Below are 57,671 nucleotides of genomic sequence, written 5' to 3'. Positions count from 1 at the left end.
ATCCGCTTTGGGCCCGTCAGCCGTTTATTAAAAAAACATATCGTCGCGGGATACGCCCCCAAGGATCTTTGCAGTGTCGGTTGGCTTTCAGGCGCCAGCCTGATGATGCGCCGGGATATGCTGGATCAGATCGGTCTTTTTGACGAGACCTTCTTTCTCTATTTTGAGGAAACTGACCTGTGTTTTCGGGGGCAGCGCGCCGGATACAAGGCGCAATATTTGCCGCAAAGCAGTGTGATGCATATCGGCTCGGTTTCAACCGGCATGCAGACATGGAACCGGGTGCCAACTTATTGGTTTGACTCGCGCCTTTATTACTTCACCAAAAACCACGGTGCCTTTTATGCGGCCGGAGCGACCCTTGCACATCTGAGCGGCGGTTTCCTGCATTGGGTACGTTGTTTGATCACCCGTAAAAAGCGCGATGTGCCGCCTTTCTTTTTAACGACCTTAGCCTGGCATGATCTGAAAGCGGGCCTGCGGGCTTGCCTACCTAATGGCAGGCGACCCCGCCACCCTAAATCTGTCGCCGGAGAATAATATATGCCCTTTTCAGCCCTGTTGATCGGTCATGAATCGCTGCTTGTGCAATGCGGCGCAATGCTGCTTGAGGCGGGTCACAACATCCGAGGTGTTGTGACCCGCAATCCGGATGTGCGGGATTGGGCTGAAGGGCAATCACTGGTGGTTCACACGCCGGGCCCAGATTTCACTGACCGACTTGCCAATACAGAGTTTGACTGGCTGCTCAGTATCGCTAACCTTGATCTTCTGCCACAAGGACTTCTGGATCAGGCCCGGAAAGGCGCAGTCAATTTCCATGATGGGCCCCTGCCCCGCTATGCCGGGCTGAACGCGCCGGTCTGGGCGCTTTTGAATGGAGAAACCCAACACGGCATCAGCTGGCACTTGATCACAGGCGGGGTGGATGAAGGCGACATTATCACTCAGCGCCATGTAGATATCAGCGCAAACGATACAGCATTGACGCTCAACACCAAATGCTATGGCGCTGCGATGGACAGCTTTCCCGATGTCATTGCAGCGCTGGAAGCGGACATTCCCAACCCACATTCTCAGGACCTGAGCCAGCGCAGCTATTATTACCGCGATGCGCGCCCTGAGGCCGGAGCGCAGATTGATTTCACTGCACCAGCCACACTGATAAACACCCTGGTTCGCGCCCTTGATCACGGGGATTATTGGAACCCGCTGGCCTGCCCCAAGCTGGATACGGGCGATCAGGTCTACCTGGTTGGCCACGCCGAGGTTCAATCATCGGAACAGGCCGCACCGGGTACAATTTTGGCCCGCGATGTGGAAAGCCTGACCATCGCCACCGGGCAGGACGCCATCAGATTAAGCCAGTTCAGAGACTGTTTTGGCGAGGAGATCACGGCAGCCGACATCGCCCCGGATTGCAATGTGCTCCCCTTGTTCGGTGCCGCAGACCGGGCCGAGCTTACCGTCACGCTCACCCCCGTAGCCAAAGCGGATATTTACTGGCGGGAAGTCCTGGAAACGCTGCAGCATTCCGATCTGCCGTTGATTGAACGAAATGCACCCGCATCCGATGTGATTTCACACGCCGTGAATGGGAGCGCCACCTTTGAGAAAGCAGCCACTGCGCTGGCCGCGCTTTTCCTGCGCCAAGGGGGAGGTGATACTCTGAATCTGGCTCTATCTCTGCCCGAAACGGCCTCAGGCTATATCAGCGACTGGGTGCCAGTCACCGTGTCATCGGGTAATATCATGGTAGAGCTACAAGCCGGGCTTACACAGGACATCACTGCGGCCCGAGCACGTGGCGGGTTTTCCATTGACCTGCCCGCGCGTCTGTCCCGGTCCAGAGATGATCATTTTGCTATGCCGCAGCTTGGCTTGACGGATACAAACGCAGAGCTGATCCCCGGCACCAGCCTGACCCTGTCGCTTTTAGAGGGTCAGTTTCAGCTCTGTGCCGACAGTGGCCATATCAGCGCCGAGGCGCTGGCCCTGATCGCCGCCCGGCTTGAGGCCATCATGGCACAGTTGGATACCCCAGAGACGGCTGGAAAACCCATCCGCGATCTATCCCTGATGTCTGAAGCCGAGCGGGTGAAAATCCTGACGGAATGGAATGCGACCGACACGGACTATGATCACACGACCTGCATTCACCAGCACTTTGAAACCCAAGTCGCCCGGACGCCCGACGCCACTGCGCTGGCTTTCGAAGATCAAAGCTTTAGCTACGATGCCTTGAACCGTGCGGCCAACCGGGTTGCGCATGTTCTGCAGGATATGGGGGTTGGTCCCGGCACTTTGGTCGGGTTGCATGTCAAACGCTCGCCGCAGCTTGTGATCGCAGCTCTGGGTATTCTCAAAGCTGGCGGTGCCTATGTGCCGATGGATCCCTCTTACCCGGCGGATCGCACTGCGCTGTATCTTCAGGATAGCGCCGCACCCGTTGTCATCACCGAGACCGATCTCGCCCGGAACTTGCCGGAATCCGGGGCGCAGCTACTGTCAATCGATGCGGATCCGCGCCTGTCTGCTGCGGCTGACAGCAACCCCGACAGCACCGTGAGGGCAGATGATCTGGCCTATGTGATCTATACGTCAGGTTCGACCGGACGACCCAAGGGCGTGATAATCGAACACCGCAATGTGTCGAACTTCTTCACCGGCATGGATGGGCGTATTTCACATGACCCGGCAGGTGTCTGGATGGCAGTCACCAGCTTGTCCTTCGATATTTCCGTGCTGGAGTTGTTCTGGACACTGGCCCGCGGCTTCAAGGTTATTCTCAGCGATGATGACAACCGCGCCCTTGTTGCTGGCGACAGCACCCCAGCGCGCGGAAGCACTGGGCGTGGTATGGATTTCAGCCTCTATTACTGGGGCAATGATGACGGTGTCGGGCGTGATAAATACAAATCCCTGCTAGAGGGGGCAAAATTCGCCGACAAGCACGGGTTTTGTGCTGTCTGGACACCCGAGCGTCACTTCCACGCATTTGGCGGTCCCTATCCGAACCCATCAGTCACTGGCGCAGCCGTCGCAGCCGTCACCGAGAACCTATCGGTCCGCGCGGGTTCCTGTGTCGCCCCCCTGCACCATCCGGCCCGGATCGCCGAGGAATGGGCCATCATCGACAATCTGACCAACGGACGCGCGGCGCTGGCGATCGCTTCTGGCTGGCAGCCTGATGATTTCGTTCTGCGCCCGGAAAACACCCCGCCGGACAACAAGCCGGCCATGCTGCAATCCATCGATATCCTGCGCAAACTCTGGAAGGGAGAGCCCGTCGAGTTTCCAAAGAAGTCCGGAGAAATGCACGCTGTTGTCACTCAGCCCCGGCCCGTCTCAAAGACGCTTCCGGTGTGGGTCACTACAGCAGGCAACCCGGCAACCTGGAAAGAGGCTGGTGCGATCGGCGCGAATGTCCTGACCCACCTTCTGGGGCAGAGCGTCGATGAAGTGGCAGAAAAAATCGGACTCTATCACAGCGCATTACGCGAAGCAGGCCATGACCCGAAGGACCACACAGTCACCCTGATGTTGCATACATTCGTCGGAGCGGATCGTGAAGAGGTACGCGAAGTGGCGCGCGAACCGATGAAGGATTACCTGCGCTCCGCTGCCGGATTGATCAAACAATATGCCTGGGCCTTCCCCGCCTTCAAGAAACCCGAGGGCGTCAGCAATGCGTTCGAACTGGACCTGGGCTCGCTTGAAGAAGAAGAACTTGAGGGCATTCTTGATTTCGCCTTCCTGCGGTATTTCGAAGACTCCGGTCTTTTTGGCACGGTCGAAGACTGCTTGGCGCGCGTCGAAGAGCTCAAGCGCATTGGCGTGGATGAGATTGCCTGTCTGATCGACTATGGCGTCCCGGTGGATCAGGTGCTTGAGGGGCTTAAACCTCTGGCCGAGGTTCTGCGCCTGTCCAATCAGGATACCGAACCAGCCGAAGATGATTTTTCGATCGCGGCACAAATCCATCGCCACAAGGTCACGCATATGCAGTGCACTCCCAGCATGGCACAGATGCTGGTGATGAATGACGAGGCCCGTCAGGCGATGGCGCGCCTCAAGCACATGATGATCGGGGGCGAGGCGCTACCCGGCTCACTGGTTTCGGAATTGGCCGGGATCACCTCGGCACATGTTGAGAACATGTATGGGCCGACCGAAACCACCATCTGGTCGACGACTGAAACTGCAACTCCGGTGTTGGGTACGGTCAATATCGGTCGACCGATTGCCAATACTCAGGTTTATGTTCTGGACGAAGATCAAAACCCACTACCCACTGGTGTCGCGGGTGAGCTTTACATTGGCGGTGCTGGCGTTGCCCGTGGGTACTGGCAGCGTGAAGACTTAACGGCCGAGCGTTTTGTGCCTGACCCATTCTACAACCAACCCGGTGCTCGGATGTACCGGACCGGTGATCTGGCGCGCTGGCGTCCCGACGGGCGGCTCGATTTCCTTGGCCGGGCAGATCATCAGGTCAAGCTGCGCGGATACAGGATTGAACTGGGAGAGATCGAAAGTGTTCTGGATGTCCAATCAGGCATTCGCCAGTCCGTCGTTATGGCCCGCGAAGACACTCCGGGCCTGACCCAGTTGGTAGGCTATCTGATCGCGGATGGCGACCTGAATGAACGGGCGCTGCGGGATACGCTGACCGGACAACTGCCCGAATTCATGATCCCCGCACATTTCGTTACGCTGGACAGCTTTCCACTGACGCCCAACAAGAAAATTGATCGTAAGGCGTTGCCAGCCCCTCGACCCCGCAAGGCCGCTCCAACCACGCAGACCCAGGTGGTGCAAACCGCCGACCTCGCACCCGCAGCAGCATCGGGTGGAACGGCTGTTCGACAGGTTGCCGCGATATGGTCCCGGATTCTGGGCATTCAGGATATCGGCCCGCGCGACAATTTCTTTGACCTTGGCGGGCATTCACTACTGGCCGTACAGGCGCATCGGGAAATCAAGAAAGAGCTAAATGTTCCGGGTCTCAGCATCACGGATATTTTCCGGTTCCCAATGTTGGGTGTACTAGCTGCCAAGATCGAAGAAAAAACAGGTGGTGTAACTGGAGCAGATGCTACTTCAGAGGCCAGCCAGACAAAGGAAGCATCTGTCCAATCCGACAAGGCGACAAAACGTAGTGATGCCATGTCGCGTCGACGTGAAATGCGCGCCCGCAGACGGTCGCTATGAATCGGTTTGCAACGATAAAGGCTGAGCTTCAGCAAATACTCGGCCCTGATATTGGTATCGGTGTGACCGACCCCAAGGCGCCAGGCGATACCCTGTTACCCGAGGAAGAATCTGTAATGGCGTACGCTTTGGAAAAGCGTAAGTTAGAATTCACTTCGGGGCGCGTCGCCGCGCGTCAGGCGATGCGGGATCTCAATCACGCTCCGAAAGCCGTACCACTAGCCTCGGACCGCAGTCCGATTTGGCCAGATGGTTTGATGGGGTCTATTACACATAGCAATGACGTCTGCATCGTGGCTGTAACGGAACGCGGCTCCAAATACGGAATCGGCATAGACATCGAGCCAGACACTCCTTTGGAATCCAATCTCGAAAATTTCATCTGCACCCCATTTGAGCGGGCCTGGCTGGATATGCAATGTACGGATCGGCGCGGCCATTTGGCCAAGCAGGTATTCTGCATGAAAGAAAGTATCTACAAAGCACTCTATCCGCTGACTCAGCAGGTGATCGGATTTGACAAGGTGGAAATAGAACCACCGCTTGAGAACATCACCCATTTTGTTCTGAAATCTGGGGATAGAGCGAAAAAGATCTCGATCGAAACCAAATTGGCCACCATTGGGGATAGTATCTTCACCTACACCAATCTCATGGAAACCCCATTCCTGTCAGAACATGGTAACAAGTCTCAATGACGAGAATTGGGCGCTATATTCCTGCTTTCGCTTTGCTTGCAGTAGCCGCCATAGCCGGGGTGGTGCGATTTGGGACAGTAAAACCAATGGATACTGAGGCTTTTAATGCGCTCTATAACCTACCCGCCCCTGCCCCAATCGAACCACAGAACGTATTTCATCTGGGCCATAGTCTTGTCGGCCCTGATATACCGATGATGCTGATGCAACTCGCTGGGGCTGAGCACAACTACAGCAGCCAACAGGGTTGGGGCACACCATTGATGGCACATTGGGAACCTGAAGAAACCATCAACGGGTTCGAGCTTATAAATACGCCCTCAGAATACACGAATGCCAAAGAAGCAATCGAAAGCGGTAACTACAATACGCTGGTCCTAACTGAGATGGTCGAAATACGTGACGCCATCAAATATTTTGACAGTGCAAAATACCTACATAAATGGGCACAACTCGGCAGGCAGTCCAATCCGGATATGCGTATCTACCTGTACGAAACATGGCACGCTCTGGACGGAGAAGAAGACTGGCTGGAACGCCTCGACAAAGATCTGGAGCGTTATTGGGAAACAGAAATTCTGCGGCGCGCAGTGACTTACGAGGAGCAATCGCAACCCGTCTATATCATTCCAGCCGGGCAGGTCATGGCACAGTTTGTGCGAGAGGTTGAAAGTCGTGGTGGTGTTGGACCCATCAGAGATCGCGAAGATCTGTTCTCCGACAACATTCACCTAAGCGACTATGGTGTCTATCTCATCGCCCTGACCCATTATGCTACATTGTATCAGACATCTCCGGTCGGCTTACCTTATCAAGTGACAAAGGCTGATGGGTCTCCCGCAGACAATCCGGGCCTCGAGGCTGCACGGCTGATGCAGAAAACCGTTTGGGATATCGTGTCACAAAATAAGCGCACTGGGGTTCCTCAGAACGGCAGCTAAGCGGGCGCGGCAGGAGGATGGGATCGGTCACCTGATGATTGCACCGTTCGTATGAGCCATAGAGCTCAATTCAACAAGTTTTTCAGATACGTGCCATATGTAGATTTGGCGAATAACCGAGCCCGTTCCTCTAACGCTGCATCACCGATCCAGCCGTTGGCCCAGGCGATCTCATCAAGGCTTCCGGTTTGCATCCCTTGTCGGTCCGTAAGTGTGCGCACGAAATTCCCCGCATCCAGCAGGGACCCGTGCGTACCGGTATCCAGCCAGGCAAAGCCGCGACCCATGGTCTGAACATTCAGCTGACCCTCGTTCAGATACATCTCGAGCAGCGATGTGATCTCAAGCTCGCCACGTTCGGACGGCTGGACTTGACGGGCGTGGGTTGGCGCATCTCCGTCGAGGAAATAGAGCCCGGTCACTGCATAACTCGAAGGCGGCACTTTCGGCTTCTCAATGATGCCCCGTACTTTCTGATCCTCGAAATCAACTACACCATAGCGTTCGGGATCGGCGACGCGATAGGCGAACACTGTCCCGCCGCTCTCCTGTGCATCGGCAGCATGCAGCAGATCCGGAAGGCCGTGGCCGAAGAAGATATTATCGCCCAAAATCATCGCTGACGGAGCACCGGCCAGAAAATCCTCGGCCAAAGTATAGGCCTGTGCCAGACCGTCAGGCGATGGCTGGGTAATCCAGGTCAGCGACAGACCATATTGGCTGCCATCGCCCAACAGACGTTGGAATTGTTCCTGATCCTGTGGAGTCGTGATGATCGCGATCTCGCGGATCTGCGACAGCATGAGCACGCTCAGAGGATAGAAGATCATCGGCTTGTCATAGATCGGCAGCAACTGTTTCGAGACCGCCATGGTGATTGGGTATAACCGGGTGCCAGAACCGCCGGCCAGAATGATACCTTTGCGCTGCATGATCTATCCTTCCAAAGCAGGGCTACCTGTGACCTTCAGCTCGGTCAGCACCTGGGCTAGGCCTGCTTTCCAGTCAGGCCGTCCGAGCCTGTAAATGTCATTGAGCCGCGAACACTCCAGCCGCGAATTCAGCGGTCTGGGGGCCGGGGTCGGGTAATCTGTTGTCGGAATATCGGTGATCTGAGTGGCCAGCCCCGCCTGCGAGACAATTTCGCGCGCGAAACCTGCCCAGCTGACATCGGGTGCGCCGGAATAGTGAAACAGCCCGCCTTCGGCCTGCCCTCCGGTTTTGGCCATGGTCAGCAACGTCTCGGCAATATCAGCTGCTGGGGTCGGCCCGCCGATCTGATCCGCCACGATGGTCAGCCTATCACGACTCTCGGCCAGCCTCAGGATGGTTTTGACAAAATTGTGCCCGTGGGCCGAAAACACCCAACTTGTCCGCAGGATCGCATGCCATCCCCCTGCTTGGGCGATTTGGTGCTCTCCCTCCAGTTTGGTTTGGCCATACACACCCAGCGGACCGGTCGGGTCTTGGGCAGTCCGAGGCGAGGCCCCTGCCCCGTCAAAAACATAGTCGGTCGAGATATGCAGGAAAGGCAAATCACGCTCTGCCGCGGCACGTGCCATGGCACCCGGCGCATCCCCATTGATCCGCTGGGCCAGCCCGGATTCATCCTCGGCCTTATCGACCGCCGTGTAAGCGGCAGCGTTGATGATTACATCGGCATCCGTGTTTTGAATCGCATCCGTACAGCTCTGTGGGTCCGACAGGTTGGCTTGAGACCGATCCAGCGCTGCGACCGTGACGCCATGCGCCGATGCACGCCGGCGCAGTTCCGTGGCGACTTGCCCGCTATGTCCGAAGACCAGTGCCTTCATCCGGCCACCCCAAGCCGCTCTCCTACACCGCTGCGGTCCTGCAGAGCAGCCAGCCATGCGCCATTGTCCAGATACCACTGAACCGTCTGCTCTAGCCCGGTTTCAGGCGTGTAAGAAGGGCGCCAATTCAACTCGTTCCGAATACGGGCTGGGTCGATGGCATAGCGACGATCATGACCGGGGCGGTCAGTGACAAAGGTGATCAGATCGGCGTAGGGCGTTTTGCCCGGCTTCAACCGATCAAGTATCGCGCAGAGCATTTTGACCAAATCGAGATTGGTCATCTCGTTCTCGCCGCCGATATTGTAGCTGCGGCCCAGCTCACCCTTTTCCAGCACCAGCAGCAGCGCCTTGGCATGGTCTTCGACATGCAGCCAGTCGCGGATGTTGTCGCCAGCCCCGTAGATCGGGATGGGTTTGCCGGACAGCGCGTTCAGGATCACCACCGGGATCAGCTTTTCCGGAAACTGGTAGGGGCCGTAATTGTTCGAACAATTGGTCATCACCACCGGCAGGCCGAAGGTTTCATGCCAGGCCCGGACAAGGTGATCTGATCCCGCCTTTGAAGCCGAATAGGGTGAATTGGGCTGATAGGGGCTGTCTTCAGTGAAGAACCCGGTTTCACCCAAGGAGCCAAAAACCTCATCGGTCGAGATGTGATGAAAGCGGAACCTCTCGGGTCGACCCGCGTCGATCCAGTAGGCGCGAACGGCGTCCAGCAGAATGTAGGTGCCGGTCACATTGGTGTCGATAAAGGCTGCGGGGCCATCAATCGAACGATCGACATGGCTTTCGGCGGCCAGATGCATGATCGCATCGGGCTGATGCCTGCGCAGAATGGCAGTCATCGCAGCTGCGTCCCGAATGTCTGCATGTTCGAAAGCATAATCCGGCGCATTTGCAACCGAGGCGACATTATCCAGACAAGCGGCGTAGGTAAGAGCGTCGACGTTGACGGCCGAGTGCCCTTCGGCAATCGCGCGACGAATAACAGCCGAGCCAATAAAGCCCGCACCGCCCGTGACCATAATTTTCATCAACCATCCTCAATCGTAAACGGAGTATCTATGTCTCGCAAAAATGGGGCTGCTTTATCTTTATCCGACAATTGCGGTTCTGCCATATCTAGCGGCCAATCAATTCCAATATCGGGATCATCCCACCGAATGGCGCCTTCTGTTTCCGGCGCATAGGTGTCAGAGCATTTGTAGATGATCTCGGTTTCCGGCTCCAATGTCATGAAGCCATGGGCGAATCCGGCTGGTACAAACATCATCCGACCATTCTCGGAACTGAGCTCCTCTGCAACCCACTGGCCGAATGTGGGCGAGCCCTTTCTGATATCCACGGCCACGTCAAACAGTCGCCCCCGCCCACAGCGCACCAGCTTGGCCTGCGCCCTTGGCGGGGCCTGAAAATGAAGCCCCCGCACCGTGCCGACGGTATTGGACAGAGAGTGGTTATCCTGTACGAAAACCGTCGCAATGCCTTCTGCAGCAAAACCGTTCACGTTATAGGTTTCTTCAAAAAACCCGCGTTGATCACCGAAGCGTTTGGGCGTGATCGAGATCACCTCCGGGATTTCAAGAGGTACCAATTCCATAGTTACAAATCTCGTTCCATCATGTGATGCCGCCATCCTCTGGTGGTCATGTCATGACTGTTCCTGCAAGTTCAAGCGATTGTCGATACTACAATCTATATTATCCCGCAAAGAAACCATAGAGTGGTGAGGTGCCGCGAAGCACGAGCTACCCGGTCTAACTGATGCTTTAGATCAACGCTTTCGCGCTGTTCGTTGCAGGTTGCAGGTTGCAGGTTGCAGGTCAGAAGTTTCACACCGATGTGCATTATGCAAGCGTTTCAAATGACTTTGAAAAGCACTGGACTTTCTGAATCACGTGCTGAGGATCTTCCGTTTCACCATCACGATTGGGATAGGGTAACCAAAGTCTTTCAACATCTTGTTGATGGCTTCAATACCGGCCGTGTTGGTGCCGAAAGTTTGCGACAAAGCCCTAACACACGATCTGATCGAAGCCTGGGTATTTTTCGTGTGTTTTTGACGGAATGGAGTTCCTTGAACTTTCTAAGATGTAACCCCCCATTTTGATTTGCGCGCAATATTTAGCACTTTTGCCCATTACTTTTGGTGCATCTTCAAATTCACTATTACATCCGATAAGTATCGCTTATCATGATTGATTGAAATTTGCCGCGAAGCGGTGCAGAATGCGGGGCCAGCCTGGAAGGGCGGCCTGAGCTCAACAACATTCTCGACTTCATTCACTCCGGAGAAACGCTGGTCGTCACGCGGATCGACCGGCTGGCTCGCAGCCTCAGCGATTTACAGACAATCGTCACCCACTTGAAATCCAAGGGTGCGCATCTGGCTGCAACCGAACAGCCCGTGGATACCTCTACGGCAACCGGCAAGGCCTTCTTCGATATGCTTGGCGTCTTTGCCGAGTTCGAAACCAATCTGCGCCAGGAGCGCCAGGCCGAGGGCGTTGCTGCCGCAAAACGGCGCGGCGTTTACCGCGGACGGACCCCAAAAATAGACATGGCTGCCATCCAGGTAAAACTGACCGAAGGGCTCTCTCCCACCAAAATCGCCCGCGAAATGGGGGTTCGCGCGGAACTGTCTACAAAGCAAAGGCTCTGATGTGAAAAAAAACAAGAGGCGGTCGCGGCCCTTGGCCACAATGCGGTCAAGACACCCCGACACGAACGTGTCATCTTCCAGGGTCGCTCCTCCGCGCGCTTTGACACCGCAGTTATGTGACCGTCTACGCCGTGACCTCATGAAGGCATGTCGAGATGCGGCACAAGCCCATGGTCTTGTCGTCGAAGGAAGCGATCTGAGCGAGATCGATCTGCGGCATGGTTTCGAAATCGGCCTTCGCGTCGGTATTCCAATGGAAGACGGCGCTCTCTATTCGTCGGACAAAGCACTGTTCGAAGTGCTCGCACCACATTTTGGGCTGGAGCCCTCCGACTACGGGCGCACCTTCTCAAGGCAGAATGAACGCTATCGAATCGTGGGGATCAATCCCAATCGACCAAAATATTCAATCAGTGCCGAGCGGGTCGCGGATGGGCGCGGATTCAAGTTTCCGGCCGACAACGTCGCCCTATACCTGAAGTGTCCATAGCCATTATTAGTTCATGATATGTTCCGCAAAAAGCCCAGATATGCAGCTTCGGGCCAGTTAGGCCTCTAAGGCAGATCGTGTACTCAAACGACGCCTATCTCCGGATGCCGTCTACCAGATTGTGAAACACCGGCTGCAGCAAGCTGGGTTGCCTAGAGATTTTGCCTCGCCCCATGGGTTGCGCTCAGGTTTCCTGACACAAGCAGCCTTGGACGGGGCTCCAATCCAGGCCGCCATGCGTCTGTCCCTGCATCGCTCCCTCACGCAGACACAAAATTATTATGATGACGTGGACATTGCTGAAAACCCGGCGACGGATTTGCTAGGTTGAAAATAGAGACGGCGGATGCCACAAACGATTCAACACACTGATATTATTTTTGGTTTCCAAGCTCGATATTCTCACTACCACATGCCTCAGAAAACTGGTTATGCACCCTATGATTTTGTTTTCTTTTGAATGAAGTAATGGGGAGAGCATATGGAAAATGTGTTTCAGTCCGCCCGCCTAGGGAAGTATCCTCAATCATCCTGACTTTGGAACCAGCTTCTTCGTGTTTGTACTGCAAGATATTTAGCATGCAAAACACTAGTCGATCTGAGATTTCAACCACTCTTTTAACCGGTCGATGAATCCAGCATCTAGGTTAGTACCACTCAACACCAGTTTCTGCCCCTGCTCCGCGTGTTGAATACAGATACCACCTATTACTTCGGCAGGTCTTGAACTGTTTTTTGGGGTCGACTTATGGATTGGCTTATCGCGACCAGCCTCAGCGATCTGATCAGCCAAGACCCTCGCTTCAGCATCGGTATTTTTTGGCGGATTTTTTTTCAACCTCTGGGAAATTCGGTCACCCAATCTCATATCTTCTTTGAGGGCTTTGGATAGCGCCAATCCTAACCGTTCGGGTATTGCGGCCGCAAATCGCAAGTCTGCATCAAGCGCATGGTAGATCACAATAAAAGACCCTATTTTTGACCTTTTGGCACGGCTGGCGGTCGAAAATAGCCCGCGCAGAGCCGATGCCTCGTCCGGATAAACCCCCTGCTCGACCGCGCGCGCCGCAATACGCGCACGCTCATAGTAACTGAGTCCAACACGGATCTCGTTCTCCTCGACCATCGACAGATAGGCGTCCGAAGCATTCTCAGGACGTCTGAGCAATGCCTGAACAGTTGCAAACCGATCATCGCCCGTTTCCGCATACAGCGCCTTCAGCGCGGTCAGCCGACGCCAGCCAGAGATCAGGCCGTACCCATCTTCGGTCAGTTTGACCACCTCAATCGGAGTCTGTTGGCCGCGGGCGCGCAGGCTTTCAACTAGGGCTGACATCTCATCCCCATCCACCACAATTCGGTCGCGCACCAAATATGTTTCCTCAATGGTTGTCAGCGGTATCTGCTGCACCAACCGCCCTTCGGCCCGGGCCGAGCGTATCTCAGAGCTCAAGTCGTCCACGGCGGCCTTCAGCGCCGTATCGCTGGCAACCTGCGCTATCGGCGGTACAGAGAGTGCTGGTGGAAACATGGATTTTGTTTCAAGTGTCGCGCCCGGGGCCTCTTCAGGCAGATAATCAGCACGGGCGGGGGTCAGCCGTTTGCGTTTTGCCATGTCAAATCCTCCTTATCTGCCTGTGATAGCCTTTGTTCTGCTCAATCCCGTTACTGCGACGTACGGTGCACCGCGTGGTTTGCAGAGCGAAAGAGAGTGTTTCGCGCGCGAAACATTTCCTGGGCAGGGTAGGGCGGTCATACCGCCACCTCAGACTGATTTTCAGCCCGCAACGCCAGTTCCTCGCGCCGCCAGACGCCCAGCACCAGCCGCTTGAAGGCAGCATAGGTCTCATCAAAGGTTTCGCGCCCGCGGGCATAGGTCTCGCGATTGAAATCCCGGTAATCAGCTTCATAGATGCCGTTCACCTGCTCTCCGGCCTGACCGATCAGCGCGGTGAATTCTTGCCGGTGGGGCGACAGGGCGCTGCCCAGATAGGATTGCATCAACCCGGCCAGTTCCGCCTGTTGCGTGCCGTCATAGCGGGTGATGACCGTGCGCACCGCATCCCATTCAAAAGCCATTTCATCGCGTCCCAGTGCGCGCGCGGCCATGTTCTCACCCTCCTCAATCGACTGAAACGTCGAATGGAGCATGTCAAAAAACCGCCCCGTAGAATCGAACTCCAGGAACGAGGCGCCCATAGGCACCAGCAGAATATCGGCCGCAGCCAAGCCGTTGATCGTCAGATAACCAAGCGCGGGAGGGGTATCGATGAAGATCAGATCATATTCATCCAGAATACCATCTGCCTCCAGTGTTTCGGTGAGTGCATCCCACAGTTTCCAACCCCGGGCCTGCATCCGCCAGACCGGGATCTGGAATTCGGCCCAATAGAGGTTCAGCTGTGCTCCGATCAGATCGATATTGGGCCAGTGGGTTTTCTGGATCAGGCTGCGTGCGCGGGTGTCCAGCGCCTCCATCAGGGTATCATCGATAGGGTGTGGGGGCTCGCCCCGGTCCAGACGCCCCTGATTTTCGCGGCGCAGGTATCCGGCATAGTGGCGGGCCAGTAGGGGAAACACCGTTTGCCATTCATCCGTGACCTTGCCGCCAAAGATAGACGTCATTGATCCCTGACTATCCAGATCGATCACCAGCACCTTGTAGCCGTCCAGGGCTGCCGACATAGCCAGGTGTGCGCAAGTCGAGGTCTTGCCGACGCCACCTTTGAAATTGGCGACGGACACCAGCTTGGCGGGTAATCCTTCGGGTCGATAAGGGCGATACTCTTTGGCCTTGGACCCTTCCGAAGCAAAATGAGTGCGAAGCCGCAGCACCTCATCCAGGGTAAACCATTTGGCTCCACCTTCAGATTCCGATCGGCCCTGCGACAAATCCGGGTTGGCCTTTAGGACTCGGCGAAAATGGGGTGCGGCAACCGGGATCAGATAACGGGTGATTTCCCAAGTGGAAAACAAACGCAGTTGTCGCGCCTCCCCATATTCGAGACCTCGGCTTGCAAGGTCTTCGCGTCCCTGGGCGCAAGCACTCGCAATGGCTGCAAAGCTGGCTGTAGTAGAAGGGCTCCCCAGTTCTGCAAGAGCGGTGTCTGGATCAATGTTGAAATAGGGTGGAAGCCTGTCTTTCGAAGATATCGCCATGTGTCTTTTGCTCGATATGCTGTGTTTTCACGATTGTAACACAAAACATAGCATATGGAAGAACTACCGGCATCAACCGATATTTTCTAAGCAAATCAAAGGATTGTACTTATGGAAAATGGTTTGTTTTGAAGAGGCATAAATTTTTTTTAGTTAAAATAGGGTTATTTGTTAGTTACAGATTGTCGGCTTTCTTCATAAAGCATTGAAAAATAATGCATTTATTGCCTTTCTTTGTGTCCAAGTGAATCTGATCCCACGATCAAGTGACTCTGATCCCACGTTAGACCGACTCTGATCCCACGATCCTGCGCTTTACCTAGCCTGTGGATAACTTTAGGGTAAGCGTCAATAAAACCACGAAAAAAGATTCGAGCAGGTCAGGGGCAGAGATATGAGCTGGAGCACTTCAGTTCTGATTGATTTTTCATGAGTAGGAATGTGCCCGTTGGCGCAGGAGGGTTGCTGCCGGATCGGTATCCGACTGCGGATTTTTTTGTCTGTGACATCTTCGATGCGCTGCCCAAAACGGATATGGGATCGATGGAACATCCAATGTTCTCGCTCTCCACGCGCCCGGATCGACGCATCCTGAATTATGAGCATAACGGGGTGGAAATCACCGTCACGCCTTCTGTCCGGGGTCTGGCGACGATCCACGATAAGGACATCCTTATTTTCTGTATCAGCCAGCTGATGGCGGCGATCAACGCGGGCAGGGCAGTCAGCCATGTCGTGCATCTGAAAGCACATGACCTACTGGTGGCAACCAACCGGGAAACCAGCGGTGACGGCTACAAACGGTTGCGCGAGGCGTTCGAGCGCCTCGCAGGCACGCGCATCACCACCAACATGGTGACCGGCGGGGTTGAGACAACCACAGGGTTCGGCCTGATCGAAAGCTGGGAGATCGTGCGCCACACGCGGGCAGGGCGGATGGTCAGCGTTTCGGTCAAGCTATCGGACTGGCTGTTTCGGGCGGTGCTGGCCAAATCGGTCCTGACACTCAGCCGCGATTACTTCCGCCTGCGCAAACCGCTGGAGCGGCGGATCTATGAACTTGCGCGGAAACATTGCGGACGGCAGCCTGAATGGCGAGTGTCGGTCGAGACGTTGCTGAAGAAGTCGGGATCGGCTTCGCCGCGCCGGGTGTTCCGTAAGATGGTGCGGGATATGATCGCCGCCGATCACTTGCCCGATTATCACCTTGAAGAGGAGCCGGGCGATATTATCCGCGTCAGCCGCCGCGGTGTTGTGGTGGAGGTGGAGGACAAGCTGCATCTAAAGCCAGAGACATTACAGACTGCTCGCCAACTGGCCCCGGGGTGGGATGTGTATGCGCTTGAAAGTGACTGGCATGCGTGGTGGGTCCGCAGTGGACGCAGGCCACTTAGAAGTCCGGATAAGGCGTTTCTCGGCTGGGTCAGAAAGGCGATTGAATGAGTCTATTGGCGGGCAAGCCGGGCGCCATCTGAGGTCTTGCTTAAGAATAACATCCGAATAATGGGTAGTAGAGTCAGGCAAATCATTCCTGCGATCACATAGGTCAGCAAGGATATCCAAATGCCATATCCAGCCAGCAAGGTTCCAATGCCCGCAAGCATTCCGAATGACAAACCTAACAGAAGTGCCCCAACCACTGTGCTGCCCTCAAATTGCCGGTTGCATACAAACCGACCGTTGAAGGCACTCTAATACGCCAAGAATCTGGGGTGCTAGCTAATACGCGTTAGAAGCCCGTAAATGGCGGGGGCTTGCCTGTCGTGAGCGGCACTTCGCCTGACGGGCGTGGTCGTATCAAAATCGAATCGAAGCTCGCAACCAGTGGATGTATTCATAGCTATTCGTGGTTATTGTCTCCGCTATGGAAACCATAGAGCAACACAACACAGCTTTTCGTGAATTGTGTCAAAATCATGGTGACTGGTGCCCAGCTACATGCTAGCAAAAGTTGGATTTAATTAACTTGTGCTTGGTTATGTGAAAGGTTCGGGCATGAATAAATTTTTAGCTATTTTGTCCGTGGCGGTACTAGCGGCGACAGGCGCGCAGGCAGTGACCGTAAACCTATACGGTTCTGACGGTGGTGATGCGACGGTCATCGGAAAGACCGCGACTTTCAACAAAGACGGTATTTCCGGTACGATAGAAGCTTTCTCGACATATACGGGGGCTGTTCCTCAGATTACCACCAACACCTATGGGCTGGGCGTTCAGAACGGGCCCAATGATGTGGCATATTACCCAGGGAACGGCACGTATGCAGCGGGTGATTATGCTTCATTGGGTGGTGAGATTGACGGCCGCTATCAAGACGACTGGCTAACGTTTACCTTTGATACGGCCGTACGATTGGTTTCCTTAACACTCGGAAATTTCAATGGTGCGGCTCCTTGGAATGACAATGCTTATATAGGCGTTGACGGTGGTGCGGAAACACGCATCAGCACATGGTTCCATTCATTTGGCGACGTTATCGCTACGTCTTTCTCGGTAAGTGCGCGTGATTACGACGATGAGTTTCTCGCTTACAGCTTTGAGGTGGCACCGATCCCCCTTCCTGCTTCGTCTTTGCTGTTGGTAGGCGGTCTTGCCGGATTTGGCGTCATGCGTCGGCGTAAGAGAAAGACTTCTGTTACGTAAACCTGACCATAAACATACGTGATTCTTCAAAGCGGTTGCTAAATGTGATCGGCTTTGTTTTTTAGATGGGCAAGGTAGATTGCGTGGGTGTTCCCGCTCTCTGCAAGTTAAACCTGTTGGAAATGACTGTTGCTCAAACATCATCTTGTAACCATCACTTGATTGCAAAAGATGCAGACAAAGGGGCAACTTCGCAGTAACTTGTCTGTGGCTGTTTTATAGAGTTTTACGGTATTCAAACGCACTATGGCGGTATCAGACAACGCATTACATTTAACGGCTGTAAACAGACCCTTCTGGAGCGCGTCTTCCCTATGGGGGATAGGCCTTCTGATAATCATGATCATCGGGGCCTCTGTGTTTTTCTGGGTAGGCATCGAGGAATTGTGGCGTGCGTGGCAATTACCCGAATACAGCCACGGGCCGCTTATTCCGGTTCTTTCGGCTTTTTTGTTCTTACGCGAACTTAGGCTTGTTCCCCTTAATTACGGTCCTGTGTCAGATCGCTGGCCCGGCGTTGTAGTATTGATCTTTGCTTTGCTTCTGGGCGCGATGGGGCGACTGCTTGGGATTGGTGATCTTGCGGCCTATGGGCTGATCCTATGGGTGGCGGCCGTTTTGCTGATCAGCTTTGGCTGGCATACAGGACGGCAGTTCTGGCCGTCGGTTCTGCACCTTGTCTATATGCTGCCTTTACCCGGTGTGCTTTATTATGGCGTGTCGACCTGGCTGCAGCTCATCTCCTCTGAGCTTGGGGTGTTCTTTCTCGATCTGATACGCGTACCTGTTTTCTTGGATGGCAACATCATCGATCTGGGGGTCTATCGCCTGCACGTGGCCGAAGCGTGCTCGGGCTTACGCTATCTCTTCCCTATCCTGAGCTTTTCCTATATTTTCGCCGTACTTTATCAAGGACCGAAATGGCATAAGGCAGTGCTACTGATTTCGGCCGTACCCATTACCGTGCTGATGAACTCTGTGCGTATTGCTGTGGCAGGGTTCATCGTGAATTCCTATGGGCTGGAATATGTCGTCGGGTTTTCGCATTTCTTCGAAGGTTGGGTGATCTTCATTATCTGTGTGCTCATCCTCTTTGCCCTGGCCTGGGTTCTGGCGCATCTGCGCCGGGACAAGGTGTCATTGGTCGATGCGCTGGATCTCGAAATTGACGGACTGTGGCAACAGATTGGGCGCATTAAGCTGATCCAGCCGTCCCGGGCCTTGATCACGGCCACAACATTGGTGGTTGGCCTGACCGGTATCTGGCAAGTGATCCCCACTCGTGAGGTCCAGATCATTGATCGAGATCCTTTTGTGCTTTTCCCGTCGCAGCTAGGGGATTGGCAAGCCAGTGCTCCCAAAGCGTTGCCTCCGGATGTTGAACGAGTTCTGGCTGCCGATGATTATCATTCGGTCACGCTGGAGCGTGTGGGCGAGGCTGCGCCGGTGGACCTTTTCATAGCCTGGTATAAGGATCAGAATACTGGAGGAGTGCATTCACCCGAGGTCTGCCTACCCGGTGCTGGCTGGGAGATCGCTTGGCTTGAACAAGTGGTCGTTTTGGCGGATGGGCAGAGCTTTCCCGTAAACCGCGCTATCATTCAGAAAGGCGTAGATCGCATGCTAACCTATTTTTGGTATGAGCAACAGGGAACGCGTGTTGCCTCGGTGTTTCAGGCAAAATTACAGCTTCTTAAGGGTAAAGTAAGCAATGGTCGAGTTGATAGTGCTCTCGTTCGTGTGATCACAAAAATCGGTCCGGATGAAGATGACGAAACTGCGGAGATCAGATTGCGACAAAGCTTGTTGGAAGTTATCAGCCCACTTAGTCGATTTGTGCCCTGAATATGATAGCGGAAGTTACGATGCAAGATTCATTACATCATAACTATGCGATAGGATGCTGGTCGAATGATCCTGAAATTTTAGAGAGTAATTTAAAGCAGTCCCCGATCATTCACTCCGGAAAATGGCCTTTTTACATCGAATTCAACTCCCTCTCAGCGGCCCTTGGATATAATAATCTGTTAGACAGAATAGACTCAATGATAGTTATTCTGGCGCATAATGGCGTCTATTTGCCAGAAGGCTGGGACAAACTTCTGGCTGCCCGCATCAAAGAAGCTGAATGTAAGGTTCTATGGCATGGATATTGTTGAGTCGGTTCTCTTAGAGGGTTATGGAACATGGAACGTTCCCATACCTTTGGTACACAACGACGGTTTCCACGCCGCTTTGGGTCCAGATTTTGACGCCTGCTATCACTATATTCGAAAGAAGTGGCATGCTAGATTGCCCCTTCTCTCACCGATTGTCAAAGTTTCATTGCATGGTTTGCACTTAACAAAAGGACGAATACGCAATCGTCAGCATTTTGCTGCCAAAAAGATGTTAGCACTTTCAACGGTGACGAAGCCTAAAACCTACGCGGAGCGTTCCGGGTGGTTAAGCTTCGCACCCTAAGTTCAACAACCTGATATGACATACTAATGATAGCGGTTCTGAAGGCCATTTCTGGGTCAAATCTAAAGGCTCGTTTCATACGCAGTTCCTTCTGGACATTGTCAATACACTTGACTTCACAAGTGATCCGACTTGGCTCTAACCTAATTCTTACACGCCTTCTTTATCCAGAGGCCTTCGGTCTTATGGCACTGGTTATGGTATTCATTATCGGGTTGGAAATGTTCTCAGACGTTGGAATAACCCCATCTATCCAACGTAGCGAGAATGGGGACGATCAAAACTTCTTAGATACGGCTTGGACTTTGCAAATCATTCGCGGCTTTTGTCTTTGGGTGTTTTGCTGCCTTCTAGCATACCCCATTTCGGAGTTCTATAATGAACCCTTCCTATTTGAAGCTCTCCCGATCGCAGGTATTTCGCTTGTGATTGCAGGATTCAAACCTACTCGCATGATTAGTGCGACACGCCATCTCAGAATGGGCCGTTTAGCAATCCTAAGTCTAATAAGTCAAATAATTGGTGTGTTAATAGCTATTTTTCTTGTATGGAATTTGCGATCACCTTGGGGATTAGTGGTGAGTGGGGTTATTGCATCGGCGCTCAATCTTATAATAATGACTGTATTCTTGCCCGGCACCTTGAATCGACTATGCTGGGATAAAGCCGCGTTACTAGAGCTTTTTAAATTTGGCCGATGGATTTTATTAAGTACATTCTGCGCATTTTTTCTTACTCAGGGTGATAAAGCGATCTTGGGAAAGTATTTGAATATTGATATTTTGGGTATATACAATGTTGGTTTTTTCCTTGCTACATTTCCAATCGCATTGGCCATGTCTCTGACTGGAAGAATATTGGTTCCCCTGTATCGGGAACGTCCTCCAACCGCTTCAACCGAGAACTTTAAGGCGCTGCGGAAGATGCGCTTTGCCCTAACCGGAGGAACGTTCACATTACTATTGCCCTTGATGTATTTTGGAAGCGAGCTGGTGGAAATACTGTACGATAATCGGTTTTTTTCTGCAGGAGCTATAGTTATCGTATTGGCGTGCATTCAAATTCCAAATGTTGTAAGCATTACTTATGAGCAAGTAATATTAGCGGCAGGTAATTCACGTATCTATTTTCTACTGCAGCTTTATAAAGCGATTTTCTATGTCCTCTTATTGTGGTTTGGTGTTAGAATTGGAGGGTTGCCTGGCGCGTTGATAGGCCTTTCGCTGTACTATTTTTCCGTATATCCAGCGATAGTTTTGATCGCAAATAGGTACGGCGCTTGGGATTGGTCGCACGATTTTTTTTGGCTGACCTTGGGTATACTGGCTAGTGCAGGAGGAATTATGTGGAACTACGATTTCTTGTATAGAAGTTTATACTAATCCGCTTTTCAGCTACAATACAGTTGATCATGTCCTCGACATAGTTGAATCTATGCTTCTAAGTGGGTTGTCTAGTTGAAATTTTATAGGTTGACGTGCGAACATTCTGAATGGTCGTTGGGCCAAAGTAATCATTAGTTAACTTTATTCTCGTTTCTTCCTTTTGACTTTCTGACTGACAAAGGCAGATTTTGAGGATCTGATTTGGGGTGAATTATTCTGTTCACTATATCCCATAAGCGCTCCCGCAATCATAAAAGTCAGAGGCGTTAGAGTAGCATTTGGAATAAGGTCAATCAAATTTACTGTCAATATTACGCATAGTCCGCTGGTCGCGACTGTTACATCCTTTTTTAACCTTAAAGCTAAAACAAAGATAGGAAGGCACAATAATCCAAATTGTGAGATGTAGCCTAACCAGCCAAATGAGCTAATTGCAATTATCCATGCACCATCTGTAATACTAAGGTTTCTGCCTGTTTCTGTATCGTAAATTAGCCCTCGCCCCCAAAGACCCCATCCAGCCAGTGGCTTCTCTTTTGCCTTTTCGAGTAGTGTGTTCTCATTATCAATTCGGGTTTTGAATGAGCTCCCACGGTCCTCATTTACATGCAGTGCGAGTTGATAAACAGTTTCCACTGGTGCTAAATTTGCACTGCGTAGAATGGGATAAAACAAAACGCATATCGCAACTACAGCCGAAATTAGTCTTTGTGTGCGAAGGGTTGAGAGTAATATAATAGGAAGAAATATAACTGTAAGCGAAAATGCACCGAGTGTTTTAGAGAGAAAGAGTACGGAAAACAGCCACAAGATTATGAAAAGTAAACGAGGATTTATATGTTGTTTTCTGAAATTACGCCATATTGTTGCAGCCGCCAGAACCGCCATTGAAATAAAAATACCAACCCAAAGACCATGTTGAAGAAAAACGATAGGACGGTATCCACTGCCTCGTATATGCTGCGCAAAACTATGTGGAAAGTATCCGTATACCCATACGTTCAGTTGTGGACTCAAGCGAACTTCAATTAAAATCAACAATGAGTAAATGAGTCCGCCAATAACAAAAGAACGCAAGAGTAACAAGTGATCTTCAGCGCTGGCTAAATACCGACGTGCCAAAAGAAAGGGGATTATAGTAATCAGCAATAAGATGATCATACCAAAGATATCGTAGATACGTAACCCCGGGATATATAGGTTGGGAAGTAATATCGGCTCCGTATTTTCAAGCACCGTAATGACTGGCGTAACAAGGAACAGACAAAGAAGAATAATCAACAACTTTGATGATTTTTTTCTAGGTACATTATTTTCAAATTTTCTGAATAAAAATACGGCGATTACGGTAAAGACGCTAGGCACCAGAGTTTTGCTGATTGGTGGAAGAAGGGGGAGATCTATTGATAATCCTGTAGGTAAAAACAGATAGCCCGCCAAAATCGACCAGATAATCGCAGATGAACGAGGCAATTTATGAAATAAAATGAAGATAACAATAGGCCATCCAAATAGTGCACAGTAAGCTAAAATATTGGGGTTAATGATTGTCATTTATGCACTTACTTAGAGTATGCTAATTTGGGTGCATCACCTACTTGATTGCACATTTAATAAATTCCGACGTATGTTGAATCTCATGCTTCGATGCAAAAAGTCTAGTGCTGAATAGCAATTTAGACTCCAAGCTAAAGAATCAGTTTTTCACGTTACCTATCGGACCTCTTGACCTTTTGTAAGGTGGTTGTAATTCATTGATAGCGAGAAAACTGTTTCAATTCAACCAAAGTTACCTCTGATTGCTCCGTTAATCGGATTTTGTCGTTACTCCAACAGCATTAGGTCTCAGTTGACTAGATCTGATTTAGTGCTTCTAATCTACAAATAGGTTGTCTATTTTTTCAATTATTCGAGATTCCACCAGTTTTCAAGCACCTATACTTCAGCACCTTCGATATCCATTTTTACAAGTGCAATATTACAACCGAGTTTTTCTATGAACTCGTGGAAGTCGATTTTGTCTATGGAAAATGTCTAGGCACTGTCTTCTTACCAAAGCACCGATTGGTAAATGCCATTGCCTGCTGATCTAGCGGCGTTATCGCCCTTAAAACCCAGATCCCGCTGAGATTTTATTGTACAGTTTTTGCTGCCGACTGCAGCTTGATGTAGCGCTACATTTGGAAAAGTTTAGTTTCAGATTTCAGTTGTTCATTTTTTCTTTGCAGACATGTGAATTGGAAATATCTACCTTTAATTAGTTCGCTTTTTAAACCGGTGATGCCGGGGTGCTATTAGACTAGTCTCTGATTAAGAGGAAAAACTGTGATTTCATTCTAGCGCTGTTTAAACTATGGTCTCCAAGCAAAGTCCCTCCCAATCTGAAAAAACACCAAGGGGCTGGTGGCTCGGCCAAGCCCTTCTTCATCACGCACGCTGTAGTTCACGCCTGCATTGACGATCCATTCAGACTCGAGTTCATGGCTATATACGGCATTTAAGTCTGTCCGCTCTACGCGGGGGTCGACCTCTGTAGAATCGGTCAGTATTTGAGTTGCACCCAGCCCAAAGCGTGAAGATGGACCAAGACCCCAGATATAGCCGATATCTAGAATATACTCGTCGCGGAAGACATCATCACTGGTGATGACAACGTCTCTGTCGAAGAAAATTCGAAGCTCGTTTTCTCCAAATTCATTGGAGTATGTCAGCGACCCGATCGGTTCTGTTTTTCCACCATCTGTATGTGCAACACCCAAGCTGGCCGAGAGCTCAGCACCGAGTACTACGAGGCGGCGACCGACACGGAATGAATTGAGGCGTCCGGCCAGCGCCAACTCACTTTCAGCATCGAAAAACACTGCGCCATTGGGTAGATCATACTCGGCACCAAATCCTCCGATGAGGCCATCGGTAGAGTCGTCGCCAGAAAGTTCTCGCTCATCGATATCCACGTACCCTAACGCGAAGTCCAACCGCAACCGTTCGGTGACTTCCTGAGACAACCCAAAAACAATATCTTTGGTTTTCCGGTCAGTCTGATCCGGGTTATCTTCTTCGTATCGCTCTGCGCTGATATCAATCGCTGCAGTTGTGACCGGCGACAAGATAAAGCCAATGCCCGCACCGCCGCTAATTACATCAGTATCGAATAGATCCGGACTTGTCTGATCTAAGTAGTCAAGATTCTGCGTGTCTATGCGGAAATAATAGTTGACCAAATCCTGACGCCCAAAGTCCATTTGGAAGGAAAAGAGTAACTCTCTGCGAGTCCCGTCGCCCGTTAAATCATCGAAATCAGAAGGTAAATCGACTACACCGTCTTCATCTATGAAGTCATTAAGTGATCGAAAAAGACCTATATCATAGCTTGAAAAGTCGAGGCCAAGGTCGAGACCAGCGTTGGCTCCGTCTCGAATGTAACCAAAGTCAAAGATGGAGTCACCGATATCAACTTCGCTGCCTCGATCTGGCAGATCGCTAAACCGCAAAGCGGTAACAGCATCCAAGCTCAGGCTCTGTATGGGAGTTTCACTCGATAGCCCAAAGGATAGGATTGTCGAAGCAATTGATCCATGACCCTGTTCGGGGACATCAAGCGTTAAGTTGCGACCTGTTTCAAAACGCTGGGCGATGCCGAGGGTCATTTGCGGCCCACCGGGCTCCAACTCAACGCCCTGAGCGATTGCACGGTTGCCTGTATTTACCGACATACAAACAGCACCACAAAGTGCTGTTTGCAAACCAAGCTTTAGTTTCACTGCCCTGCCCCTTTTAAGGGGTTATTCGAACAAGCGCCGTTGCGGGATTACAATCACATCACCGTCAACCAGCCTCGTCGATCCCCCTGTTCCTGTGCCGTCCAACATCGCATCATAGTCAAACTGGTAAACAGTTTCCTTACCTGCGCTGTCTGTACGACGTAGCATTATCCGTTTTGTGGCGGCGAATCTAGAAAATCCACCCATCTCGCCGAAGAATTGAAAAAGTGTTGTACCACGCACAGGAGCGTGCCTGCCGGGCGATCCAGCTTCGCCGATGACATATACATCGATCGTCGTTGGCGGGAGCGGCGCAACCGGTACATTGAGGGCTGCTAAGGATACAAAGACGTTGGGGGACGAGGCGAAATTAGGTGCTAAGCGTTGTGTCAGGTCATTTGTGACCTGCTCGACGCTCCGACCGCGCGCAACGATTGTTCCAGCCAGTGGCACATTGATACGACCATCCGGACGCACCAGGACCGAACGATTGAGCCCCGCATCTTCCAAAACTTCAATCTGCAAAGTATCGCCAGAACGAATGCGGTAATCGCTCTGCGCGTCTGCCGGAACTGTGCCAACAAGTCCGACAACAAGTGCAACGAGTAGCGCCAAAATAGGTTTCATCGTAAAATCTCTTCCGTTTTTACCCAGTTTGAACAGGGTCCTCTCAGCAGTGTTGATAGGTTTTGGCTTCCTCGGAGTAGACAGCGAATGAAGCGCACCCTAGCTGTCGTATTTTGCCGGGTTTCCGTTCAAAACGCTACGTTTTCTTGAAGTTGGGGGGCTTTTTCTTAAGAAAATAGTCATCAGAAAGTATTTGCGGGGTTAGCACCGGATCATTGTCCACAACCTGGGCGTAATTTTGTCACATTTTCTCTTTTATTGATAATTGAAGCTGACGGTATTTACACAATTCTACCTAACTTGGAGCGTATTGTAGCGATAGGCATGATTTTTCCCGGTGTATTGATCGGCCTTGGTTTTGCTGTAACTACTCTTTCGTCGGGAATACCGCTTTGGCTAGCATCGGTCGTTTACGTTGGAACCGGTGGCTTAGGGGTTCTGGGTGGCGTCGCCTTTCTGCTCATACGGACGGCAGATAAAGATGCCGCGATGTAATCAAACGTGGTTTCCCAGCATTCCTGAGCTTAGATGCTTATTGGTCTGATGTTTCTTCATTCTGCAATTTGGTCAGAAGTTCCTGTAAACGCTCCAACTGCGGAAAGCTTTTCTGGTCAGCCAGATTCATTGCTTGTGCAAGGGCAATACGTGCATCTTCGGTGCGTCCAAGGGCGAAATAGGCTTCACCCAAATGGTATTGTACGATAGCGTCCTCAGGCAACCCAGCGGCGGCCCGTTCCAGATAGGGTAGAGCTTCGGCGTGATTGCCGCGGCGGAAAGCGATCCAGCCATAGGTGTCTTGAAACGCAGGCATATCAGAACTGCGCAATCGCCGGGCGATTGTATAGGCGCGAGACAAGCTTTCTTCGTCTGTACGGTGCGTCGTGATAAGACTGGCCAGATTGTTGACTACAATCAGGTTATGGCTACCGATTGCATAGAGCGCTTGATAGGTTTCAATAGCGCCGTCGATATCGCCGATCCGCTCTTGATGCCCAGCCAGTAACATTCGTGGAAGAAGCGCGTTGGGTGCAGATGCAATGGCGGCTTCAATGATTTCAATGGCGTCTTCCGGCCTCTCTTGCTGCACCAATATCCGAACAATCTGGCGTAAGGGTCCGGGCGCTGCAGGAGAGGCCGTCAGGAGTTGGCGATAAATGGACTCTGCGACCGATAGATTGTTGTCTAATTCATGCAAACCAGCTTCAATAAAACGCAGTTCGACATTGTCCGGATCCTCCAATAGTCTTTCGCTCAACAATATACGTGCAGCGTCGATTTTGTTGTCACGCACCAGCGTTGCAATCAAACTGGCCAAGGCCATGTTGTTGGTTCGGGTGGTCTCGGAGAGAGCTTCCAGAAAGGTGATTGCTTCTTCTGTACGCTGTTGCCCTAATAAAAGTGCGGCTTGAATACGGTCGGCCTCAGCAACTGATGTCGGTGTATCAATTGATCTGAGACGCCATACCATTCGCGTTACCTGATCCCAGTTTTGTTTCTCAAGCTGAACCTCGGCCATACGCGCGATCAAAGCTATATGGTTGGGCGAGAAGCGCAGCGCATCATCCAGAGCTGCCTCGGCTGTATCAGCCTTGTCATGCTCAAGCAGATAATTCACATAGCGTAGCGTTTCGGTCGGCGCCCGCCCTGACACTTCGACCGCCAGGGCGTAACGCTCACCCGCTAGCTCATACGCGCCGGCTCTTTCATGCGCCAGGCCCATCAAAGTCATGAGATCCGGGTCACGTGGAGCTCCGGCCTGCGCAGTGCGCAGTGTTAGGATAGCGTCTTCCGGCTGATCGTCCTCGATTTGCCAGGAGGCCCGCATTTTCAATGCATCAACATGCCCCGGGGTGTCCGATAGAGCTTCCTCAACCTGTGTTTTTGCTTCGGCTATATTCCCACTACTGACCAACATGCGGGCCAGCATTATTTTGAGGCCCGAAGTCTCCTCCGAAGGTTCGGCCCCGTCCAGGAGGGCGCGCATATTTGTGATGGCTGTCTCGGTTTCTCCGATTTCATAAACAACCGCAGCCCGGGTGGCTTGAAACACCCGCTCTTCCGGGTGATCGACGATCAGTTGGTCCAGCTCATCCTTGGCGCTGTTGTTACCTTTTGTGCGGCGCAGAAACTCCACGACCTGAAGTTTTTCATCTATATTGGCTTCGGGGGTAGCGGCTTGTTCGCGCAGGAAGGTTTCGGCAGTCTCCAGCTTGCCCTGCCCCATATACCAGGACAACAAGGACTGACGCATTTGCGGGTCGCGCGGGAATTGGAGCAGCGCTGCCTTCAATGCCTCTTCGATTCCCTCTGGATTAGGGTGCTGGTTTAGAATCTGCAGCTTGATAATGTGAAAATCATAGACCTGTGGCAAATGTGCGAGGGCGGTATTAACATCCGTGAGCGCCTGATCCGAGGCGCCACGGGTCATCGCATGATGGATCAACAAGCGCCATGCCAGCGGGTTTTCGGGCTCTTGCTCAGAACGCGCTCGGGCCACTTCAACGGCCTGAGCCGCAGCCTGCGTGTCCCCGGCCAGCGAAGCAGCCCGATAATCAAGAACTGCATTCAGAAAGATCACATCCCGATCCTCCGGTGCTAGTTCCTGTGCCACGCGACCGTGACGTTCGGCTTCTTCCCACGCGTCGAGTTCAAGCGCCAGCCGGGTCAGCTCAACCTGTGCTTCAAGTAAATCGGGTTCCTGTTCGGCCAAGCGCAGATATTGGCTGCTCGCCTCCCGTGATTTCCCCTCTTCAGCCAAAGTACGAGCATAAACCAGCCGTCCATTCTGGTGCTCTCCGTCGAATTTCAATACGTTGCGGAGTTCAACTAAAGCGCGCTCTTTGTCACCTTCTTGGAGCAATACCAGAGCCGTCTGATAATGACGTTCGGCGCGTTCTTTTGAATCTTCACATCCAGCCAGTAGCAGAGTCAGACTCAGAACAAGAAAAGCATAGATGAAAGAGAAGCGGCGCAAAATTAAATTCCCTGTCCGGATGAATCCGCCGATATCTTATGGTATTTCACTGGAAACACCAGTAAAGCTGATCGCTTAGATAAAGGGCTTACACAGGCTAACTCACAGCGCTCGAAATGCGAGGCGGATCAGTATCCGGTACCACGCAGCACAACACCAACTGTTGCGAATATAATGCGCAGATCAGTGCGCAAAGACAGTTGTCCCGCATATGAAGTATCAAAATCGGCACGGCTGGCAAAGCTGCTGGTATTGCGCTGAGATATCTGCCACAGACCAGTCAGCCCAGGGCGCATAGAATAGTACGCTTCCCCCGAGTATAGATTTTTTTGCTCCGGCATCATTGGGCGTGGGCCAACAAGACTCATCTCACCTGTCAAAACATTCCAAAGCTGCGGCAGTTCATCCAATGATGTCTTACGGATGAACTGACCAGTTTTTGTAATACGCGGATCGTTCTTGAGTTTCTGGGTTTCGTCCCATTCCCGCTTTGCGACAGGATCTCGTTCTAAGTGGTCTGCCAGCAAAACATGCGCATTAGGGATCATACTGCGCAGCTTCCACATGGTGAATTCTTTGCCATTACGGCCAATACGCGTTTGGCCATAGAGTGGATTGTTTCCATCTCGTGCAACAAGCAGCGTCAAAAACAACAGAGTTGGCAGGACAACCGGCAAGGCCAGCAGTACTAGCGCAACATCAAGGATACGCTTGAAGAAATTCGAGTAAACGCTCACCAGCTGCAAGCGATTTACTCCTCGTTCAACCTGCATATTAACAGGCGATGATTTTCTTGGAATATCAGTATATTGAACTGTCACTTTTTAACTTTCAAACATCTGAGCCACGACGGGCTCATAATTCGTTACAACACACCCAGCAGCAATCGCACCTGCCTGAGGCCGCCCCAAAAACAGGGCCCCAACTATGGCAGAAGCTTTACTCTGCCACATTGTTAACACATTCGCAGCCGGGTCTACAAATGATCAGTGCTTGAAACCTAAAAATTCCGGAGAATTCCAGACATACGGCATTCTGAGGGTGCTGAATGTTTCATCTTCGCGGCCATTGAGTCGTATAGATTGGCATTGGCGCTCATTCGGAGACAGAAGAGGGGGCAGAAATACAAGTGTGATTCTCTATTGTCTCCAATTCTAACACAAACCAATTTAGCTGTCTTATTAGATGATGTTTGCAGATAGTCTCCACGGTGTGTCTAAATGGATATACCTCGCTCGCAAGATGTCCAATCTAACGAGCGCCCCAAGCCAAACTTTTATCTAGTGATAGGTGAAAATGGATGTAAGGCACTGAATGTAATAAAGAATGATTTTGGATAATTGCAACCATCTGCCAATGTCCTGCTGACATCGCTAAGCTTTACTACGGCAGACTGCCCTGAGCTTTTCACCAAATACCAATCAAAAACCATGGCTGGTTGAAGTGAGCCACTATTATAAAGTTATTGTGCATTCGGAGGATTGCTTAGCTGTGCGCGTCTACAGGCTGGCTGCGTGGCTCTACCAAGTATTGAAGCAGTATATATATAGAGATGAGACTCTTAATGGCTAAATTATACCGTCAGGATCAGAAGTGGAGCCAGCCTGGCAAGGAAGATAAACCAATGTCTCAGAATCCATCCTCCAAGGCGACTGGAAAGCTATTGTTTCTAAAACGCCGCTGGCGACAGGATCAGGAAGTTGAGACTGCTGCTGCAAAACCATCTTCGCCACGGGCTCTGCAAGATGCACAGATCTCGTCCTCTACGTTCAATCAGTCTGCAGCATCTCCCGAAAATGCAGATGCTTCGACAGATCAGACGAATTCATTGACCAACCATATGCCCACAGAACAATTCAGCCGTCCGGCGGCGGCAAGCTCTCTTGATCTCTATACCGAGCATTTCAACCTGAAAGAGCGGCCCTTTTCGCTCCTGCCGGATCCGGACTTTCTGTATTGGTCCACACCGCACCAGAAGGCCTACACCATGTTGGAATATGGCATTCTGACTCGCGCGCCGATCACCTTGATCACCGGCGAGGTTGGGGCGGGAAAGACCACGTTGTTGCAACATCTTCTAAAATCCGTCGGCAATGATGTGAAGATAGGCTTGATCTCTAACGCCCATGGGGATCGCGGAGAGTTGCTGCGTTGGGTTTTGATGGCACTCGATCAGCCGGTAGAACCGCAAGCCAGCTATGTAGACCTTTTCGCGACGTTTCAGACCTATCTGATTGAGGAATATGCTAGGGGCCACAGGGTCATTTTGATTTTTGACGAGGCTCAGAACCTAAGTGCAGATGCCCTCGAGGAGTTGCGGATGTTTACCAATATCAACTCCAATAAGGACGAACTGCTGCAGTTGGTTCTGGTCGGGCAACCAGAGCTTCGTGACATCGTCCGCAGGCCAGAATTGCGCCAATTTGCACAACGGGTGGCGTCAAGTTTTCATCTCGACGCGATGGATGCCTCCACCTTGCGCAAATATGTCGGGCATCGACTGGAGGTAGCCGGCGCTGAGCGCAACCTGTTCAGCCCAAGCGCGACCAAACTTGTCCATGAAATGACCGGAGGTATTCCACGCCTCGTCAATCAGCTTTGTGATCTTGCCATGGTATATGCATTTACCCGAGGGCATAGAAATGTCACACGTATCACTGTTCAGAGAGTTCTGGATGACGGGGCCTTTTTTGCAGCCAGCCTGCCCGGAAACGAAAGTGATTTAACACTATGATGAATGAGTTCCGCTTCTATCTGGCGCTTTTTCTGCGGCGACTGCATTATCTGATCTTTATAGTCATTACCTGTGCTGTTGCAGGTGTGGTACTCGCCTTCACGATGCCGTCTGTTTACCGGGCAGAAGCCACGCTAGTAGTAGAGTCACCACAAATCCCCGGTGAATTGGCCTCATCCACTGTTCAGGCTGGTATCGTCGAAATTCTTGAAGTCATTCAGCGCCAGATGCTGACACGCGCCAACCTTCTGGATCTGGCGCAGCGCTTCAGTGTATATGCGGATCAGCCAGATATGACTCCGGATGCCATCGTCCGTGACATGCGGGAGCGTATCAATATTGATTTGCCGCTGCATGGTTTCCGAAATCGCGCATCCTTTGTGACTGTTTCCTTTGACGCACCTACAGGCCAGATGTCATCACAAGTTACGAATGAGTTGGTCACACAGATTTTGCAACAAAACGTTGCTCTGCGTACCAGTGCGACAAGTCAGACCTTGGATTTTTTCGTTCAGGAGGTCGCCCGTTTGGACGGAGAACTCGCGGAGCAGGCGGCTAAAGTGCTAGAGTTTCAAGAAGCAAACAAGAATGCTCTTCCAGACAGCCTCGCATATCGTCGCAATCGTCAGTCTTCACTACAGGAGCGCATTCTACAGCTAGACCGCGAGCTATCCGGACTGCAGGATAGAAGGGCTCGCCTTGTAGAGATTTTTGAGCGTACCGGCCGTGCCGACATTTTAGGAGAAAGTCTAACTCCTGAGCAACGTCGATTGAGACAGCTTCAAGATGAACTGGCATCAGCGCTGGTGATCTACTCTTCTGAAAATCCGCGGATAAAATCCCTTGAAGCTCAGATTGCCGCTTTAGAAAGCGCAAACATCAAGCTAGGATTGGGCACCGAAACTGCGCCCAACATCACTACCTTTGAATTGCAGATTTCGGATATTGATGGGCAAATCCGCTTTATTGAAGAAGAGAAAACTATTATTGACAGGGAGTTGGAGCTTCTAAACAGCTCTATCGAAAAAACACCTACGAATGCAATTACGCTGGGAACACTTGAGCGCGACTATGAAAACCTCCAATTTCAATATGCTCAAGCGACTGCATCCTTGGCCGAAGCGCGCACAGGTGACCAGATCGAAGCTCAGTCGCGTGGCCAGCGTATTACAGTGACTGAACACGCTGTCGTTCCCACCAAGCCCGCAGATCCAAATCGTAAACTAATTGCAGCTGCTAGCGTTGCGGGAGGGGTTACTCTGGCTATTGGGGTTTTTGCGTTTCTGGAAATTCTCAATAGTACGATCCGTCGACCGGTAGAGTTGGAGCGACGGTTAAACGTAACCGCCTTTGGTGCCATTCCCTACATGCAGACACCGGGTCAGGCCGTAATTCGACGTGCCTTTATTGTTTTTGTCGTCATGTTACCAGTTTTCGTCGTGGGGATTGGCATCTACCTGCTACATACTTATTACACGCCGATTGACTTGTTGGCCGAAAAAATCTTCGACCAGCTGGGGCTTGAAGCCGTGCTGCGTAGACTCGGCCTCAGCTAAGGGAAGCGACACTATGGAACGTATTCAGTCGGCGATTCAGAAAGCTCGGGCGAGCAGGCAGGATAAGACAGCGGCTCCATCAGCACTGCGCGAGAATGATGTGCTAGAAGCACCGATGCAATCTGCGGATGTTCAACCGGATGTTTCAACGCTCTGGGGAAAGCTTCCAGAACTAAAAGTCAACAGTCGGGCATTGGAAAAGGCCCGCATCATTGTCGATCTGGTCACGCATGATGCAGGCCCTTTTGATACGCTCCGCACCCGCCTTCTGCACCAAATGAAAACAAATAAATGGCGTCGGGTCGCCATTACCTCACCAGGGGCAAGTTGTGGCAAGACCACCCTTAGCCTTAATCTGGCTTTCAGTCTGGCCCGCCGGCGCGATCTCAAGACCATGTTGTTTGATCTCGATATGCGCCGCCCGGCCATCGCCAAGGTTTTGAACATTCCTCAACCCTCTAACTTTGCTGAAGTGTTGAAACTGAAAGCAGCCGCCGAAGAGCATATGGTGTGCTATGATAAAAGGCTGATCTTTGCCCCTAATCACGCACCGGTGCCGTGCTCCGCAGAGCTGTTGCAAGAACGTGAGACTAGCTGGGTGATCGACCGGCTTGAAGAACGCTATAAGCCGGATTTGATGATTTTTGACACTCCGCCCATGCTGGCGTGTGATGATGCCTATGCATTCTTTGATCAGGTGGATTGTGTGATGTTGGTGGCGGCGGCCGAAAGCACCACAACGGAAGAGTTGGAAAAATGTGAACGCGAGATTGCTGGGCGCACCAATCTTCTGGGGATCACACTCAACAAATGCCGTTATCTCGATAAGGCGGACAGCTACGGTTATTGATCTGTTAGCTTAACCTTCAACTGCATTTTTAGTTCAGGCTGCGATAGTTCACCCTCAAGAAAATAATTTACACGCATTCCCGTCTGGGTGATCCCCTCCGCATCAAAATTATGCGTTTGATTCCGCAACCCATGACGTGTCCATCCAACTATACCCGCCTCTGCATCATAATGTATCGTATCGTACCAAGGCGCGGACCAATAAAGCAGCGGATCGTACTGTGCGTTACGTCCAATCGCATCATAATCGATCTGCGCAAGCTGCATTTGCCCTGAAGCATCTGCCGAATATGAGCGTGTCTGATGCGCAGGGAAATCAACTGAAAGGATTGCCGGTGCACTGCATTGCACCCCATTCCATGCAATCACAGCGATATCCACACGTGATGTTTGACGCTTGGTCACCGAATATGGATCGTGCCAAGTGACAGTAATATCCGCACGCATATTGCCCGTGCCTTGGGGTCTAATCCTGACTTTCTCTGGGTCCCCACGCAACAATAACCAATGGAAACTGAGTTCTCGCCCGTTTGGATCTCTGGTTCCTGACGCAGAGAGTGTAATTTTTTTCATATTCCAGGCCACGCCATAAACGGGCGATCGCTGAGGGTGTAGTGAAGAGTCGTTCCGAGAGCCCTGCCAAACCTGCTGAGGCACCAAAACCCTCTTCTAGTACCCGCAAGCGAACCATCGGCGGAATATCTTCTGGCTTTAAAGCAGCTGCAAAAGAGACCATTTGCTCGGGCAATAACTTCGTCTCATCAAACACGCTCGGATGAGCTGCAGATCCAAGATAGGATTTGGGTCCATACAATCCCTTTTGTGTGCGCCGCAACACCATCTGCATTGTAGGTCCGAGCAATTTATTAGCTTCAAGTCTGCTACGCGTTTCGGGCGTAAGGGCAGCTAGTGCCAGCGCCAACAGGTCGGCAGGCAGCAGAGAATGTTGCCGATCACGGTTGTCATAAAGGACGCCCTGCAAGCCCGCAGCTTGCCCACGTGCAGCAGCACTGCTGCATTGTCTGTTACTTCAGCGCTTACAACCGAAACATTTGAATCGAGATCCGGTAGAGACAGTTCGGGCGCTATCCAGCCAAAAACACTAATTTGAATAAGATCATCCGGTTCAAGCTGCAGCTCGGCTGCCCAGACTTCTGGGGCCGAAAAAATCAGGGATATTCCAACTATGAAAGCGGCTCATCGATGTTGATACCTGTGCCTTCCGATACAATGTTGCGCAATATTGAAACCCTTAAAAGAGATCATCGGTTCCGACCTGCCATCCGAGCCTCACGAACCAAACCCGGCATGATCAGGATACACTTCCAATAACGCCCTACTAGTCGCCTAGGATTGCTCAACATACGCCACACCCATTCAAGCGCCAGCGCCCGTATCCATTTGGGTGCACGAGTCTGGTTGCCGGCGATGAAATCAAGCCCTGCACCGATCGAGACAAATCCGCAACCAGGGGCATGTTTGCGACCTTCAACCGCCAATAGTTCCTGCTTGGGTGCCCCTAGGGCCAGAAAGCACAGTTGCGCTCCAGACTGTCGAATTGTCTCAAGATAAGAAACGGCATCAGCCCCCTGAGGATCAAATCCAAAGGGCGGGGCAATCTGTTCGACCACACGCAACCCTGGGTATTTGGTGCTCAATTGCTGTGTAGCCCTATCAAGCGTTTCAGGTGTGGTTCCCAAAAACGCCACAGACACATTATCGTGGGCGGCCATTTCAGCCAGAGGTTCTATCAACTCGGACCCCGGCATCAATTCAACCTCGCGTCCCGCCATCCGCGATAGCCACACGATCGGGTTTCCATCCGCCACAATATGACTATGTGCTTTATAAGACTGGAAGAAATCAGGATTGCTGCGCATCTTTACAATGTGGTCAAGATTCAATGTCGCAAGTGCGAACCCCTGACCTCTCTGCCAGTGCTCCTGAATGCTTTTTAGCAATCCGGCACGTTCAGGGAAGTTTACAAGATCCAGCACTTTGGCCGTATGCCGCATGTCTGTCTTGCTCATTGCCGCTTCACTCATACAGGCTACCAGTGACAGAATTAGAAACTCAATTTCTTCCTTGATGCGCGAGCACCCGTTCATTGTCTATAGTGCTTTGCAAGTAGGGGAAACTCTGGCATCACAGCACCGGTGTTTCAGGCAATTTTTTTGTGATGATGTAAATGCGTGTTTTGGACGAGCCAGTGTCTGATCTATCTCCTGCGGAGAACGATGCTCTGCCACCACTTTGCATCATAATCGCGGCTCATAATGAAGAGGACTATATTGGCGCATGCCTGAATGCGCTTTTGCTTCAGGATGAAAGTGCCGGTCCGGTTCATATCATTGTTGCCGCCAATGCCTGCACTGATCAAACTGGGCCGATAGTCCTTGGTAATCAGTCTCGATTTACTGAGCGCAACTGGCGACTGGAGCTTTTGGACATTCCAACTCCGGGGAAGCTAAGCGCTTTCAATGAGGCAGATGTGCTTGCAGGCCGGTTCGTTGGTGGCGCGCGAATTTATCTGGATGCCGATGTGATTTGCGATCCGGGCCTCATCGGACAGTTGCGCAAGGCCCTTTCGCCCTCAAACGCAGTCTACGCCACGGGGACTCTGCGGGTCAGTCGCGCCCACAGCTGGGTTACACGGCGCTATGCCGACCTCTGGATATGCCTTCCGTTCGTACAAGCCGGAGCCGTAGGAGCGGGCCTTTTCGCGGTCAATGCGGCTGGTCGGACGCGGTGGGGGAAATTCCCTGATATCATTTCGGATGACACTTTTGTGCGGCTGAACTTCAGTCCGGCTGAACGTATTGAGGTATCTGCCTGCTACCATTGGCCCATGGTCGAAGGACTGCGCAATCTGATCCGGGTACGCAGACGCCAGGATGCCGGCGTCGAAGAAGTGAAGCGCCTCTTTCCTGATCTCATTCAAAACGATGACAAGGCCCGGTTGACCAAACCTGCGCTGCTGAGGCTGGCTCTACAAAAACCGATTGGCTTTGTGATTTATGTTCTAGTACATTTGACGGTCCGTCTGCAACCAGGTGGCACAGAGTGGACACGAGGAAGATAACAGCTATGGAGCAACATATCCTACTCACCGGCGGGGCCGGTTTCATTGGGTCACATACGTATGTTGCCCTAGTGGAGGCCGGTTATCAGGTCACGATCCTCGACAATTTCGAGAACGCACAAAGGGATGTGCCTGAGCGGCTTGAGCAGATCACCGGCAAACCGGTTCCTGTGTTGGAATGTGATATCCGGGACGCGGATGCTCTGCGGGCGGGGTTTCATAAGCAAAATTTTGATGCTGTAGTACATTTTGCTGCTCTCAAAAGCGTTCCTGAGAGCGAGAATGATCCGCTAAGATATTATCAGACAAATTGTGCAGGGCTGTTGAATGTCACCCAAGAGATGCGCACTCATGGGGTGAACAAAATAGTATTTTCTTCCAGCGCCGCCATTTACGGCACCCCTTCAGAGGTACCTACCCCCGAGGAGTGTTCTCCTGCACCTGAAAGTAACTATGCCCGTACCAAGCTTCTTGGCGAAGAGATTATAAAGGCTCTCAACAGCGCCCACCCGAACTTTGTAGCAGGTATCCTGCGGTATTTTAACCCAGTTGGCGCACACCGCTCTGGTTTAATTGGTGAGGACCCTAGTCAGCCTCCAACCAATCTCGTGCCGGTCATTGGCAAAGTCGCACTTGGCAAACTAGACGAGCTGAATATCTTCGGAGGGGCTTACCCTACTCCAGACGGAACCGGTATCCGCGACTACATCCATGTAGAGGATTTGGCCCGCGGGCATGTGCTGTCGTTAAACACTCTACTTAAAGATGGTACAGGGCACTGCGTCAATCTAGGCACTGGCACCGGTCATAGTGTGCTTGAAGTCCTTCGCACCTACGAAAAAATTTCTGGCCTAACTATTCCCTACAAAATCACGGGTTCGCGCCCAGGCGATGTTCCTGTCTCTTGTGCGGCCACTGCAAGGGCCGAAAAACTATTGAGGTTTGAAGCGCGCTACGGATTAGTGGAAATGTGTGAAAGCAGTTGGAGATTCATGAAGACCATTTTGTAATTTAGAATATAGTTAAATTTTTTACTACAAATTTTTATAAGTATAATACAATTATGAAACCAAACTGGACAATACTTCTGCACTACGGACCGCACTGAATTGTGTCTCTATTTTTTGCTGTGCTCTAACACCAAGAGAGGTTCTTAATTCCGAGGAATTCATCACGGCTAGCATAGCTTTTGCAAGTGCATCAGCTTGCCTTGGAGGCACCAGAAGGCCGTCAACTCGGTCTTCAATTAGCTCCGCAACTCCACCAGCATTTGTGCCGATCGTAGGCAGCCCACAAGCCATAGCCTCCATATAAGCGACTCCAAGCGGCTCATGTAGACTGGCCAATACGAACCCATCACTGTTTTGTAGATGTTTCAGTACATCGCTTTGCGGGATTGCGCCTAGAAGTGTAATCCAATCGTGCATAGCATGCTTGTCTAGTTCATGTTCCAATACTTGCCTATACCCAGCCCCCCCTTGTTCATCTTCACCTGCGATGCAGATGTGAAATTTTAATCTTGGGTGTTGTTCTCGAATAAGACGTACCGCTTCAAATAGCGTGTCAAAGCCCTTAACTTTGTTGAGGCGCGCGCAGCAAAACCAGCGAAACAGCTCACTTTTTGAGCGAGCGGTGGCCTGGGCGGGGGTGAAGGTCGACACATCGACGCCCATAGGAACAACATGTATCTTATCCACTGCATCGGGGACTTCTTTATGAGCGTCTTTATAAAGCTTTTGCGTAATCACAAAACCAAATGCGGCGTCACGCCATTTATATGGATGGTTAACACCATAATCCGAGAAGGGTCCGTGTAGTACTAAGCTATAGGAAAGCCCGTAGAGCTTATGACAAAAAGCAGCCAATAAAGCAGATGCGGCGCAAGAGTGTACATGCAGATGGTCTACACCCTGCCTCGCGCACATTTTCCCTAGTTTTAGCGCCATGAAAATGAGACCCCAACTACGTATCGACGACATTAACAATCGGGCTTCCTTGTCCTGAAAAAGCCGAAGCAGTCTTTTGCTCTGAATTATGAGAGTGCCAACGTCGCTAATTTTGAGTGGGTAGAGATACTTTGGGTTAGTATAACGCACCCATTCATGTTGAACCGGCTGCGGAGGAAGGCGGGTGCTGATAACGGTTGTCTCGAACCCATACTTATCACCCAAACAGCAAATTTCCCTCCAGAAGAAAGAATGTGTTTGCCCGGGAAACTCTGGTATCAAAAATCCAACCTTTAGTCTTTTGGTTTCGATCATAGTCTACCCCTGTTTTCTCGGATATTTTGTCTCAATGCTTCTTCAGCAAAAGAAAACATGGTCGATCGCTTCCCAAGGTGCCAATTATAAATCTCAGCGATTTGGTTCGCTTTTTGTGGCCAAGTGAACGCACTGTTGACATAATCGCGACCTTCTCTTCCAGTTCTAGCAACTAAGTCAGGATCAGATATCAGTAATCGCAGCTTTTCCCGAAAAGCCTGAATTATTTCTTCCCGTGACCCTAGTGGGACCGAGAACCCAGCGGTTAGCTTAACCAGTTCAGATGGGCCAGCATAATCTATGATGAGTGGGGCAAGACCCAAGGCCATGGCTTCGAGCACGACTCCTCCGCCGAATTCTCGTATTGATGGGAACGTCAGCAAGGCACATTGAGCTGCAACATCTTGCACTTTTTCATGTTCGAGCCAACCATGGAAAGTCACTGAATCAAGTAGGTGCTCTCGTTTGCAATAGGCTTTGAGCTTTGGCATAAGCGGACCATCACCAATCATGTCCAGCTTAAGTTTTTTGTTTCTCAAGTGAGGCTTGGCAGCTTCAAGTAGCATATCTGGGCCTTTGTAGGGCACCATCCGACCAATGAAGCAGGCGCGCATTGGCCCTCCTGCTGCAGGCGCTTGTAATTGTTTGGAAAATCTATCGGGGTTAATCCCATTTTCAGGTAAATAAACGCACTTGCTTTGATATCTCTTAGGTACCTCACTCTTTGTGTGTTTAGACGCCACTATGATAGTGCTTGCATACTTGAGTGTTGCCGTGTGCCCCGGTAAAATCTTATAGATACCACGAACATAGGATAGCCATTCTTTTTCGCTTCGTCGCTCTGAATCAAAACATTTGGGCCAAGGAACCCCACCATTCAAAGGTCCAAGTATAAATGGTACGCCTGCTTTATGACACCTTTTGGCCATCAAGCTGGGAGCTGTGGGGGAAAGAGGGGTAATTCTGTGGACAACGTCAAAGTCTCCTCCCCGTATTTGCGCGCCAAATTCTTTCCATACTAGATGTTCAAAATAAGGGTAAGCTATAGATGTTATTGCAGAAAGTGTTGTCCATCCCTTGCCTTCCCCCATACGTAAGGATGAGCCCAGCTTCCATAATGGTCGCAACAAGGTTTCAGAATCGATCGCCGTAAAGTCTCGGCCCTCGACCATGCCGCTTTTTAAAATAGCGGTCCGGTTACGTATATGTGTAACTAAATGAATCCGTGCGACATCTCTCAAGGCGTTGGAAAGAGACCATCCCACCAGCGGGACACTAACCCAATCGGGGTTGGCGGCTTCTGCAATTACAAGAACACGGGGTCTCGTTAGCATACACTTAAGTCTTCATTGTTCCATTTAGATGTACAGGATTTTTCTCCTATTTGACTATCATCAGTCATCCAGTCACCATCCTATTAGGCGCAATTTTAGTCTGTCCGAGTGATCATATCTACCGATTGCCAAGCGCGATAAACTGTAAGGCTCGGCATTTCTAGCGGATAAGCAGTTGTCCAGAACAGTAGCAGACGCAAAACCAGCCTTGGCAACAATTGATCGCACCGCGGTGTTATGGTTACCATTGGGATAAGCGAAGTGTTTGATTTCCTGCCCGGTCCATTCCCGTAGCAATCGGCGGGATTGAGTTATGCTGGTCTCGGCTTCTTCAATCTGAATTTGGTCTAAAAGATTATGGCAATCGCTATGTGCACCGATAGTGACATTAGGGTTAGCGGCAAGCTCCTTTAACTGGATTCTGTTTAGTGGCTGCAGCAAGGTCACCTCAGAGTTAGGTGACCCAGCTTGGTGAAGAATGTTCACACACAGTTCTTCGCGCCTAGCAGGAGATATTGCCTTAAGATCTTCTAGAATTTCAGAGATAGCTTGCCAGCGCACGGGGTTGCTTCGCGCCCCAGTTTTTTTAGGTGCAGAATACTTTCTCAAACCCTCTTGTCGCATGTCTATTTCGAATCCAGAAGAGTTTTGCAGTGCGTTAATTAACCGGTCAAACCAATAAGGTTTGCCAGATTTGATTTGGGCAGTAGCGATGTAGAGCGTCACAGGTAATTCTTCGCGGCGAAGGATTGGAAGCAAATGTGTATGCAGACCAATATCGCCATCGTCAAAAGTCAAGACGGCCTGCGGACGAGCAGACACTCTCGGTCCTGCCAAAGCCTGATCCAAGCTAACAATGTCGTAACAGCGCCGTAGAAGCTGAATGTGTTGTTTAAAATCTCCAACGCGTAATACTGTCCAAGCATCAAAAGCTTCATGATCTGCTCCAAGGGTATGATAACACAAGATAGTAATTGGACTGCTGCGCATTACTTGACGCCGCAAGACATAGTGAACCGGTGTTGAACTAAGCACAGAGAAAGCAGCGGTCCGGAACAACTTTTTCATTTTGCGGCCTCTAAAAACAATTCCTGCAACTTTGCTACTTCAGTTTCAATACTGTGGTGTTCGCGCACGTGTCTGCGTCCCAGTGCTCCCATTTTGGCAAGAGCTTCCGGTGGTGCCTCCAGTATGTTCTGCATGGCGATCGCGAGCGCCTCGTGATCGCCTGCGGGTACTAAGTAGCCGCTCAGCCCATCCTTAATCAATTCAGGGATACCAGCTACATAGGTAGAGATCACCGGTCGAGCCTGCGCCATAGCTTCCATCACGACAACCGGCATACCCTCGATAAAGCTGGGTTGTACTAGAGTGTAACTATTACGAATTTCTACCACAACCTGTTCAGGTGTAATCCACCCACTGATCCGTACGGCATGACTTATACCGAGGCGGTGAATACATTTTTCAATGTCGCTACGCATTTCACCGTCGCCAACTAGGATTAGTTTGGCCTCAGGGTGCTTTTCAAGAACTGCGCGAAAAGCCGGCAACAGTACCAAATGCCCCTTTTCAGGACTAAGTCGAGCAATACATAAAAAAATCGGAGAGGTTACAGCGGCCAAAGCTTTCTCGCCCTCGAAAGACCGAGCTTCAAGCCCACAATGAATAATTTTGATTTTGGGCCACAAATCCGGGTCAATGTAGCGCATTATCTGACTGCGGGTATACGCGCTGACAGTGACAACGGCACTAGCGTCAAAAATTTTGTGTTGAAATCCTAACTTGTCAGCGTTTTCGGTTTCGTCCATTCCATGAGCGGTAAAGCTGTAAGTTGGACCTCCCAAAGTTCGAAGCAATAGAGCGATCGCTGCTGGGTTTGTCCCAAAATGGGCATGTAAATGTGAAACAGGGTTTTTATCTAGCCATAGCTTGAGTTGGCATGCATGCCCTAAATAAGCAAACTGATATATCCAAGATCGGGTTGCATTTTGCGCGAGTAGAAACGTCATCCTCAAGGCTTTCCAGAAAGCCTTAGGTCTTTTTATAGCCACCTTGAGAATAGCAATACCTATGAAAGATATACCCCGACGCAGCGTATAGCGAGTTTTCGTCTGTTCCAGTTGACTCGCACTATCTACCGCATCGTCGTCCCAACCACGTATCGAAAAGCGCTCAACCTCGAAACCTTGGCGCTCCATCTCATGGATTTCACGCAAAATAAAAGTATGGCTAACTTTCGGATAGTGATTTGTTAGGTATGCAACACGCACAATATCTCTCCAAAATTGAAGATAGCAATAGGGGCAGCGATGTAAGTCTCAGACACACAGCTCAAGAGCATTGCGAATACAAGTCTCCCCATCTGAATTACCCAACCACTCAATTTAGTAAGCGCATACATGCTTACACTAGATCGTACGCATTAGTTGACATCCGGATGATCAGAAATCTTGAATATTTGGGGGCACCGCAATTCAGGAAGGTCGGAACCTGATGTTCAAGGCTAAACCTAACATTGAAAAATCGTAACTGACCGTTCAAGATATAATGTCTTTTTGGCTTCGAAGGTTTGCAGAATATGGCATTGTTCAACAACTGTCCGATAATACTCCCGCAATAACGCCGGAGAAACTTCCGTCAAAATATTATCCAGATCCCGGACAACAAAAATTGTGAAGCCCTTGTTTTGCCAGTGTTCAAGTCTCCACTCGTCCTTTTGAAGTGGCCAGCTGTGAGCTTTGACTTCATATGTGATACCATCCTCATCAACGTTCTCAAGCCCAAACATGACGGTCGGTGCGTTGACAAAAAACACAGCTTGCGAATCCAAGTTCTCGGTTTCGCGTTCATCGGCCATTGCTGGCAATTCGACGTTGTACTTTGCCGCAAGTCGTTTCAGGCGCTGAATTTCCATCGCTTTAGCTTGAGTGTGTTGCTGTAGTTTCAATGGCTGGGAGGTTAGTATCCGTTCCTCCTTAAAGTTGTCATTAAGGTATGTTTCCAGATCCTTGGTAAGTGGGGTTGTCAAAGCTTGATTTACGACGACACCAGCCCCGAGCACAGACAGCAGAGTCGAAAGCCCCCCCACACCCAGCGCTGCGAGGCGTAAGCTCCGGTTGGTTTTGGCGGCCGCACCAAGGATGAGACATCCGAGCAGCAAAAAACCAGCAAAATTAGCGATCCATAGGTGTTCTGGCTGCCGGGAGCCCACAAGGTAAGCAGTTACAACGCTGCTAACTATCAGTGCCCCCCAAATTGCCCAAAGCACGTCGCGGTTAGGAATGGGGATCGTTTTTCTGGCCAACAATGCAAGCGGTGTCAGAAAGACGAGCACAGCCATAACGGGGTTTAAGCCCCAATAGAGATCGACCGACCGCACTACCAACGTAGATAATCCGACAAGAACACTTTCAGTCTCTTGAATTGACATTACGGATTGGATTTTCTGGTAGTCGAGGAAGTTATTTAGATCCAATAAAATGCCAACATTCAAGATGGGCCACAGGATCAGAACGACAAGCCCTACCCGCCAGGCTGACGCCAGACATTGCCGCGAGCCCTCGCGCAATAGCAAGACAATAACCCAGCCTACGGCCAGCGGCCCCAATATGAAAACAGCGGATTGCTTGAAGCTGACCGCTAGGGTCACGCTTGTCCCCGCCAACAAATCCCAGCGTCCCGGTTGTTGCGCTTCGACACGCCTCCACAGGCAGTAGAAAACGGCGACAACAGTTACCGCAAGAGCGCTGTCACCCTTTGCGATGTGTGCCATGAACACCCCAAGAGGGAACAGGGCTCCCATTAAGCCGACCCAAAATGCCACCCTCGGCTCTAATTTTGCTTGGCGTGCGAAAGCGAAAAATAATGGCGCCATTAGCGCGCTAATTGCTGCAGTCACGTATCGGGCCGTCACGTAAAACAGAGTGGGGTCATCAAAATACGCCGCTCGAAATTCGCCAGGGCTGCTCCACAAATCAGCCAACAAGCCAAACCCAAACAGCCCAATCAAAGCCACTGCATTGACGTAGTTAATGAGTGGTGGATAAAAATGCTGGTCAGGGACCAATTGCCCGGTTAGGACTTTGGCTGCAAAGTTTATTCGTTCGTCACCGTGAAGGTACCCGTAGTCCGACCCGCTTACCCTCAAAGCCAGCGCTATCAGATAAAGACATATACTGACCACAATAAGAACAGACTTTTCATCGATTTTTTTTTTAAACATGTCACCAATCGTACCCAAGTTTTTTGAACAGCTACAATGAATTTGGTTTGTACCAAAGTTTGGCGTTTGTCGACCTTCTCTGCCGCCAACAATATGAAACAAAGCAATGAAGTAGCACATGGAATGGAAACTTGACACCTGGCCTAGAATTTCACGAGAAACACCGCACTACACCTATGTTCGTCGATCTGGACGAAACATTGGTTCGTACCGACATCGCACAGGAACTTCTGATACGCGGGTTTCGTAAAGCCAGTTGCTGGGAGACTTTGATCGCCCCCCTTCTGGGGGGAGATCGGGCGTTACTTAAACGCAGGCTCGCAGAAACTGTCGATATGCAAGCAGCGCTGCTGCCGTACAACCAGACCGTTGTCGAATATCTGAAATTGGCACGAGCAGCAGGTCGCAGCGTAGTTTTGGCGACTGCTGCAGATTCTGTGACGGCGCGCCAGGTTGCAGATCATCTAGGGCTGTTTGATGACGTCATCGCGTCTGAGCCCGGCCATAACATGAAAGGGAATATTAAGTTATCGGCCATCCAAGAATATGCTGCTGGTCGAGATTTTGAATATCTAGGTGATTCAAAGGCCGACCTGCCCATTTGGCAAGCCGCCACTCTGAGAGGGTATGTAAACCCTCCTCAACAAGCCAAGACTCTAATTGATGGGAATCGGCCGTCTGTCTCAATACTGATTGATGACAAAGGGCCTATGTTTAACCCACTGATGCGCGCTATGCGCCCACATCAGTGGAGCAAGAATGTCCTTTTGTTTTTGCCGATAGTTTTTTCGCATACTTACACCGAATTCTCAAATATACTGCTGACAATACTGGCGTTTCTATCTTTCTCCGCCTGTGCCTCTGCCGTATACTTATTCAATGATCTGTTGGACGTTGAGGCGGATCGTATTCACCCCACCAAGCGTTATCGGCCTTTCGCCAACGGCGATCTAACACCAGCTACCGGTGTTATGGCCGGCTGTGTTTTGTTCTTACTGTCAATAACCGTCGGTTTTTTTGCAGTTGGTCCGTTGTTTGGTCTCGTCTTGCTCGCCTACATCTTCATGACAAAATGCTACTCAATTTGGCTCAAAAAATATTCGACGATCGATGTTGTGGCCCTGGCGATGCTTTACACGGTCAGAATTCTTGCAGGGGCTGCGGCAATCCTTGTTCCTGTAAGTCCCTGGCTTCTGACCTTTTCGCTGTTTTTCTTTCTGAGCTTAGCTTACATGAAACGTTTCATCGAGCTAAGCAGGGCGGAAAACGCACGGCCCCTTGCTCAGCGAAACTACAGCACATCTGATTTGGTCATGGTGCAAATATTCGGGATAGCCAATGGTGCCGTGTCGCTGCTGACACTTGCGGAATACTTTAATAGCCCAGTAGTCGTGGAGCGTTACCAGACGCCAGAGATACTCTGGCTCATTATTCCATTGATGATGCTGTGGGTCTATCGTGCTTGGATGTGGGCCAGCCGCGGACATATCGAAGATGACCCTGTCGTTTTTGCATTACGCGACCGCTCGAGCCAATTCACGGTCTTGCTTGCCTTCGCGATTGTTTTGTCAGCGCGCCTAGTAAACACGGACTGGATGTTTTAATGAGCATAATGAGTTTTTTGATTGTTTTCGCTAGCGTGACCCTTTCAGCGTTGGCGCAGACAGCTTTCAAAATCGGTGTCGGGCGTATTCAATTCCAAGCTGAGGAAACAGTTTTCAGCAAAGCAATTACAATGCTTATCTCACCCTATGTTGTTGGTGGCTTGGCGCTCTATGGCATAGGCACAGTTCTGTGGCTTTTTGCGTTGCGGCAACTGGATTTGTCTCTTGTTTACCCGTTTGTTGCAATGAGTTTTGTAATGGTTTTGTTGTCCGGGGTGATATTTCTTGGCGAACCGGTGACCATTGGGCGTTTCATCGGAGTTGGCTTAATCGTTGCCGGACTGATCATCATATCCCAGACTACTTAACCAGTGAAGGGTGAGGTTATTTTCTTGCGCATGGGGATCATGAAATATGCACCGGACTTATTTTAATCAAATTTATCCCGATTCATATAGCTCGAAATCAGCTTTATAAAAATCATTAACGAACTCCACGCAATCGAATGAATTAATGACAGCATTTGCGAAATCATCAGAAGACCTTGCGAACATACGTTTAGCCACATCTTTGAGCGGACGGTAAAACGTGAATGGAACTCGCGTGCGAAGCCAATCGTTGATAGACAAAACGGGTTCCTTAGCGAATTTGTACCTAAAGTTTATCTTTTGGTTTGCCCTATACTTGTGATCATAGAGCTGGCCAGTGATTGGGGCTATAGTTTCAAACATGCCCTTCACATTCTCAATACGGAAGACATTTTTTACGATTTTTTCTTCTTCAAAATAGACAAAATCTCTTTGCCGCAAGAAGTGACTGAATTCCAATGTTGGGTTGGATGGGTTATTGGTCAAAAAATCGATTATGGTCGCAACTTCGCGCTGGATTTCATTCGTAGACAAACTGAAAGGATCGGTCCCGCGGAATTGTTTCAATCTTTGGCTAACCGCGGAAGGGAACCTATCCCAAGGATTTCGCACCAACGTAAATGCTTCACTATCTTTCAAAGAGCAAAAATCCTCGGGGTAAAGCTCCTTAAGCAACCAAAGCGGCAAATGAGCTGTATGCAAATTCCCAAAGTCGGCGTTTGTTATTATCCGCTGAAACCGACCTTCGGTTTGATCAATTGGGGCCAGCTGGTCTTTGACCATCGAACCAGCGCACTTGGGTATATGCACATATGCAAATTTCTTATCGTAGTTTAATATCATGTGAAAAACATTCGAAGAAACCCTTTCGATCACCTCGATAAAGCATCCCTTCTAAAATGCCAAAGTATTTCGAGGCCCTAATTCGATTGCGAAGCATCAGAGGATTAGTAGGCTTAGTACTTTTCGGATTAGTGTATTGATAAGGCGTGACCTGCCTCCCCGCGGCCACCTCATCCATAACGAGAGTCTGCGGGTCTGGATTTCGTATTCTTCGGTTTTGGGTTGGGCAAGCGCACCCGGGGCGGAGCCTCAAGTTGCCCAAGCGTCAGGTGCTCGTGTGGGTGTTTAGATTCCTAAAGATTAGTGTAGCCTGATGTTGTTATAGCTATATTGCCAGAGCGCCAGTTTTCGCGGTGCGTCAGAACGCCTCCTTGTTCAAGCATGCATTCCACGGGCTTCCATTGAATGACTCGATACAGACGTTCTACTGCGGCTTACCAAGATCGATGTAGCACCAATCAGCATTGTTTTCGTTGACCTATTTTGAGGATCGTCGGGCTCATGAATTGAACCCCGTTGTTGCTGACAATACTGAACGGCTTTCCATCGAACCAAACTAACGCATCCAACTCGCGGGCGACGCCCGCGCCACTGATGGATGTATCTGCAATCAGGCATAGATTCCCTCGGCAGCAATCCTCATTCACCACCGAGATGTGGCAAGGTCGGGACGCGCCGAACGTGTCGGAAAAGAAGATTCGAAACCAACTTTTACCAAGCTGCAGAGTCTCTGGCATGGGTGTCCGCGATCCTCGTGCCCATTGCTCACGCCGCCGAATGATGACAAACAAATGTATAGCAAACTCGATTTACGAGTGGCCCTGAAAAAAGGGGCAGGTCAGTCTGTCTCCTTCGTTGGAGAACAGGCCAACCTCAAAGCGAGGACTTTTCAGGCAAGCATTTAACCCACTATCGATGGTGGACACTTAGCTAACGCAAACGGTACGCGTTAGACCCGGTTCAACGGACGGTCATACAACTGCTATTTCTGCGGTAGGTTGAGTTTAATTCAACGCTTAATGAAGGTTGGTACGAGGAAATACAGCCTGTTGTAAATACATCTTGTAAGTGTCTACTGCAACTATCCACTCTCACGTTCTGAGATAATCGGTGTGCATTTGTGCGTCACTTCAATAAGGTATGTTGCTCATCAAAAAATATCCCACGACATTATGGAACAAATGGAACACTGAGACCAGTTTGGCTTTATTTTGTTCAGTAACGGAGGCACCATTAGCGATCTGCAGAGAATATAGACGCATTCAAGCGCATAACTAACCTACCCCTCAAAATCCGAAAAGAAAAGCTTCATCAATGGCTTGCTTTAAGAAATCCTCACGTGACACTTCTGGCTGCCAATTCAATACACGTTTTGCATAACTATTATCAAAACTCGATAAATGTGCCCGCGATTTCCAATCGTTATAAGATGTTAGTGGCGAATGGGACCTGCGTAAAAAATATCGCTTGAGAAAATGCTTAATGGTGGCAGCGCAATGCAGCATGTAAAGGTTGCTACTCTTAACCTGTATTTGCACGCCAAGTCTCTCATGGATGGCATGAAAGTAGTCGCGACCTGACAACATGGGCTCGCCAACCAAGTTAAACGACTGACCAATGGCAGTATCAGTTTCAATTATCTGAACGAGACCGTCGGCAACATCCTCAACCAAGACAAACGGCAGAATGTTGCGTCCACGACCCCAAATACGAACAGCACCCGATCCATGCCAGCGGCCAATTCCCCAATGCTGTAGCGGTCCAGTTTTACCAACTACGATTCCAGGCCGAGCTATAGTCAATGGAAGCTTTTTCTCTTTTTGCATGATTAACAATCTACGCTCACATTCCGCCTTCGAGCGTGCGTATAAATTGCGGTCACTCAAATCTTCCGCAAACGGAGTGTCTTCGCTGATGATCAAATCCGATTTCGACATGTCGTAGGACGCAATCGTACCTGTATAGACAAAATTTCTAACTCTAGCGCGTAGGGCGGCTTCCGCAATCGACACGGTCACCTCTACATCATTTTCAAGGCAGCCTTCCCACGTGTCTTCCAGTGCTTTGCCTAAATGGAAAACCGCATCTATGCCTTTCATAGCGCGGTCAAGTTCCTCTCTGTTTTTTAATGAAGCTGCCATCAATTCAACTTGATCTGCTAGATCGTCAAATGGCCCAGAGCGTCCGCGGCTAAGGACACGGACGTCGTGGCCGCGTGCCACTAACTTTCGTGTTAGAATACGCCCGATAAACCCTGTGCCCCCAATTACCAGAATGTTAGGTTTTGGTGCGCGGATTTGTGGCGGTAAACTAGCTGCTTCCTCAGGCGGTAAAAGAGTAACTGTATCATCGATAGCTTGCATAACCGATGTTGCAGCCTCGCCAGAAAAGCGCACATCAATATCAGTACAATTTCGGATAGCTTCATAGAAGCTGCCTATTGCACCCTGAAAACTCAGGTCGTAAGGAGATTTTCGGTTAAGCGATAGCACCTGAGTAGCGGCATTCTCTAAACCTTCGCGAATATGTTGCCAAGCTAAAGTGCTCTGCGTGCGCAAGGCATTGAGGATTATATCAGAGCTATTTTCATGGTGGACAATCAGTCGGTCTGCAGCGAAGTCAAAATGCGCTAACCCGCTAGAGCCTTGTACAGAAACAGAACGATCTTCGACTGTTTCCGCAAGAGACAAGCTAATATTGACATCAACATCGCCGGCGCACGCTGTAATACGCCAACTTTGAGGGCATGTGTGGCCACAGCCTGGTATTTCAATCAACTTTCCAATGCTGACATGCTCAATACTCAGCGGTGCTACAAAAAGATCATTTGCAAAACCAAAGAGGTGTGGACCAAACTCAAAGAGCAGGTTTTCCCGTTTTTGCATTAACCAAGATCCGAAGGGGCCAGATCGTAATGGAGCCAACGGCAGATGCCAATGTATATCTGCACTGGATACTCGTCCCAAAGCCCCTGACCGACACAAGGAATGCAATTTCCGGTATTTGTCGCTTCCCATAAAATTATGGCCAGCCGCAAAAACTCTATTGTGCGCCTGTGCGGACAACACCATCTTTTTGGTTTCATCTACCGATAAGGCGACAGGCTTTTCCACATAACAGTGCAAACCTCCCTCAAAGGCCTGTATAGCAAGCGTACTGTGAAGTGGCGGAGGAGCAAGAATGTGAACCGCATCACATGTTTTGGACGCAATGAGGTTCGAAAAATCCGTAAAAACCTGCGCACCAATAGGCTGTGCTAAGGCGTTGGCAGCGGCTTCAGAAACATCACAGACAGCCGTTAGGGACACCCCTTTTGTCTCTTGAATTGCTCTAATGTGCCGGGGGGCAATATTACCAGCCCCAAGTAGAGCTGTTCGGATGGGATCACTTTGCATATGCCGTATCCATAGAAGTTATTTGTATTCTATCAGTGTTATTTTGCGGCCCCATGATCTCCGCCAGAAGTAAGTGCTCATGCCGATTGTGTTCGGAAACTTTGACAACATCAAAAAAACACCATGATGAAGAGCTGTTTTTGTATCCAGAGCGCTTTGCTTTAAACCTAAGACTGTGCGCCCGTAGGAAAGTAGGTAGAGGCTCAAAAATAGAAAGATGGCCGCCGGATGAACAACTAAGGCGATTAACGAGAACAAAGGAAGAAGAGCGCCAAATACAATGACCCGTAGACGCTCTCGACGAAAATATTCCGGGTGCAACTGGCCAACCTGCGCAAAACCATGGCCGCTTCGAACGGCCCGCCGCCACCATTCTCCAAAGCTCGTCATAGAAGCGTCATGCTTAGTCATAGGCAGCGGCAATCTATAAATACGCCAACCCGCTTTGCGAACACGCAAGCAAAACTCATCATCTTCTGCGGCGATGACACTTGAGTTAAAGCCACCGATGCCCCGAAAAGTACTAGTACGCACCATCATGTCACCGCCACAGGCCTCAATTTCACCCGCGGGGCGTCGCCATTCAAAATCGCAAAGCGCATTGTAGACGCTCTTGTTCGGGTATATTTCAGATCTCCAACCCGTAACGACCCCAAGTTCCGGATCTTGATCAAAAGCTTCAAGTGCACGGGAAAGCCAGCCTGCTTCCAATATGCAATCGCCATCAATAAACTGAAGATAACCCGGTGCAAGTCCAGCCGCCAATAATGCTTCTACACCGGTGTTTCGCGCACGCGCTGCCGTAAACGGGCACGATAAGTCTAATTCTGCAACCATGACCCCATGGTTTCGAGCTTGGCTAACACTGTCATCTGTAGAGCCAGAATCTACGTACACTATTGAGAGGTCCTGCATCGAAAGCGACTTCAAACACCGGATTAGCCTCTGTCCTTCGTTGCGCCCGATAACAACTACAGCGCAGCGGGCAGAAAGACTTTTTTGGGATCGCATCATTTATACTCAAATAACCTAGCCGGTTTATGCACTAGTGCGCGCAAATAGTACTCAATCACTCCTAGCATTTCAGGGAATTTTCCCAATAGGGAAAAAAACGAAATTTCCAGCCTATTCTTGCGCCGCCCTGAACATCGGCGAAAAAATCTCACAATTTGCAAAGGGTAACTCAACATTAAAACAATAAACCAAGAACTATAAAAGTAAGAACCCATTAGGGTGATAATCGGAACGCCCATTCCCCACAAGAGAATGCGGAAGAGGGATTTGTGCATATCATATCCATCTTCTGCACCGCGCAATCCGATAGCTTCAGAGATAAAATACCCATTACGTCTTCTGCGCTTCCACCACTGGGAAAACCGTATCATAGCGGCATCATGCAGGACCATGTCTTGGTCCAACTTCCAGATAGACAAGCCATTTCGGCGCAATCTGGCACATAAATCCGGCTCTTCTCCGGCAACCAGATCTGGATTGAAACCACTAACAGAATGGAACGCTGCGGCACGGATCATCATATTGCCACCGCATGAATATACTTCACCAATAGGAGTTTTCCATTCCCAGTCGCACAAGCGATTGTAGACACTCACGTGGGGGTTTCGCTCTTTAATATGCCCGGTTACAATGGCTACCATAGGATGGGTTTCCAGAAACTCCAATCCTGCACAAAGCCAGCCAGGTTGAACCATACAGTCTCCGTCAACAAACTGTATAAAGCCACCACCCCAATTCATTTCATCTAGCAATTGCACGCCGGCATTACGCGCACGTGCTGCGGTAAATGGGCGTGACATATCCAACTCATGCACAATCGCACCATATGTTTGCGCTCTATAAACGCTCCCATCCGTGGAACCGGAATCTACATAAATTATTGGCGATCTCTGAGTGGAAAGCGCCTCCAAGCAGCATACCAGCCGCTCCCCTTCATTTCGACCAATAATGATAGTGGCAAGATTCAAGAAATGAGTCATGTGTTGAGTAGTCTACCTGACAGCGAACATATATTTATTCCAATGCAATACTGCCATTCTTATGATGACGTCACTAGACGAAGCCACCCTCAAAACCTCCAATTAAATTATTTATGGCGAACTCACTGACAATGACTAACATCCGGCTGTATTATGGAAATCCGACAAAATGTTCTGGAGTTTTTTTGCCTCTTTTGCAGCATCGAAATCCTGCCGTATTTTTTTCTTCCCAACCAGCCCCATACTCTCGCTTTTTTGGGGGTCCGAAAGCACCAAGTGCAACGCTTCTAGAAGCTCGTCGACATTACCTGGAGCAACAAGGTAGCCATTTTTTTGGTCTTCAACAAGTTCAGGCACACCAGCAATACGTGTCGTGACGACAGGCAACCCCGATGCCATCGCCTCCATCAACACAACAGGAATACCTTCGGCAAAGCTTGGCAACACCAACAGATCACTTCGCATCAACTCCTGTGCAACTTCATCCTGAGACTTATATCCAACAAAAGTGACGTTTGGTGTCAGACCTCGCTTTTCAGCTAGATCTTCCAATGCTTGACGCTCAGGACCATCGCCAATCAGGGTCAGATGAAGTGTTGGAAACTGCGTGACAAGCTGAGCGAGGGCCTCGATAAGAATTGGAACACCCTTAACTGCAGCAAGCCGCCCAACGAAAAGCAGCTTGTTTCCGAAACGTACAGAAGGTGCGCCTTGATATCGACTAGGATCAACCCCGCAATGGACAATATACAGCTTATTCCAGTGCCCGATTGAAGAGAACGCCATGGCCTGCGACCGGCAGAAATTGCTGATGCACAAGACAAAGGCGGCCTCGGAGATTTTCAAATCCAAACGCCAATAGTGCGGCACAAAGAAAATATCAGGGCCATGAAGTGTAAAACTGAAAGGGATGCCTGATAGACGGCTAGCGAGCATTGCGACAGTAGCACTAGCCATAGCGATATGATTGTGTAAATGACGAATACCCTGTTTTTGCATATGATGGGCCAGGACACCCGCTTCCGCAAAATATATGAGTTGGTAAAAAAGTGCTTTTGTTCCTGGCGGCCGCGCTTTGAAGGCCAATTTAAGAGCAGAAAAGTACCTGCGGGGGCCACTGCTTAAAAAGTGCAGATGACTACAAACAAGATGGTAAGGTTTTTTTGCAACCGGAAGCACATAGAATGTCTCATGTGCTCCTGTTTTTTGTTCCTGCCCAACAAGATGTTCCGGACTAGTTTTTCGTATGGAGCATGTTTTGACGATCACACCCAATCGGCGCAAAGCAGCAACTTCACGCTGTATGAATGTATCGGTCGCCCGGGGATATTCTCCGGTCAGATAGGCAATAGGCCCTAAAAAGGTCATGATACTGCTCCCCTTGCAGAGCGCTCTAAAGCCTCGTGAACGGTGATACGTGGGCGCCAGTTGATTTTTTGACGCAGCACTCCATTTGAGTATTTTACTGGCTTAAAACGGGCTTCCAGTACTGGCTTCCTCAGCAAGCCGGGCAAACGACGGACCGGAATCCAACAAGCCAATATAGAGGCAATACTGAATATGGCTGAATAGGGAGTAGAAAAAATAAATTTTGGCCAACCTATAGTCTGCAACCATCGGGAAAACTCACGACGCGATGGTAAATTGTCTTCGATAACATTCAAAGGGCCCACTGCTGTTTTTTGAAGGGTGATTTTAGTAATAATCTGAGCAAGGTGTTCTACATAACATAATGGGATTTCACCTTTTGATCCGATGCGCAACAATGTCGAACCAACCCCGACCCCGAGATGCCCGTTCCATAGATGCCCTGGACCAAAAACCGCACCTGGCCGCAATATAGAGAGAATGAATCCACGCCGAGTGGCGGCGGCTTGAGCAATACGCTCCTGTTGTAACTTCGCACGACAGTATGCATCACGCAAATTCGGCTTGGTTTCTAATTCTGTTGTTTCATCAAGGCAACCAAAGGTTCCCAATCCGCAGAGCCCATAGACTGATAAGGAACTCAGCAATATCAGATGACATTTGGGCGCAATGACTTCGACGAGTTCTGACGTCCCCAAAATTGTATCGCGCGCATGATCTTCGTCATCCCCCGACATGGAAGCCGCTGCATGAAGCACAGCATCACATCCGCTACATATCGTCATTAGCTGAGAGGAATCACGGGCTAAATCCGCTATCACTATCTCGATTTTAGGATCATCCCACCAATACTTTGGAATAGAGTCTTTTTTACGTACAAGCGCAACGACCAAAAGTTCGTGTGACCGTAGGTCCGCTATGATATGTTGACCTATGAAACCACTCGCACCAGTTACAAGCACCCTCATTCCGGCCATGGTAACAACTCCATCGGCGCACAACTTGTTTCCATAACTTGAATGCCATTTATGGCATTCGCATTTTGAATAGCTAAAGTTACCTCGTTCACATGCAGAGTGAAATCTGCCGATATACGGCAGGGGCGATTTTCTCTTAGAGCAGAGAGCATCTCTACAGGTCCTAAGGCAAAGTTAATTGTAGCAGCCCCAGTTCGTGCAACTTTAGGAGCAGTGGAAAGCTCCGGGCGCACTCGTTTCCCAAGAGGATGCTCAAAAAGTTTTCGACGGATACTTAATCGTTTGTGAAATTTAACCGATGCTTCAGTATCCCAAGCATTCTTAACTCTCAAAACGCCCTTGTCTCCGATGATCTGGAGCGTGTGATTATGTGGGGCAACAATAGAGCATGTCAGCCGCACCACCTCACCAGATTCAAAGAAAAGAACAGCCACAGAGAAATCTGGAGCGCTACCCTGGGGCAAAACATCTCTCATAGTATTTGCGCATGCCGCCATCACAGTCCTGACAGACCCAAAACAAGCAATCAACCAACTCAGATAATAACCCGCATGTTCAATAGTACACCCAACGCGAAACTCGTCATCAGCGGGCCAAGGTGCTCCAGATTCACTTACCCAGCTCTGATATGGTGCTTGTGCAATAAACCCATCATCAAGCTCTGCATATGCGAGCCGCACCTGTCCCACAACATCTTGACGCACTGCTTGCAATAGAGTTTGGCCCGCTTTCGCTAGAATGGTGGAAGGAGCTGCTGCCAGAAGCAAATTATGCTCCATCGCTATATCGTTAAGCACACGCGCATGAGCCATCTGCATTGCCAACGGTTTTTCCGAATAGACATGGCAACCAGCTTCGAGTGCACGTTTACTGACATCAAAATGTGCGTCAGGATTCGTCAGATTTAGAACAAGACTGCCTGATGGTATCGCACCCAAAAACTCATCCATAGAGTCAGCAATTGGTACATTCCAGTGCTCTGAAAACGCAACTGCACGTGCCCTGTTTCTGTCATACGCAAGAGCAATAGTTACATCAGGAAATACGGCAAACGACTTCATATAGAGATCTGCAACGAAGCCGCAACCAGCGATAAATACGGGTGTCATAAGAACCAAACCATTCCAGTCACCAACAACAACATAATCCCAGCGTCACATTCACCATCAGGATATCTACGGCAGAATGTATTGGGCGGTGACTTCTTCCTTAAAGCTCATGCGTCCACAAGTATTCATAACAAAAGTTTTAAGACTTTCCTCCACAATCTTCGTATACGCCTCAGGCCAATCGAAGATGTTGCGGATGAAAAGCACCAAACATCAAACATAACAACAGTAAGAGAGCGGATATGGGGATGTAATACTTAAAATCGAAGACTTTAAAAGGCTTTTTTGAGATGTATCATTATTATTCTGAAACACCTTTGGCTCCCACTTCTATTAGTCGAATCCTTGAGAAACGTATCGCGAGAGGCTAAGCGCCATTGCCCCACAAATCGGCGATGTTATGCCTTTGCACCTTCTAAGTCGCTTAAATCCGCCGGTCTTTAGTGAAATACGGCACTTTAAATTGCGGAAAGGTGAAAATTGGGACATCAACCTTAAGAGAAAAAGGGCCACTCACCAAAAATTCTTCCGGAGCCAATAGAATGCAGGCAAAACACTACAAAACCCTCAAGAAGTTAGTTTTTCTTCTAAGACACAACCTTCTGAAGACTCCTAGACCCGCCCCAAACGCTGCTAGGCATGTGTCCGCTCAAACACGTTTTTGACACCTTTTCGCCATTGGCTCGGCACCAATTGGAAACAATAAACGTCAAAACCACTAATTACACGGGACTAGTCTTCATGGGTCTTCTTGCTTCCTATTTTACCTTGACAAACTGGGTAGACGGTCTTTCGGAGATCGATTTTGATGCAGCACCCACAGCAACAGGGACGGTTGATCAGATTTACTCACGGGGGAGAGAAGCCTTCTGGGAGGGCGGGCCTCAGGATATGTTTGCAGCTCGTTATAACGGGTATGTCAACATCCAGAAGGCCGGTACTTATACGTTCTATCTAACTTCTGACGATGGCTCCGCACTCTATATCGACGGCAAACCTGTCATTGATAACGATGGTTTGCATGCAGCGGTAGAGCAATCCGTAACACTTGAGTTAGGCGCCGGAGCTCATGAGATCGAGCTGCTATACTATGAATGGGGTGGCGGTCAGGTTTTGGAGCTGGAATGGGAAGGCCCTGATA

Annotated in this window: 47 protein-coding genes and 3 pseudogenes (1 of these 50 running past the window's edge); 22 read left to right on the top strand and 28 right to left on the bottom strand. The window is 50.2% G+C overall.

The genetic code is table 11. The features are described 5' to 3' along the window. The 4 genes from ACR0KN_RS20655 to ACR0KN_RS20640 all read left to right on the top strand — a co-directional run. On the top strand, window positions 1-540 hold the 3' portion of the coding sequence (locus ACR0KN_RS20655; protein ID WP_480656204.1) for a glycosyltransferase family 2 protein. It extends 471 nt beyond the left edge of the window; only the last 540 of its 1,011 coding nucleotides appear in the window; its start codon lies beyond the left edge, outside the window; the stop codon is at window positions 538-540. Window positions 541-543: 3 nt separating this feature from the next. Next, a complete protein-coding gene (locus tag ACR0KN_RS20650; protein ID WP_480656202.1) occupies window positions 544-5,211 on the top strand; it encodes a MupA/Atu3671 family FMN-dependent luciferase-like monooxygenase in 4,668 nt (1,555 codons plus the stop codon). Then, the gene (locus ACR0KN_RS20645) at window positions 5,208-5,909 is read left to right on the top strand and encodes a 4'-phosphopantetheinyl transferase family protein (protein WP_480656200.1); all 702 of its coding nucleotides are present in this window, start codon (window positions 5,208-5,210) and stop codon (window positions 5,907-5,909) included. Before ACR0KN_RS20650 ends, ACR0KN_RS20645 begins: the two co-directional genes overlap by 4 nt. Before the next feature lie 86 nt (window positions 5,910-5,995). Further along, window positions 5,996-6,850, top strand: a complete 855-nt coding sequence (locus tag ACR0KN_RS20640) for a hypothetical protein (RefSeq protein WP_480656198.1) — start codon at window positions 5,996-5,998, stop codon at window positions 6,848-6,850. Window positions 6,851-6,915: 65 nt separating this feature from the next. Here ACR0KN_RS20640 and rfbA read toward each other — a convergent pair whose 3' ends face one another. The 5 genes and pseudogenes from rfbA to ACR0KN_RS20615 form a co-directional block, all read right to left on the bottom strand. Then, the gene (rfbA, locus tag ACR0KN_RS20635; protein WP_480656196.1) at window positions 6,916-7,782 is read right to left on the bottom strand and encodes a glucose-1-phosphate thymidylyltransferase RfbA; all 867 of its coding nucleotides are present in this window, start codon (window positions 7,780-7,782) and stop codon (window positions 6,916-6,918) included. 3 nt (window positions 7,783-7,785) lie between these two features. Beyond that, window positions 7,786-8,664 carry a dTDP-4-dehydrorhamnose reductase gene (gene rfbD, locus ACR0KN_RS20630; RefSeq protein WP_480656194.1) on the bottom strand — a complete coding sequence of 293 codons (879 nt, stop codon included), beginning with the start codon at window positions 8,662-8,664 and terminating at the stop codon, window positions 7,786-7,788. Continuing rightward, the gene (gene rfbB, locus ACR0KN_RS20625; RefSeq protein WP_480656192.1) at window positions 8,661-9,701 is read right to left on the bottom strand and encodes a dTDP-glucose 4,6-dehydratase; all 1,041 of its coding nucleotides are present in this window, start codon (window positions 9,699-9,701) and stop codon (window positions 8,661-8,663) included. Before rfbB ends, rfbD begins: the two co-directional genes overlap by 4 nt. Continuing rightward, on the bottom strand, window positions 9,701-10,267 hold the full coding sequence (rfbC, locus tag ACR0KN_RS20620; RefSeq protein ID WP_480656190.1) for a dTDP-4-dehydrorhamnose 3,5-epimerase: 567 nt from the start codon (window positions 10,265-10,267) through the stop codon (window positions 9,701-9,703). The genes rfbB and rfbC overlap by 1 nt, the downstream gene beginning before the upstream one ends. A gap of 300 nt (window positions 10,268-10,567) precedes the next feature. After that, a pseudogene (locus ACR0KN_RS20615) lies at window positions 10,568-10,663 on the bottom strand (IS6 family transposase); the annotation flags it as partial. Window positions 10,664-10,876: 213 nt separating this feature from the next. Between ACR0KN_RS20615 and ACR0KN_RS20610 the strand changes: the two are divergent. The 3 genes and pseudogenes from ACR0KN_RS20610 to ACR0KN_RS20600 all read left to right on the top strand — a co-directional run. Continuing rightward, on the top strand, window positions 10,877-11,329 hold the full coding sequence (locus ACR0KN_RS20610; protein WP_480656188.1) for a recombinase family protein: 453 nt from the start codon (window positions 10,877-10,879) through the stop codon (window positions 11,327-11,329). Window positions 11,330-11,396: 67 nt separating this feature from the next. Next, window positions 11,397-11,819, top strand: coding sequence for a hypothetical protein (locus ACR0KN_RS20605; RefSeq protein ID WP_480656186.1), 423 nt, complete (start codon window positions 11,397-11,399; stop codon window positions 11,817-11,819). Window positions 11,820-11,916: 97 nt separating this feature from the next. Further along, window positions 11,917-12,150 (top strand): annotated as a pseudogene (locus tag ACR0KN_RS20600) (tyrosine-type recombinase/integrase); the annotation flags it as partial. A 258-nt stretch (window positions 12,151-12,408) separates the two neighbouring features. On the opposite strand, the gene ACR0KN_RS20595 reads toward ACR0KN_RS20600, so the two are convergent. Both ACR0KN_RS20595 and ACR0KN_RS20590 read right to left on the bottom strand, forming a co-directional pair. Then, window positions 12,409-13,434: a ParB/RepB/Spo0J family partition protein gene (locus ACR0KN_RS20595; RefSeq protein ID WP_480656184.1), complete on the bottom strand. Its 1,026-nt coding sequence runs from the start codon at window positions 13,432-13,434 to the stop codon at window positions 12,409-12,411. A gap of 137 nt (window positions 13,435-13,571) precedes the next feature. Next, the gene (locus ACR0KN_RS20590; RefSeq protein ID WP_480656182.1) at window positions 13,572-14,978 is read right to left on the bottom strand and encodes an AAA family ATPase; all 1,407 of its coding nucleotides are present in this window, start codon (window positions 14,976-14,978) and stop codon (window positions 13,572-13,574) included. Window positions 14,979-15,407: 429 nt separating this feature from the next. On the opposite strand from ACR0KN_RS20590, the gene ACR0KN_RS20585 reads away from it, so the two are divergent. The 6 genes from ACR0KN_RS20585 to ACR0KN_RS20560 all read left to right on the top strand — a co-directional run bounded on the left by ACR0KN_RS20585 (window position 15,408) and on the right by ACR0KN_RS20560 (window position 21,466). Beyond that, on the top strand, window positions 15,408-16,421 hold the full coding sequence (locus ACR0KN_RS20585) for a replication initiator protein A (RefSeq protein ID WP_480656180.1): 1,014 nt from the start codon (window positions 15,408-15,410) through the stop codon (window positions 16,419-16,421). A gap of 552 nt (window positions 16,422-16,973) precedes the next feature. Next, window positions 16,974-17,621, top strand: coding sequence for a VPLPA-CTERM sorting domain-containing protein (locus ACR0KN_RS20580; protein ID WP_480656178.1), 648 nt, complete (start codon window positions 16,974-16,976; stop codon window positions 17,619-17,621). A gap of 339 nt (window positions 17,622-17,960) precedes the next feature. Further along, entirely contained in the window at window positions 17,961-19,466 is a 1,506-nt protein-coding gene (gene xrtD / locus ACR0KN_RS20575; protein ID WP_480656176.1) for a VPLPA-CTERM-specific exosortase XrtD, read from the top strand. A gap of 20 nt (window positions 19,467-19,486) precedes the next feature. Continuing rightward, window positions 19,487-19,780, top strand: coding sequence for a hypothetical protein (locus tag ACR0KN_RS20570; RefSeq protein WP_480656174.1), 294 nt, complete (start codon window positions 19,487-19,489; stop codon window positions 19,778-19,780). Continuing rightward, window positions 19,767-20,084, top strand: a complete 318-nt coding sequence (locus ACR0KN_RS20565) for a hypothetical protein (RefSeq protein ID WP_480656172.1) — start codon at window positions 19,767-19,769, stop codon at window positions 20,082-20,084. The genes ACR0KN_RS20570 and ACR0KN_RS20565 overlap by 14 nt, the downstream gene beginning before the upstream one ends. Before the next feature lie 26 nt (window positions 20,085-20,110). Then, window positions 20,111-21,466 carry an oligosaccharide flippase family protein gene (locus ACR0KN_RS20560; RefSeq protein WP_480656170.1) on the top strand — a complete coding sequence of 452 codons (1,356 nt, stop codon included), beginning with the start codon at window positions 20,111-20,113 and terminating at the stop codon, window positions 21,464-21,466. A 144-nt stretch (window positions 21,467-21,610) separates the two neighbouring features. On the opposite strand, the gene ACR0KN_RS20555 is transcribed toward ACR0KN_RS20560, so the two are convergent. The 3 genes from ACR0KN_RS20555 to ACR0KN_RS20545 form a co-directional block, all read right to left on the bottom strand. Next, window positions 21,611-23,023 (bottom strand): hypothetical protein, encoded by a 1,413-nt coding sequence (locus tag ACR0KN_RS20555; RefSeq protein ID WP_480656168.1) that lies wholly within the window; start codon window positions 23,021-23,023, stop codon window positions 21,611-21,613. A gap of 797 nt (window positions 23,024-23,820) precedes the next feature. Further along, window positions 23,821-25,230 (bottom strand): hypothetical protein, encoded by a 1,410-nt coding sequence (locus ACR0KN_RS20550; protein WP_480656166.1) that lies wholly within the window; start codon window positions 25,228-25,230, stop codon window positions 23,821-23,823. A 21-nt stretch (window positions 25,231-25,251) separates the two neighbouring features. Continuing rightward, the gene (locus tag ACR0KN_RS20545) at window positions 25,252-25,857 is read right to left on the bottom strand and encodes a polysaccharide biosynthesis/export family protein (protein WP_480656164.1); all 606 of its coding nucleotides are present in this window, start codon (window positions 25,855-25,857) and stop codon (window positions 25,252-25,254) included. 300 nt (window positions 25,858-26,157) lie between these two features. On the opposite strand from ACR0KN_RS20545, the gene ACR0KN_RS20540 reads away from it, so the two are divergent. Further along, on the top strand, window positions 26,158-26,352 hold the full coding sequence (locus ACR0KN_RS20540; RefSeq protein ID WP_480656162.1) for a hypothetical protein: 195 nt from the start codon (window positions 26,158-26,160) through the stop codon (window positions 26,350-26,352). Window positions 26,353-26,389: 37 nt separating this feature from the next. On the opposite strand, the gene ACR0KN_RS20535 is transcribed toward ACR0KN_RS20540, so the two are convergent. Both ACR0KN_RS20535 and ACR0KN_RS20530 read right to left on the bottom strand, forming a co-directional pair. Continuing rightward, complete coding sequence (locus ACR0KN_RS20535; RefSeq protein ID WP_480656160.1) at window positions 26,390-28,831, bottom strand: tetratricopeptide repeat protein; 2,442 nt, start codon at window positions 28,829-28,831, stop codon at window positions 26,390-26,392. A 128-nt stretch (window positions 28,832-28,959) separates the two neighbouring features. After that, window positions 28,960-29,652 (bottom strand): sugar transferase, encoded by a 693-nt coding sequence (locus ACR0KN_RS20530; protein WP_480656158.1) that lies wholly within the window; start codon window positions 29,650-29,652, stop codon window positions 28,960-28,962. A gap of 743 nt (window positions 29,653-30,395) precedes the next feature. Between ACR0KN_RS20530 and ACR0KN_RS20525 the strand changes: the two genes are divergently transcribed. The 3 genes from ACR0KN_RS20525 to ACR0KN_RS20515 are packed head-to-tail and all read left to right on the top strand — an operon-like array spanning window position 30,396 to window position 33,971. Continuing rightward, on the top strand, window positions 30,396-31,565 hold the full coding sequence (locus ACR0KN_RS20525; RefSeq protein WP_480656156.1) for an ExeA family protein: 1,170 nt from the start codon (window positions 30,396-30,398) through the stop codon (window positions 31,563-31,565). Further along, the gene (locus ACR0KN_RS20520; protein WP_480656154.1) at window positions 31,562-33,121 is read left to right on the top strand and encodes a GumC family protein; all 1,560 of its coding nucleotides are present in this window, start codon (window positions 31,562-31,564) and stop codon (window positions 33,119-33,121) included. The genes ACR0KN_RS20525 and ACR0KN_RS20520 overlap by 4 nt, the downstream gene beginning before the upstream one ends. A gap of 13 nt (window positions 33,122-33,134) precedes the next feature. Next, window positions 33,135-33,971: a CpsD/CapB family tyrosine-protein kinase gene (locus tag ACR0KN_RS20515; protein ID WP_480656152.1), complete on the top strand. Its 837-nt coding sequence runs from the start codon at window positions 33,135-33,137 to the stop codon at window positions 33,969-33,971. Here the strand turns inward: ACR0KN_RS20515 and ACR0KN_RS20510 are convergent. The 3 genes from ACR0KN_RS20510 to ACR0KN_RS20500 form a co-directional block, all read right to left on the bottom strand. Further along, entirely contained in the window at window positions 33,965-34,417 is a 453-nt protein-coding gene (locus ACR0KN_RS20510; protein ID WP_480656150.1) for a hypothetical protein, read from the bottom strand. The genes ACR0KN_RS20515 and ACR0KN_RS20510 overlap by 7 nt on opposite strands. Before the next feature lie 19 nt (window positions 34,418-34,436). Then, entirely contained in the window at window positions 34,437-34,817 is a 381-nt protein-coding gene (locus tag ACR0KN_RS20505; protein ID WP_480656148.1) for a hypothetical protein, read from the bottom strand. A 415-nt stretch (window positions 34,818-35,232) separates the two neighbouring features. Then, complete coding sequence (locus ACR0KN_RS20500) at window positions 35,233-36,000, bottom strand: WecB/TagA/CpsF family glycosyltransferase (protein WP_480656146.1); 768 nt, start codon at window positions 35,998-36,000, stop codon at window positions 35,233-35,235. Between the two features lie 179 nt (window positions 36,001-36,179). Here ACR0KN_RS20500 and ACR0KN_RS20495 point away from each other — a divergent pair, with 179 nt between their 5' ends. Together ACR0KN_RS20495 and galE are read left to right on the top strand one after the other, a co-directional pair. Beyond that, the gene (locus ACR0KN_RS20495; RefSeq protein WP_480656144.1) at window positions 36,180-37,052 is read left to right on the top strand and encodes a glycosyltransferase family 2 protein; all 873 of its coding nucleotides are present in this window, start codon (window positions 36,180-36,182) and stop codon (window positions 37,050-37,052) included. A gap of 5 nt (window positions 37,053-37,057) precedes the next feature. Continuing rightward, window positions 37,058-38,062 (top strand): UDP-glucose 4-epimerase GalE, encoded by a 1,005-nt coding sequence (galE, locus tag ACR0KN_RS20490; protein ID WP_480656142.1) that lies wholly within the window; start codon window positions 37,058-37,060, stop codon window positions 38,060-38,062. 51 nt (window positions 38,063-38,113) lie between these two features. Here galE and epsE read toward each other — a convergent pair whose 3' ends face one another. The 5 genes from epsE to ACR0KN_RS20465 form a co-directional block, all read right to left on the bottom strand. After that, entirely contained in the window at window positions 38,114-39,313 is a 1,200-nt protein-coding gene (gene epsE, locus ACR0KN_RS20485; RefSeq protein WP_480656140.1) for an exopolysaccharide biosynthesis GT4 family glycosyltransferase EpsE, read from the bottom strand. Continuing rightward, a complete protein-coding gene (locus ACR0KN_RS20480; protein WP_480656138.1) occupies window positions 39,310-40,647 on the bottom strand; it encodes a glycosyltransferase family 4 protein in 1,338 nt (445 codons plus the stop codon). Before ACR0KN_RS20480 ends, epsE begins: the two co-directional genes overlap by 4 nt. Window positions 40,648-40,719: 72 nt before the next feature. After that, on the bottom strand, window positions 40,720-41,715 hold the full coding sequence (locus tag ACR0KN_RS20475) for a polysaccharide deacetylase family protein (protein ID WP_480656136.1): 996 nt from the start codon (window positions 41,713-41,715) through the stop codon (window positions 40,720-40,722). Continuing rightward, window positions 41,712-42,920 carry a glycosyltransferase family 4 protein gene (locus ACR0KN_RS20470; protein ID WP_480656134.1) on the bottom strand — a complete coding sequence of 403 codons (1,209 nt, stop codon included), beginning with the start codon at window positions 42,918-42,920 and terminating at the stop codon, window positions 41,712-41,714. The genes ACR0KN_RS20475 and ACR0KN_RS20470 overlap by 4 nt, the downstream gene beginning before the upstream one ends. A 239-nt stretch (window positions 42,921-43,159) precedes the next feature. Next, complete coding sequence (locus tag ACR0KN_RS20465) at window positions 43,160-44,992, bottom strand: ArnT family glycosyltransferase (protein ID WP_480656132.1); 1,833 nt, start codon at window positions 44,990-44,992, stop codon at window positions 43,160-43,162. A gap of 11 nt (window positions 44,993-45,003) precedes the next feature. Here ACR0KN_RS20465 and ACR0KN_RS20460 point away from each other — a divergent pair, with 11 nt between their 5' ends. Together ACR0KN_RS20460 and ACR0KN_RS20455 are read left to right on the top strand one after the other, a co-directional pair. Next, entirely contained in the window at window positions 45,004-46,476 is a 1,473-nt protein-coding gene (locus ACR0KN_RS20460; protein WP_480656130.1) for a UbiA family prenyltransferase, read from the top strand. Then, window positions 46,476-46,844 carry an EamA family transporter gene (locus ACR0KN_RS20455; RefSeq protein WP_480656128.1) on the top strand — a complete coding sequence of 123 codons (369 nt, stop codon included), beginning with the start codon at window positions 46,476-46,478 and terminating at the stop codon, window positions 46,842-46,844. The genes ACR0KN_RS20460 and ACR0KN_RS20455 overlap by 1 nt, the downstream gene beginning before the upstream one ends. 72 nt (window positions 46,845-46,916) lie before the next feature. Here the strand turns inward: ACR0KN_RS20455 and ACR0KN_RS20450 are convergent, their stop codons facing one another. The 8 genes and pseudogenes from ACR0KN_RS20450 to ACR0KN_RS20415 form a co-directional block, all read right to left on the bottom strand. Next, entirely contained in the window at window positions 46,917-47,687 is a 771-nt protein-coding gene (locus ACR0KN_RS20450; RefSeq protein WP_480656228.1) for a sulfotransferase family 2 domain-containing protein, read from the bottom strand. Between the two features lie 177 nt (window positions 47,688-47,864). Beyond that, window positions 47,865-48,463, bottom strand: a pseudogene (locus ACR0KN_RS20445) (integrase core domain-containing protein); the annotation flags it as partial. Window positions 48,464-48,973: 510 nt separating this feature from the next. Then, the gene (locus ACR0KN_RS20440) at window positions 48,974-51,082 is read right to left on the bottom strand and encodes an NAD-dependent epimerase/dehydratase family protein (protein ID WP_480656126.1); all 2,109 of its coding nucleotides are present in this window, start codon (window positions 51,080-51,082) and stop codon (window positions 48,974-48,976) included. Between the two features lie 18 nt (window positions 51,083-51,100). After that, complete coding sequence (locus tag ACR0KN_RS20435) at window positions 51,101-52,093, bottom strand: glycosyltransferase family 2 protein (protein WP_480656226.1); 993 nt, start codon at window positions 52,091-52,093, stop codon at window positions 51,101-51,103. Further along, complete coding sequence (locus ACR0KN_RS20430) at window positions 52,093-53,076, bottom strand: glycosyltransferase family 2 protein (RefSeq protein WP_480656124.1); 984 nt, start codon at window positions 53,074-53,076, stop codon at window positions 52,093-52,095. Before ACR0KN_RS20430 ends, ACR0KN_RS20435 begins: the two co-directional genes overlap by 1 nt. Before the next feature lie 135 nt (window positions 53,077-53,211). Next, the gene (locus tag ACR0KN_RS20425; protein ID WP_480656122.1) at window positions 53,212-54,444 is read right to left on the bottom strand and encodes a glycosyltransferase; all 1,233 of its coding nucleotides are present in this window, start codon (window positions 54,442-54,444) and stop codon (window positions 53,212-53,214) included. Continuing rightward, complete coding sequence (locus ACR0KN_RS20420; protein WP_480656120.1) at window positions 54,441-55,421, bottom strand: NAD-dependent epimerase/dehydratase family protein; 981 nt, start codon at window positions 55,419-55,421, stop codon at window positions 54,441-54,443. Before ACR0KN_RS20420 ends, ACR0KN_RS20425 begins: the two co-directional genes overlap by 4 nt. Beyond that, window positions 55,409-56,530, bottom strand: a complete 1,122-nt coding sequence (locus tag ACR0KN_RS20415) for a Gfo/Idh/MocA family protein (RefSeq protein ID WP_480656119.1) — start codon at window positions 56,528-56,530, stop codon at window positions 55,409-55,411. The genes ACR0KN_RS20420 and ACR0KN_RS20415 overlap by 13 nt, the downstream gene beginning before the upstream one ends. A 768-nt stretch (window positions 56,531-57,298) precedes the next feature. Here ACR0KN_RS20415 and ACR0KN_RS20410 point away from each other — a divergent pair. After that, window positions 57,299-57,671: PA14 domain-containing protein (locus ACR0KN_RS20410; protein ID WP_480656118.1), on the top strand; the 373-nt coding region annotated here is incomplete at its 3' end.

The sequence above is a fragment of the Ruegeria sp. AP7 genome (genome assembly GCF_056539905.1).
This window is presented reverse-complemented; position numbering and strand designations above follow the sequence as displayed.

Coding starts and splice junctions, on each gene's coding strand:
- ACR0KN_RS20650 (WP_480656202.1), top strand. CDS start 544: ATGCCCTTTTCAGCCCTGTTGATCGGTCATGAATCGCTGCTTGTGCAA.
- ACR0KN_RS20645 (WP_480656200.1), top strand. CDS start 5,208: ATGAATCGGTTTGCAACGATAAAGGCTGAGCTTCAGCAAATACTCGGC.
- ACR0KN_RS20640 (WP_480656198.1), top strand. CDS start 5,996: ATGGATACTGAGGCTTTTAATGCGCTCTATAACCTACCCGCCCCTGCC.
- rfbA (WP_480656196.1), bottom strand. CDS start 7,782: ATGCAGCGCAAAGGTATCATTCTGGCCGGCGGTTCTGGCACCCGGTTA.
- rfbD (WP_480656194.1), bottom strand. CDS start 8,664: ATGAAGGCACTGGTCTTCGGACATAGCGGGCAAGTCGCCACGGAACTG.
- rfbB (WP_480656192.1), bottom strand. CDS start 9,701: ATGAAAATTATGGTCACGGGCGGTGCGGGCTTTATTGGCTCGGCTGTT.
- rfbC (WP_480656190.1), bottom strand. CDS start 10,267: ATGGAATTGGTACCTCTTGAAATCCCGGAGGTGATCTCGATCACGCCC.
- ACR0KN_RS20595 (WP_480656184.1), bottom strand. CDS start 13,434: ATGGCAAAACGCAAACGGCTGACCCCCGCCCGTGCTGATTATCTGCCT.
- ACR0KN_RS20590 (WP_480656182.1), bottom strand. CDS start 14,978: ATGGCGATATCTTCGAAAGACAGGCTTCCACCCTATTTCAACATTGAT.
- ACR0KN_RS20585 (WP_480656180.1), top strand. CDS start 15,408: ATGAGTAGGAATGTGCCCGTTGGCGCAGGAGGGTTGCTGCCGGATCGG.
- ACR0KN_RS20580 (WP_480656178.1), top strand. CDS start 16,974: ATGAATAAATTTTTAGCTATTTTGTCCGTGGCGGTACTAGCGGCGACA.
- xrtD (WP_480656176.1), top strand. CDS start 17,961: ATGATCATCGGGGCCTCTGTGTTTTTCTGGGTAGGCATCGAGGAATTG.
- ACR0KN_RS20570 (WP_480656174.1), top strand. CDS start 19,487: ATGCAAGATTCATTACATCATAACTATGCGATAGGATGCTGGTCGAAT.
- ACR0KN_RS20565 (WP_480656172.1), top strand. CDS start 19,767: ATGGATATTGTTGAGTCGGTTCTCTTAGAGGGTTATGGAACATGGAAC.
- ACR0KN_RS20560 (WP_480656170.1), top strand. CDS start 20,111: ATGATAGCGGTTCTGAAGGCCATTTCTGGGTCAAATCTAAAGGCTCGT.
- ACR0KN_RS20555 (WP_480656168.1), bottom strand. CDS start 23,023: ATGACAATCATTAACCCCAATATTTTAGCTTACTGTGCACTATTTGGA.
- ACR0KN_RS20545 (WP_480656164.1), bottom strand. CDS start 25,857: ATGAAACCTATTTTGGCGCTACTCGTTGCACTTGTTGTCGGACTTGTT.
- ACR0KN_RS20525 (WP_480656156.1), top strand. CDS start 30,396: ATGGCTAAATTATACCGTCAGGATCAGAAGTGGAGCCAGCCTGGCAAG.
- ACR0KN_RS20520 (WP_480656154.1), top strand. CDS start 31,562: ATGATGAATGAGTTCCGCTTCTATCTGGCGCTTTTTCTGCGGCGACTG.
- ACR0KN_RS20515 (WP_480656152.1), top strand. CDS start 33,135: ATGGAACGTATTCAGTCGGCGATTCAGAAAGCTCGGGCGAGCAGGCAG.
- ACR0KN_RS20510 (WP_480656150.1), bottom strand. CDS start 34,417: ATGCGTGCGGATATTACTGTCACTTGGCACGATCCATATTCGGTGACC.
- ACR0KN_RS20505 (WP_480656148.1), bottom strand. CDS start 34,817: ATGCAGATGGTGTTGCGGCGCACACAAAAGGGATTGTATGGACCCAAA.
- ACR0KN_RS20500 (WP_480656146.1), bottom strand. CDS start 36,000: ATGAGCAAGACAGACATGCGGCATACGGCCAAAGTGCTGGATCTTGTA.
- galE (WP_480656142.1), top strand. CDS start 37,058: ATGGAGCAACATATCCTACTCACCGGCGGGGCCGGTTTCATTGGGTCA.
- epsE (WP_480656140.1), bottom strand. CDS start 39,313: ATGATCGAAACCAAAAGACTAAAGGTTGGATTTTTGATACCAGAGTTT.
- ACR0KN_RS20480 (WP_480656138.1), bottom strand. CDS start 40,647: ATGCTAACGAGACCCCGTGTTCTTGTAATTGCAGAAGCCGCCAACCCC.
- ACR0KN_RS20475 (WP_480656136.1), bottom strand. CDS start 41,715: ATGAAAAAGTTGTTCCGGACCGCTGCTTTCTCTGTGCTTAGTTCAACA.
- ACR0KN_RS20465 (WP_480656132.1), bottom strand. CDS start 44,992: ATGTGCTACTTCATTGCTTTGTTTCATATTGTTGGCGGCAGAGAAGGT.
- ACR0KN_RS20455 (WP_480656128.1), top strand. CDS start 46,476: ATGAGCATAATGAGTTTTTTGATTGTTTTCGCTAGCGTGACCCTTTCA.
- ACR0KN_RS20450 (WP_480656228.1), bottom strand. CDS start 47,687: ATGATATTAAACTACGATAAGAAATTTGCATATGTGCATATACCCAAG.
- ACR0KN_RS20440 (WP_480656126.1), bottom strand. CDS start 51,082: ATGCAAAGTGATCCCATCCGAACAGCTCTACTTGGGGCTGGTAATATT.
- ACR0KN_RS20435 (WP_480656226.1), bottom strand. CDS start 52,093: ATGCGATCCCAAAAAAGTCTTTCTGCCCGCTGCGCTGTAGTTGTTATC.
- ACR0KN_RS20430 (WP_480656124.1), bottom strand. CDS start 53,076: ATGACTCATTTCTTGAATCTTGCCACTATCATTATTGGTCGAAATGAA.
- ACR0KN_RS20425 (WP_480656122.1), bottom strand. CDS start 54,444: ATGACCTTTTTAGGGCCTATTGCCTATCTGACCGGAGAATATCCCCGG.
- ACR0KN_RS20420 (WP_480656120.1), bottom strand. CDS start 55,421: ATGGCCGGAATGAGGGTGCTTGTAACTGGTGCGAGTGGTTTCATAGGT.
- ACR0KN_RS20415 (WP_480656119.1), bottom strand. CDS start 56,530: ATGACACCCGTATTTATCGCTGGTTGCGGCTTCGTTGCAGATCTCTAT.